Genomic DNA, 57,671 nt, shown 5'->3' on the forward strand with positions numbered 1-57,671 from the left:
ATCGAGAACTAATTCGAATACTTCTCGATATAAATTATTTACATTTCATTTCAATAATTTTACTCGAAGTGACAATAGATAACATAACATAGAATTTTGTTAGTCCTGATATTTTCACTCAATACTAACTACTCAATTCTTAATACTAAATAAAAACTAAAATTATGAAACTTTGGGACAAAGGATTATCCATAGATAAAAAAATAGAGCATTTCACTGTTGGTAATGATAGAGAAATAGACCTGCACATTGCTCCGTACGATTTGCAAGCATCGTTAGCACACGCCAAAATGTTGGCATCCATAGGCATTATTACTACTGAAGAACTGGCATTGGTAACCGAAGGCATTCAAACTTTACAGCAACAAGTAACCGACGGTACGTTTGTAATTGAGGCGCAGTTTGAAGACGTACACTCTAAAATTGAGTTTGAATTAACCCAGCAATATGGCGAGGTAGGAAAGAAAATACATACCGCACGTTCCAGAAACGATCAGGTGTTAGTGGCTTTGCAGTTGTATTACAAAGAGAGCTTACAAGATATTTTGGAAAAGACACATACGCTTTTTAATACCTTATTGCAGTTAGCAGAACAGCATAAAACCAACTTGTTACCGGGATACACCCACTTACAGGTTGCCATGCCTTCCTCTTTCGGGTTGTGGTTTTCTGCCTATGCCGAGTTGTTAATTGACGATGTACATTTGTTACAGGCTGCTTTAAAAACAGTAGACCAAAATCCGTTAGGGTCCGCCGCAGGCTATGGCAGCTCCTTTCCTATTGACAGAGAACTAACCACTAAAGAACTAAACTTTGCTACGTTAAAATACAATGTGGTGGCCGCACAAATGAGCAGAGGAAAAAGTGAGCGTACCCTTACCCTAGCATTGGGAAGTGTAAGCAATACCTTAGCACGTTTTGCCATGGACATCTGCCTGTATATGAGTCAGAATTTTGATTTTATCTCTTTCCCGGATGAATTAACTACAGGTAGTAGCATTATGCCGCATAAAAAGAATCCTGATGTGTTTGAGTTGATTCGAGGGAAGTGCAATAAAATTCAGGCTGCTTATACTGAAACTTTGTTGCTCTCCAACAATTTACCTAGCGGTTACCATAGAGATTATCAGTTATTAAAAGAAAACGTAATTCATGCCGTGGAAAGCTTAAAAGAGGTATTGGATATTTTTAACTATGCCATTCAGCAAATCATTGTTAAGGATATCGACCTACACGATGAAAAATACAAGTATCTGTTTACGGTAGATAACATCAATACGCTAGTAGAAAATGGGATAAGCTTTAGAGAGGCCTATCAGAAAATTGGGGGTGAAGTTACCAACGGCACCTATACTCCTGACACCTCTAAAAAGCATACGCACATAGGTAGTATTGATAATTTGTGTTTGGAGCAGATTCGAGAAAAGTTTAATCAGTAAGCCGTTGGCTTTTGGCTATTGGTTGTTGGCTGTTGACTGTTGGCTGTTGGCTGTTGACTGTTGGCTGTTGGCTGTTGGCTGTTGGTACGAAAATAGAAAAAAGAATTAAGAGCAGAGATTTATACAAAAGTCTTTATATGACTTCCGTCATAAGCAAACAAGTCAAAAATAACACCGCAAGAATCGTAAGAAATTAAAATCTGTTTGAGCGATAGCGAGTTATTTTAATTTAGATTCGAGAATGATTATTTTTGAGTGCAGGGTGGTTAAGACTAGATTTTTTGTTTAGCTCATCAATTCTTATTGATTTTAAAAGGAATTCGTGAACTTCCTAAGTCGGTTTCTTTTTCATCAATGGAAAAAGAAACCGACTTATACAAAAAGGAATTTTACGGTAAAGCCTTGCATAGTTAGCTATTGGCACGAAAATAGCAAAGAGAAAAGAAAATAGACTTTTAAAGCATCTTTACTCTAGCAGCGAAGCGGTCTTTCTTCTTTATTCTTAATTGAGTTCGCAACAAATGAACTAACAAAATTCTATGTTATGTTATCTATTGTCACTTCGAGTAAAATTATTGAAATGAAATGTAAATAATTTTGTACTTCGGCTACGCTTAGTAGAGCTATCGAGAAGTATTCGAATAGTTCTCGATACAATTTTTATTTCGTTATCACTCAATAAAAATCACTCGAACTGACAGTAACCGTTTGAGATAACCACGTTGCTATTGTTCCTCATTACGACGGTTTTATCTATTGTTTAGTACTAAGAGCCAATAGCTAGCTACTAAAAGCCTACAGCTAATCTTTATGAGATAACCACGTTGCTATGGCTCCTCATTACGACGGTTTTATCTATTGTTTAGTACTAAGAGCCAATAGCTAACTACTAAAAGCCTACAGCTAATCTTTATGAGATAATCACGTTGCTATTGCTCCTCATTACGACGGTTTTATCTATTGTTTAGTACTAAGAGCCAATAGCTAGCTACTAAAAACCAACCTTCAAAAAAAGTATCTCCTGCTTACAAAAAAATGGCTACTTTTACCACTAATTCAACACTAAAACCAACTCGCTATTATGCCTGAAAACTACCATGAAGAAATTGAATCGTACTACGACGAGTCGTTAAGGGATTATGAAATAGTTTGGCAACTAAAGCACTCTATGGCCTTACATTATGGCTTTTGGAACAACGATACACATACCCATCGTCAAGCACTTTGGAACATGAACTTTCAAGTAGCAAAAAACGCACAGATTACCAAAGATGATTTGGTTTTAGATGCCGGTTGTGGTGTGGGCGGAACGTCTTTTTTCTTAGCTAATAACATTGGTTGCCGAGTACATGGTATTTCACTTTCTAAGGCACATGTACACCGTGCTTTGGAATATCAGAAAGATAATGATCCTAAAAACTTAGTAGCGTTTTCTTGTCAGAATTTCTGTGAAACATCTTTTCCTGATAATACCTTTGATGTTGTTTTCGGTATTGAAAGTATTGTACATGCTGATGATAAAGCGGCTTTTTTAAAAGAAGCCTTCAGAGTTTTAAAACCGGGAGGACGCTTATTGATTTCTGACTACTTTTTAAGACATCCGAAAAACCAAAAAGAAAAAGAGGTACTCAAAAAGTGGGCGAATTCTTGGGCTATTGACGACTTTATTTATGAGGATGATTTTTTAGCAGCAGTAAAAAACGTTGGGTTTCATCCTTATTTTTTAGAAGATATTTCTCAAAATGTATACCCGTCTGTAAAGTTAATGCATCGCTCGTACTATCCGGGAGTGGTGATTAGCAAAGTGTCTAACTTCTTCGGACGCAGAACAAACAAGCAATTAGAAAACAGTAAATCGGGTAAATACCAATATACTTCTCATCAGCAAGGGGTATGGAAATACAAACACTTTTTAGCCTTTAAATCTCCTGAAAAAGTATATGCCTCTTTAGACGAATTCATTACCAATAACAAGCCTTGTGAAGTGTACGTTGATACGGAAAAGTTTCAAGAGCGTTTTCCTATTCTTTCTAAAAGAGGATTCAAGCCGAGAAATATTCTTAAAAGGGTGATGCATTTTTACCTAGAAAACGGTATTAAAAACTCCAATAAAACTTTTTAGCACAAACGGTAGTATACAATAGTTAAAGACTCCTGCATTTTAAATAAAAAGAAAGCTAAGTATAGAATATGGTACATCCATTACGCGCTCATATTGAAGAAATTATTAGTCTTACCGATGAAGAGTTTGCCTATATTCTTAGCTTTTTTGAGTCGGTTACCAAACGTAAACACCAGTATTTATTACAAGAGGGAGATGTAGCCACTAAAGAATACTGGGTGGTTGACGGTTGTGTAAAAAGTTATTTTTTAGATAGTAACGGAAAAGAGCATATACTTCAATTTGCTATGGAAAACTGGTGGATTACTGATTATGAATCGTTTGTAAAACAACTACCTTCAAAAACTGCTATTGATTGTATAGAAAATTGTAAGCTGTTGTACATTACTTATGAAAACCGTGAAAAGTTAACCGCTTCTATGCATAAAATGGAACGTTTTTGGGCAAAGAAAAGTAAAATAGGAAGAATTGCACTTCAAAAAAGAATTGTATCCCTCCTACAAAATTCTGCAAAAGAACGATACGACCAATTGTTAGAACAATATCCTACCCTTTTTCAACGTGTTCCTAAAAAAATGATTGCTGCTTATTTAGGGGTTTCTAGAGAAACATTAAGCAGACTTAATTCGTAGTTTTTGTATCTTTTAACTACCTCTATCATTGCACTTTTTTTCTAACTCCTTTGATTTTACATAGAATACTCCTCTTTCTAAGCTATTTAATCAAAGTAATTTTGCCATTCAAAAATAATTCTACTACTATCATTATATCTATTTGACATTTATTTGTCTGGTGTCTCAATGTGACCTACCTCACTTTAAAGGTGTGACATAGCTCCTGTGTAAAGTTGTGCTTCTACCGCAACTTTGTAGCATAATTTTAAAACATATTATTATGCCTTTTGTAAACATTAAAGTTACCGACGAACAGGTAACCCAAGAACAAAAACGTCAACTTATTGAAGGAACAACACAGCTTTTAGTTGATGTGCTTCAAAAAAATCCTGCAACTACCCATATTGTAATTGAAGAAATTCCTTTAGGTAATTGGGGGCACGATGGTAAACAATATTTAGGAACTAAAAAATAAGACTCATGAAAAACAAAACTGCAATTATTACAGGAGCTTCAACAGGTATTGGTAAAGAAATTGCGAAACTTTTTATAGAAAAAGGATGCAATGTAGTAATGAATGCTTCTACTGAAGAAAACTTACAAAAAGCTTACAAAGATTTAGGTAGTCCGGTAAACGCTGTACTTCTTGTTGGAGACATTAGTAAACAGGAAACGAGTAAGCGATTAGCAACCCTAGCTTTAGAAAAATTTAACGGTATAGATGTATTGATAAACAATGCCGGTATTTTTGCTCCTAAACCATTTTTAGAAGTAGAAGAAAGTGATTTAGAGTTGTACTGGAACGTAAACTTAAAAGGAACTTATTTTGCTTCTCAAGCTGTTATTCCGAGTATGGTGGAACAAAAAAATGGAGCTATTATAAATATAGGAACCGTGTTAGTAGATCATGCCATAGCTGGTTTCCCTGCTACTGCTCCTTTAATGAGCAAAGGTGCGATTCACGCCTTAACCAGGCAACTCGCTGCTGAGTTTGGTAATGATAATATTAAAGTAAACACCATTGCTCCGGGTATTATTAGAAGTCCGCTACAAAGCAAAATAGGTATTGAAGATGCTGATAGTTTAGCAGGATTACACTTACTAAATCGTATTGGTGAAGTTACAGATATTGCAGAAGCTGCTTACTATTTAGCTTTTTCAAATTTTGTTACCGGTGAAACGATGAATGTGGCTGGTGGACATACTGTTGGTCATGCCATTTAAAAACTAAAAAAGATGTATAAAGAGAATATAACAGCAATAGAGCTTTTAGTAACTAACTACTTTGAGGGTATTTTTTATGGAGATATTCAAAAACTTCAATCGTGCTTTTATAACAATGCTCCTATCTATGGAGACATTAAGGGGGCTGATTATTTTAAAAGTTCTGAAGATTATATTAAAGGGGTTGCCAACAGGCAAAGTCCAAATGATTTAAAAGAAACTTTTAACATGAAAATTATTGGGGTTGATATTATGGGGAAAATTGCCATGGTAAAGTTACATGTACCTATGTTGGGGTATAATTATTACGATTACTTATCTCTAACCAAAATAGAAAATGATTGGAAAATTGTAGCTAAGATTTTTACGCATGTAGAATAATGCTATAAACAAAAGCAGTTTGGGGGTTTATCTAAGCTGCTTTGTTTTTATTACTATTATCAGACCAAATATGAGATTTTGCTACGCTGAATATTTGTGTTTGGAATTCTCAATAGACAGATTACTTCGTCCTTCCCTCCTCGTAATTACAGTAAAATGGATATAAAATACAGCTCATCTGTTTTTTGATTGTTAGTATTTAGTTACTAATTAATCGAAATCCTTTTCCATGAATGTTCTGTATTTCTATAGTACTTTGTGTATCCTTTTTTAAATGTTTACGTAGCTTTGTAATATAAACATCCATACTCTTTGTTGTAAAATAATTATCATCTCCCCAAATTTCAGAAAGTGCCTGTGTGCGTAACAAAACATTGTCTTTATGCTGTATAAGCATTCTTAACAATTCACTTTCTTTATTGGTTAAGTTTATTTCTTCTGTATTAAGAATTAATACTTGCTTTAAAGTATCTAATGTAAAATTACCTACTTCAAATTTTGTTATTGTTTCAACAGGTGTTTCTACCTTTTCTTGATTTAGAAGGGCTTGTATTTTTAGATATAAAATATCTGGATCAAATGGTTTTACTAGGTAATCTAAAGCCCCTAATTCAAATCCTTTTACCTTATCTTCTTTCATGGCTCGAGCTGTAAGAAAGATAAAAGGTGCTATTATTTGCTGTTCTTTAAGTTCTTTAGCAATAGTAAAGCCGTCTTTGTTAGGAAGCATTACATCTAGTATAAAAAGATCAAATGGTTTACCTTTGGCTGTTCTTATTGCATCATTTCCATCGTTACAGAGTGTAACATTGAACTTTTTAATTTCTAAGAAGCTTTTTAATACCATTCCAAAGTTAGGATCATCTTCTACTAAAAGTAAACTTTTTTGCATTTGTGTATCCATACTACTTATTTATTTAAAGGTAAAAATAAAGAAAAGGTACTACCTAATTTATTACTATTAAGTGTTACATAACCATTGTGAGCTTCTGCTATTTGCTTTACGTAATTTAATCCCAAACCAAAACCTTTTACATTGTGTACGTCTTTTGTAGAAACTCTGTAAAACTTTTCAAAAATTCTTTGTTCATCTTCTTTTTTTATACCTACTCCTTTATCTGTTACATTTATAACCAAATATTCATCTTTATTTTCAGAAGTTACTTTTATGTCAATGTTATTGTATGAATATTTAATAGCATTGTCTACCAAATTATTTATAGCTTGATAAATATGTATTTCATCGGCACTAATTATAAAGTCTTTAGCTGCGGCTACATATTTTATAATTCCGTTTTTCTTTTCAACTCTAACATTGTTTTGCGCTACAATACTTTTAATAATTTCATTAACATCGATGTCTTTTTTATCTAACTTTGAAATCAACTTATCATCTTGTGCTATTTTTAAAATCATTTCAACCTGCCTATTCATTCGTTCATTTTCTTCTTTTATCACTTTAGTTAGTTGTTTTATTACCAACTCGTTTTTAATAACTTCAGGTTCTTCTATAGTTGCTGTAGCCATACTTATTGATGCTAAAGGTGTTTTAAACTCATGTGTCATGTTGTTTATAAAGTCTGTCTTTATTTGAGATAAGTGTTTTTGCTTCAAAATAATTCGTAATGCATACCAAAAGCTAAATAGTATGATTAACACTAAAAGAGTAGATACTATAATATTTAAGAGTAATGATTTATATAAAAATGATCTTTTATTATAAAAAATAAGATGGATATCTTCGTTATCAATCGTATCTAATATATAATTACTTTTTTCAAGTAAAATTGTGTCTTTTAATATCTCACCTCCAACATAATTCCACTTCTTACTTTTTTTATCCCTAAAGCCAAATGTGTGCTTCAGTTCTATATTATTAGCTAGTAAACTGTTATTTATTACACTATCTACTTTAATTTGTTCATAGTCATTTGAGCTAATTGTATCTTTCTGAAAATATAATATCATTACTGATTCATTAAACGACTTACTTGTATTCTTTCTTTTAACAAACTCTTTTTGCAATGCTTCCATTGTATTATAAAATTGGTTGTCATAATTTGGAATAAAGTCAAATTTAGAAACAGAATAGAAGTTAAAGTTATATAATGAGTCTTTAGTACTATAACTATAGGCTGTATTTACATCACCATCAAGAGTTATATTGTTTTTTGCTCTATATGTTTCAATAACATTCTTTGTACTTTTTAAAGATTGGAGTACTGATTCTTTAAAGTTTTTATCTGTAATATTATAACTCTCCCTCAACCAATTCATCTGAAACAAGATGATTCCGAGTGATGACAACCCTATTAATAGAATAATATATTTAAAGTTAAAACTTTTCATAAATTACTTTGTTGAGTATTCAAAGTAAAACATTTTTGTAATAACCTATTTCGTTTTAAGCTTATTTAAGGCTTTTTTAAGGTTTTTTAAGTTTTAAAAGAACTTTTTATAAATTCTGCTGCTTTTTAATTTTTGTTTAAGCTTTTTTAATTTCTACTTACCTATAAAACAACCATATACACAATACTTTTACAACAATAAATAATAAAAAAGTAAAATATGAATTTAATTAAAGTAATGCTTGCTGCCCTTTTAATAGGTTATACAGTAAATAGTAAAGCACAAACTATAGTAAAAACAACAAGTAAACGTACTATAATACTAAATAATGAAAAGAATAAAACTATTGAAGTTACGATTACTAAAAACGGTAAAAAAATAACAGAACAGTTTACTTCTTACAAAGAGCTAAAAAATACCAATAAGTTTGATAAGTACGGAATTGATATTTCTAATTATTTTGATATAAGGAATAATCAAATTTTCCTCAACACTAACGATATTAAAACAACTTCCAAATCAAAAAGAAAAGAGACTCCTAAAAAGCTTACTTCCATAATTAATATCGAAGATAATAGAATTAAAATTGACCTAGAAATTAAAGAGTAAGCGAACTTAATAAACAAAAAAATGAAATATCTATTTATACCACTGCTTGTATTGTTAACTATACTTCCTAGTTTAGCACAAACAAAAGAAAAGGATAGTGTTCCTGGTAACCCAAAACTTCCTTCCTCCTCTACAGAATTACAACAATTAGTTGATTTAGATAAAGGGAGTTATATTTATACCGTTGAAGATTATTATAAAAAACCTAACAAAAGTAGCTTTGAACTTTCACCTGATGGAAAGTACCTTTCGTTTAAAAAAAAAGATGAAAAAGGTAAATCTCATGTATATATAAAAAAAATACAAACTAATAAAATTACACTCGCAATTGAAGAAAAAGAAGAATTAATATTAACCTACTTATGGGGTAATAACAGTACGTTATTATATGCCATGGATAAAGGAGGTAATGAAAATTTTCATTTATATTCCTATAATATAGATACTAAAAAAGACATTGATTTAACTCCTTTTGATGGGGTGACACTTAATACTGTTCATGGTTTAAGAGATTTACCTAAGTATGTAATAGTACCTTTGAACAAAAGGAATAAGCAAATATTTGAGCCTTACAAAATTAATATTGAAACAGGAGAAATTGAATTAATTTATGAAAATACTGATGTTAACAATCCTGCGGTTTCTTTTGAATTTGATAGCAAAGGTAATTTACGTGCATTAAAAAAACGTAAAAACGGAGTAGATTATGTGTTAGAGTATAAAGCTGTTGGTGAGAATACTTTTAAGGAAGTTATTACAACTAACTGGAAAGATTCTTTCTCAATTTTAACTTTTGTCTCTAAAGATAGTGATGTAGCATACGTAGCTACTAATTTAGAAAGTGATAAAATTGAGATTGTTTTATACAACTTAAAGGAAAAGAAGATAATAAAACGTTTATTTAGTAATGATAACTATGATCTTAATGGTATTTCTAGATCTAGAAAACGTAATTATGAGTTAGACTACTACTCTTATAATGGTAAAATGAGCACAGTTGTACCTATTAGCGATTACTTTAAAAAGTTATACAAGAAATTAGAAAATAAATTTGCTCCTCATCGTTTTACTTTGGCTAGTGTTACAGAAAATGAAGATAAGTATTTAGTCTATGTCTCAAGTGATATTTTATATGGGCAATATTATCAATATGATGTAGTAAATGATAGTTTTACATTGTTAGAAGATTTGATGCCAAATTTAGCTCCTAAAACTATGGCTAAAATGACACCTATTTCTTTTAAAACAAGAGATGGCTTAACTGTTCATGGTTACCTCACTTTACCAAAAAATGCAAAGAAAGGAAAAACTCCAATGATTGTTAATCCACATGGAGGTCCTTATGGAGAAAGAGATTCATGGGGGTTTAATCCAGAAGCACAATTATTTGCCAGTAGAGGTTATGCTACACTACAAATTAATTTCAGAGGTTCAGGAGGATATGGAAAATCATTTTATTTGGCAGGAAACAAACAAATAGGACGCAACATGTTAAATGATTTAGAAGATGGTGTTCAATATGCAATAAATCAAGGAATGATTGACAAAAATAAAGTTGCTATATATGGAGCAAGTTATGGTGGACTGGCCACTTTAGGTAGTTTAATTAAAACTCCTGAACTATATGTTTGTGGAGTAGATTATGTAGGTGTAAGTAACTTTTTCACATTTGTAGACTCCTTTCCTGAATACTGGAAGCCTTTGATGAAGCAATTTTACGAACAATGGTATGATCCAGAGGTTCCTGAAGAAAAAGAGATTATGAAAGCTGTTTCTCCTGCATTAAATATCGACAAACTAAACAAACCTGTATTTGTTGTACAAGGTGCCAATGACCCTAGAGTAAATATTAATGAAAGTGATCAAATAGTAGCTAGTTTACGCAAAAAAGGGGTTGATGTACCATATATGGTAAAATATAATGAAGGTCATGGTTTTAAAAGAGAAGAAAACAAAATTGAACTATATAAAACGATGCTTGGTTTCTTTGCTAAACACCTAAAATAGAAGATATGGTAATATTGACAACAACCTTAATTATTAGAGTTTTTATTTAATAAAAAACCTAACAAAAAATCATTCTAAAATATAGAAGAGATTGTGTTAAGTAGTGCAATAGATTTATTTTACATTAATAATTGAAAAGTAAAACATGTAACAATTATTGACTCCCTTCGCTAAGTCTTGCAACTTTTTTAACCTCTCTCTTCTTCCCTTATTTTATAACCCTAACCACTTCGTAAACTCTGCTGTTTTATTTTGACTGGTTTTTAAAACTGTTTTGCTGTTTTTTAGATTGATGGCTACAACATTTTTATTATACCTACTTATCTTTTCTATATAGTTTCTATTGAGTAGTTCGCCTCTATTAATTTTAAAAAACACGCTAGGGTTTATTATTTCTTCTAATGCTTTTAAGGAGGATTGATTTAATACATGTTTTTTATTATTTATATCATATGCTGTTACAATTCCGTAATCTGCTTGAAAATACATTACCTCTTCCATCTTTAAGAAGTAGGTGTACTGAGAAGATTTAACAGCAATAAAATCTTGATAGCTTTTAGGTGTTTGAGCTGTTTGATTTGCTAGATAAGCATCTAATTTTTGCAAAACATTATGGTTACTTTCATCCTTCATTGAACTTTTTAAGCTTGAATATTTATTTACTGCTTTTTCAAAACGTTCAAACGAATAAGGTTTTAATAAATACTCTATACCACTGGTTTCAAAAGCATGCATCCAAAACTGATTGTATGCTGTTATAAAAATAATTGGTACTTGAATTTGTAGCTTATTATAAGCATCAAAAACATTACCGTCTCGTAATTCTATATCAGAAAAAATCAAGTCAATATCAGACGTTGATTCAAAAAACTGAAGCACCTCTTCTACTGTTTCAAACTCATCTACCACAGTGATCGGTTCATGATAACTTTCTATATATTTTTTTAGCTTTTTTCTAGCTGGTAATTCGTCTTCAACAATAAGTGCTTTTATCATTTTTATACAGATTTATGAGATGGTATTAATGGTAAAACGACTTCAAATTCCTTTTCAGTTTCACGTATTTTAATAGTATTTTCAGCAAGTAACTCAAATTGTTTTGATAAGTTAATCAACGCCATTCCATTACCTTTTCTTCTTGTAGCATACAGTACTTTATTATTTGTTACCTTAATTCCTTCATCCTCTGTTATAGTAATATCTACAGGTGATTCGGAGGTTCCTTTATTGTGAGTGATTGCGTTTTCTATAAGAACTTGTAAACAAAATGGTGGTACTACAATGTTTTTTGTATACAATGCTGGTGCTATGTGTAGTTGATAATACCCCTGATATTTTTCTTCCATTAGCTTAAAATATCCTTCAGCAAAAAACAACTCTTCTTTTAATGAAACCAATTGCTTATCTGCACTATGTAAACTATACCTATATAACTCTGAAAATCGATTTAAAAACAGAGATGCTCTTTCCGTGTCTTCATCAATAAGCTGATCTAAAACATTTAAATTATTGAATAGAAAGTGAGGATTTAATTGGTTTTTTAATTGTGTTATCTCGTTTTTAGCTTTACTTATTTCATAGGCAGCTACCTGTTTTTGATAAGCAACATTTTCTTTATAATACAAGTAGGCTAATGAAAATCCTCCAAAAATAATAAAGTCAATTACAGAATTTATATTAACATATATTACATGATAAACAGAACCAAAGTTTCTGGAATAGGTATCAAAAATGAACGCAACAATTAATCCGAAACTATTTCCTATCACTAAATATGTTAACAAGCCTATTCCAAAAAATTGCACATATCTTCTACTTAATGAAGTTTGTTTTTTTGAGCTTTTATTAATACTCTTTTTAATAAAACTAACCCACCAAAAAATAAAAACTGCTTTAAAGAAATACCAAAAGGGAGCATCAGGATAAAAGATAAAATCTTTCCAAGAATCTGAATTCCCAAATTGATTTTTTAAAATAAACATTAAGCAAAAGGTAAAGAGAAAGATTAAAAATGTAGCATTTTCTCTAAAAAAGGATGTGTTTGTTTTCATATCAGTACTCACAAATATATCAAATTTGCGATGAAACTTTTGATTGAATCTCACCGCAAACTCTAGTATTTCTATTTATCTTCTGGCCAAGTACTTACTGTATTTCCTTTTTCATCATAGGCTTCTAATTTTATTTTATTATCCTCATCTATAATAAACTTAGCTCTTGTTTTTCCGTTAGAATCGTATAAAAACAATCCGTTTTGTTTTCCTGGTGTTTGCCCTAAAGCTACTCTTGGTACCCCACCTATCATTCCTTTTTGTTGATACTCTTTAAACTTAGCTCTTCTTTCAGCAGAATCATTAATAGCTCTTAATTCTTCACTTATTTTTTGAGTCATTTCTTGGGTTTCGTTATCTCCTCTATCATTAAACACCAACCTACCTGCTTTGTATCTTTTTCCATCTCTCTTTGCATCAGTAGTTATGAGCTGCATTACTTGGTCTCCATCATACTGATCAAACGTTAATGATAATCCCGAACTATGTCCTTTTTCAGTTTTTTTACCATCATAAATAAATCCGCCACACTCTATACCTTCTTCATTATAAAAAAGCATTCCTGCTCTCTTTTTTCTTTCGTGATAAACTCTTCCATTAATCTTATCACCTTTACTAGGAAAGTTTGCTGCATTTGTAATTAGCATTTTTACTGTTCCATCATTTTCAATAATATTAATTCTTTTTACATCAATAGTATCAAATTGTGTATTCCCTTTATTTTTAAAGGCTACAGTAGTTAAAACTCCTATTAATGCTGTTATACTTACTGCAAATGTTCTTAAAAAAATAAGTTCTCTTTTTGTGTTCATCATGGTATGTTTTTATTATTAGATACCTCAAATGTATTTTGAGCTCACGTTTTTAAAGACATTTTTTTTATAAGCTCAGGAAAATAAATGATGAACTAAGGAATATACGTAATAAAAAACCACCGACTTTAATCGGTGGTTTACAATATGTAGTAAGGTTAGTTAATTCTTAGTACATGTTTTGCAGTGCTGTAATATCATTACCATTAAACTCTCCATCTTCGTTAGAGCTAAAGCACGCTAACATAATTGAAGTTGGATCGTATCCAGTTGGTGTACCAGACACATGGTTAGCTCCTACCCCAGCAGTACCTTCGTTAGTATTTTGCCCACAACTTTGACGGCTAAACCAATCAGTATGTCTAAATCCTACTGAATGTCCTATTTCATGTGTAATTACATGCTCGTTTACATTCGTTGTGTATCCTGATAATCCATAGATTTGCACCCACTTGTATGGTAAACCTCCACTTGGGAAACCTGCACTACCACCTGATCCAGATTGATTTGGATTACGGTATACTACCATATCTTTGTTAGAGTAGTTAGTTCCAAAAGTTAGGGTAAAACTAATAGATACACCACTTAAATTATTGTAATTATCTACCGCCCATTGTAATGCAGTTTGTTCTTTACTAGAAAGACCATATCCTCCACCACCAGTATATCCTATGATAGAAATATTTCTACCTTGCGACACTAAACTGTTGGTTGAGTATTGACGACCAGATTGATTTTCATCTTTAGCATCTGCCAAAGTAAATAACTCTTGCTCTGTCATTACTACGTCTTCTTCTAAAAATAAACGTACTTCTGAAGTTCCATCAGGAAAGTAAAAATTATCATAACGAATATGATCTACATTTAGCTCTAATTTAGCTACAGCATCAACTACCTCTTGAGGTACTGGTTTAAGTCCTGGGTTATCGCTAGATTGCTCTATAACATCCGACTCTTTAACTTGTTCGTTTTCACTTGAACATGAGGTGAAGAACACACCTACAGACAAGCCCATAATTAGGGCTAACTTTGTTTTTTTCATGATATGAAGGGTTTTATAATTCACTGTAAATCTACACTTTAGATTTATACATTTAAAATAAAATCAAAAAAAACGTTAAAAAAAAGAATATTTAAACAGAAAAATCATAAAATATTAAATATCAAACAACGAGGTGAATTTTTAAACAATTAACCAACACACTACCAAACACTTACAAACAAAACTTCCTTTAACCGCGGTAGTTAAAGGAAGTTTATAATTAATGTACGGTGTTAACTTATATAATAGTGCTTTGTCCCATGTGTATGTTTTGGAAATTCATATCGCTATCTTCTTGATTATAGATATAGTCTGCAATAAAATCTCCTACCTTACTAGTCGAAAATGGGTTTTCTGAATTGATGTCTTCTGTAGTAATTCCTAATTCCAATGATTTTTGAACGGCTACTTCTACTACTTTCGCTTCTTGCATCAAGCCTAAATGCTCTAATAACATTGCTGTAGATAAAATAGACGCCAACGGATTGGCAATATCTTTTCCTTTAGCCTGAGGAAAAGATCCATGAATAGGCTCAAATAATGCATTTTCTTTTCCTACTGAAGCGGAAGCTAACAAACCTATAGAACCTCCTATAACACTTGCTTCGTCAGAAAGAATGTCTCCAAAAAGGTTTTCGGTTAAAATAACATCAAAATCTTTTGGGTTTAAAATTAACTTCATCGCTGCATTATCAACAAATAAATAGTCTACTTCAACGTCAGGATATTGAGTTGCTAAATCTCCAACAGTTTTACGCCACAGCCTTGACGTTTCTAATACATTGGCTTTATCTACCAATGTTAATTTTTTACGTCTTTTTTGAGCTGCCTGAAAAGCTAAATGCGCCATTCTTTCAATTTCTTCTACAGTGTATGAACAACCATCAAAAGCATGTTGTCCATCATCACTTAATTCTTTAATTCCAAAATAGATTCCTCCAGTCAGTTCTCTATAAATAGTAATATCGGTTCCTTCGATTCTATCTTTCTTTAACGGTGAATTTTGAAGTAACGTATCATATGCTTTTACTGGACGTACATTACAAAACAACTCCAGCTCTTTTCGTAAACGTAACAATCCTTGTTCTGGACGTACTTTTGCTGTAGGGTCATTATCGTATTTTGGATCTCCAATAGCACCAAATAAAATAGCATCACTCTTTTTACACAGCTCAATGGTTTCATCTGCCAACGGGTTTCCTGTTTTATCAATAGCACAGGCTCCCATTAATGTTTCTGTAAATAAGAATGTGTGATCAAACACATTACCAACAGCTCTAAGCACTTTTTTTGCCTGTTCTGTTACTTCTGGTCCTATTCCATCTCCTGGTATTACCGTTATGTTGTACTTCATCTTTTTACTTTTTATTTCATTGTTGCTTCAAAAGCTGTTATTGTTTCTTTTTTACTAATTAAAAAATCTATATCGTCGTAGCCATTTATCATACATAGCTTTTTATACGGATTGATTTCAAAATCTACATTACCTATAGGTGTTTTTAGTGTTTGATTTTCTAAATCGACTATAATGGTTGTATCTGGTAATTCAGTTACTTTTTTTAGCAGTTTTGCTAAATATTCTTTGGGTACTTGTACTGGTAATATTCCATTGTTAAGTGCATTTCCTTTAAAAATATCTGCAAAAAAACTACTGATAACTACTTTAAATCCGTAGCCCGCTAATGCCCATGCAGCATGTTCCCTGCTTGAACCACATCCGAAATTATCTCCTGCTATTAAAATGCTTCCTGTATAATTTGTATTGTTTAAAACAAAGTCTTCATTTAAACTACCATTTTTATTGTAGCGCCAATCTCTAAACACATTATCTCCGAACCCTTCTTTATTGGTTGATTTTAAAAATCGTGCGGGTATAATTTGATCGGTATCTATATTCTCGGTTGGTAGGGGTACAGCGGTATCTATTAGTTTAACAAATTTCTCCATTAGTTTAATTGTTTTGTAAAGTCAGTAATTTTTCCTTCTACTGCTGTTGCTGCAGCCATTAACGGACTTGCTAAAATGGTTCTTGCTCCTTGTCCTTGACGTCCTTCAAAGTTTCTGTTTGAAGTTGATACACAGTATTCTCCTTCTGGTATTTTATCGTCATTCATTGCTAAACATGCTGAACAACCTGGTTGACGTAATTGAAATCCTGCTGCTTCAAAAACTTCTTGCAAACCTTCTCGTTTTATTTGTTTTGCTACTTGTTGTGATCCTGGTACTAACCACGCATTTACATTCGCTGCTTTTTGCTTTCCTTTTATATAATTTGCTGCGACTCTAAAATCTTCTATTCTTGAGTTGGTACAACTTCCTATAAATACATAGTTAACGGGTGTATTAATTAATGATGCTCCTTTTTTAAAGTTCATATATTGTAATGACTTTTCAAAGGAAACATCATTAAACTGGGGAATATTTTCTGAAATTTTTATTCCCATTCCTGGGTTGGTTCCGTAGGTAAGCATTGGTTCTATGTCTTCTGCCTTAAAAGTGTATTCTTTATCAAATTTTGCACTTTTATCAGTCTTTAATGTTTTCCAATAGGCTACTTTGTTATCAAACTCGTCTCCTTTTGGTGCAAACTCCCGTCCTTTTACATATTCAAAAGTGGTTTCATCAGGAGCAATCATACCGCCTCTGGCTCCCATTTCGATACTCATATTACACACGGTCATACGACCTTCCATAGACATTTCTTCAAATACATTTCCTGCATATTCGCAGAAATATCCTGTACCTGAATTTGTTCCTAATTGTGCTATGATATACAAGATTATATCTTTAGGTAGTACTCCGTTTTTAAGCTTACCATTTACAGTTACACGTAGACTTTTAGGTTTTTCTAACAATAAGCATTGACTTGCAAACACCTGTGCTACTTGACTTGTTCCAATACCAAAGGCAATGGTACCAAAAGCACCGTGTGTTGAGGTATGGCTATCTCCACAAACCATGGTCATTCCCGGTTGTGTTATCCCTAATTCGGGAGCCATTACATGTACAATTCCGTTGTACCTATGTCCAAGCCCATACAAGGTTATATCGTTTTCTTTACAGTTTTGTGTTAACTGCTCTAGTTGATGCCTTGATAATTCGTCTTTTATTGGTAAATGTTGATTTACGGTTGGCGTATTATGATCGGCTGTTGCTACTGTTTTATCTGGTCGTGCAATTGGAATCTTACGTTCTTTTAACTCGTTAAATGCTTGCGGACTCGTTACTTCATGAATTAAGTGTTTGTCTATATATAAAATCTGTGGCCCATCTTTAACAGTATCCACCACATGCGCATCCCATACTTTATCAAATAATGTCTTTCCCATTAAGCTATGGCTATTTTTGAAATTTTATTTACTTGTTTCATAATCTGATGAATGTCTTCATCGATTACTTCTTTTTGCCTGTCAGCAAACTGTAAAAACGTTTTATAAGCTGTATCTAACTGAATTTTGGTTAGCTCATATCCTATCTTTTTTGCTCGGTATGCTAAGGCTGCTCTTCCGCTTCTTGCGGTTAATACAATAGCACTTTCTGTGACTCCTACATCTGCTGGATTGATAATTTCATAGGTTTCACGGTTCTTGATTACTCCATCTTGATGAATTCCTGAGCTATGTGCAAAGGCATTTGCTCCTACAATGGCTTTATTAGGTTGTACAGGCATTCCCATACGTTCACGAACCATCATGCTTGTATCGTACAGTAATTTGGTATTGATATCTGTTTGAAGATTTAAATACGGATGCTGTTTTAAAATCATTACTACTTCTTCTAATGCTGTATTTCCTGCTCGCTCTCCTATTCCGTTGACCGTACATTCTATTTGACGCGCACCATTGATAGCTCCTGCAATAGAATTTGCTGTAGCCAATCCTAAATCGTTATGGCAGTGACAAGAAATAATTACATTTTCAATACCTTTAACATTGTCTTTTAGGTATTTAATTTTTGCTCCGTATTCTTCAGGTAAACAATACCCTGTAGTATCAGGAATATTCAACACTGTTGCTCCTGATTTTATAACTTCTTCACAAACTTTGGCTAAAAAAGCATTATCGGTTCTACCTGCATCTTCTGCATAAAACTCTACATCCTCTACAAAGTTTTTTGCGTACGAAACAGCTTCTTTTGCTCGCCTAATTACTTCTTCTTTCGAAGCATTGAATTTATACTGAATATGTGAATCACTGGTACCAATCCCCGTATGAATCCTAGGCTTGTAAGCAAATTTTAAAGCGTCTGCTGCTACCTCAATATCTTTTTTTACGGCTCTTGTTAATCCACAAACAGCAGCGTTTTTTACCAATTTGGCTATTTCTTGTACTGATGTAAAATCTCCTGGGCTTGATACAGGGAATCCTGCTTCAATTACATCAACTCCTAAAAAATCGAGCCTTTCTGCAATAATTAGTTTTTGTTGGGTATCTAATTTACATCCTGGGACTTGCTCTCCGTCTCGTAATGTGGTATCGAAAATTTGAATTTTATCGCTTTGCATAAATCTAACTATGATTATCAAAATAAAAACCAAATGTATATATTGGCTTTTCTAGCAAGCTCTTTTTTAATGGGTTAGTTACGATATCAAAACAACAAAAAACAAAAACAAAATACTGAAAAACAAAAAGTTATGCGTAAACCAATTACATTCTCCAACCAACAAAATGATGCTTTGTTTGTTTTGATTAAGTCTTTATCAAAGTCAGAAAAGCGTCAGTTTAATTTATATGTTGGTCGTTTAGGAGGTAATGTAGATGCTAAATTTTTTGCGCTTTTTAAATTGCTTGAAAAACAAAAGAGTTATAACGAAAAGGCTATTATTGATAGCGGTGTAGTAAGCAAACAACAGTTATCTAACCTAAAAGCTCATTTATACAAGCAAATACTAACTAGTCTTCGTATGAATCCTGCTCATAAAAATATTCGAATTCAAATACGTGAGCAGTTAGATTTTGCTACAGTTTTATATCAGAAAGGGCTATACAAACAGAGTTTAAAGCTGCTTGACAAAGCAAAAAATATGGCGGTTGAAAATGAAGAAAAGAATGTTGCTTATGAAATTGTTGAGCTTGAAAAAGTTATTGAAAGTCAGTATATAACCCGAAGTATTGATACGCGTTCTGACGAACTAACTGTTCAGGCAAAAGAGCTTAGCATGCAAAATGTTATCGCCAGTAAACTGTCAAACTTATCGCTACAATTGTATGGAACATTGCTTAAAAACGGTTACGTAAAAAACGATGAGGAATTACAGCGAGTGAATACTTACTTTTACTCTAAACTTCCTGAATATACCTATGAAGAATTGGGTTTTAGAGAAAAGTTATGGTTATACAAAGCACATTTGTGGCATAGCTTTTTAACGCAGGATTTTTTACAGAGTTATAAGTATGCTAATAAATGGGTAGATTTATTTAAGCATGATACAAAAAATATTTCTTTGCATCCTGTTTTTTATTTAAAAGGAAAAAACTACTTATTAGAGAGCTTATTTTTTATAAAGCATTATGATAAGTTTAAAGAAGAGCTCTCTGCTTTTGAAGAGGAAATTGAGGAGAAAAGTATTCCGCAAAATAGCAATACTGAAATCTTAACTTTTCTATACTATTATGCTAATAAATTGCACTTACACTTCTTAGAGGGTAGTTTTGCTGAGGGTGAATATTTAGTGGCTATTATTAATGATAAGATTAATAGTTATAAGGATCGTCTTGATAATCATCATATCGTGGTATTTTACTATAAAATTGCTTGTTTATACTTTGGTATGGGTAAAAACAAAGAGTGTATTTTGTATTTAAATAAGATCATTAAACCTAAAAATATTCAAGTAGCTAACGACTTACAGTGTTTTGCTAGAGTACTTTCTTTAATTGCTCATTACGAATGTGGCTTGGATTATGATTTGGAACGTCAGTTTAAAGATACCTATCGTTTTTTACTAAAAATGGAGAATTTACAAGAGGTCCAAAAAGAGTTTATTTCTTCTATAAAAGCGTTGGGAGATGTGTTTCCGCATCAAATAAAAAAGGAGTTAAAAAAAGTACACAGTCGCCTTAAGGTTTATGAGAATCATCCTTATGAAAAAAGAGCTTTTTTATATTTAGACATCCTTTCGTGGCTTGAAAGTAAGATTGAAAATAAACCTGTGGCACAAATTATTAAAGAGAAATTTGTTCGTTCTCAAAAGTGTTGAAAATAGTATTAGATTTATCCTTGTAAAGTACTGATTAAAAAAATCTAATTACTAATTCTCGTCTCCTTTAGGAAAGCTAAACAAGTTGACTAAATATAAACATGCTAATTAAAAAAAGTAAAAAGTATCTAAAAAATAACTTGAAGAACATCTCTGAACCTTTTGGATAGGATAACTTATTTTTACTATCACCTATAAATATCTTAAAAGACTCCTTATTGCTTTCAATTAAGTTAACTAATTTAAATAGCTGGTAAATACCTATAATTAAAAACAGAATACTGATTAATTGTTTAATCATTACTATTTTGTTTTACCTTAATTTTTACTCGTTAGTACGATAAGAGCATGTTTATAACTCATTTTTTTATAAGATTCCTCCTCCTACCTCGTCGGAATGACGTTTCTATTTTTTTGGCAATCGCCCTGCGATTAAAACAACTGTTCTTTTTTCACTTGCTGATATTCTTCTACAATTGCTTCTAACACTTCTTTGGCTGGTTTAATTTCATGGATAAGCCCTGCAACCTGACCTATTTCAAGTTCTCCATCGTCCAAGTTTCCTTCAAACATACCTCTCTTTGCACGTGCACGCCCTAACAATTCTTTTAATTGTTCTATCGTTGGGTTTTGTTGATATAGTTCTTGAACTTCTTGAAAGAACTTGTTTTTTACCAAACGTACAGGAGCTAGTTCCTTTAACGTTAGCTGTGTACCACCATCTTTTACTTCAACAATTGTTTTTTTGAAGTTATCATGTGCTGAAGATTCTACCGTAGCTGCAAAACGACTTCCTATTTGCACTCCGTCTGCTCCCAACACCATTGCTGCTAACATTCCTCTACCTGAACCTATTCCTCCTGCGGCAATTACTGGAATCTTCACTTGTTCTTTTACCATAGGTATTAACGTAAACGTAGTCGTTTCTTCACGTCCGTTATGACCTCCTGCTTCAAATCCTTCACATACCACAGCATCTACTCCAGCTGCTTCTGCTTTTAAGGCAAATTTTACTGAGCTTACCACATGTACTACTGTAATTCCTTTTTCCTTTAAAAAAGAGGTCCATGTTTTTGGATTCCCTGCGGAGGTAAACACAATTTTCACTCCTTCTTCAACAATAATATCCATGATTTTTTCAATATCAGGATACAACATTGGCACATTTACCCCAAAAGGCTTATCCGTTGCTTTTTTACATTTTTGAATGTGTTCACGAAGTACTTCTGGATACATCGATCCTGCTCCAATTAATCCTAATCCACCTGCATTTGACACTGCTGAAGCTAGCTTCCATCCTGAAACCCAAATCATTCCACCTTGAACGATTGGATACTGTATATTAAATAGTTTGGTAATTCTGTTTTGCATAGCGTAAATGTACAATCATTAGCTAGGAAGCACAAAAAAACCTCGAAAAAATCGAGGTTGTATTTTTTTCGTTTTGTTATTCAAAACAATATATTAATCTATTACTCTAGTTTTAAAATTTAGCATAATGCTATATTTATATGGTATTTTTCTATTCATTTCCACTGCTGGTTTCCATCCTTTTATAGATTCAAAAAAGTCAGCTATTTCATTCCTTAATTTATTTGGAATTGTATTAGCTACCCATACATCTCTAATACTACCATCAACATCAATAATAAAACTCACATCAATTGCAGTATTAATAGCATAGCTTACATTATCTATTAAATAGTTCATTTTCGAACTAAATTCTTCTTCTCCATTTTTAAAAGTAGGCTTTATAAACTTTGTATAAATATCATCCTTAAACTCTTCTCCTTTTTCATTGAATAGTACATACCTTTCTATATCTCCATTTATATCGTAATAAAATTTTGCTGCTAGGTTACCGTTGTAATGATAGTATTTCCATAACCCTGATGGAACTCCGTTTTTATGGAAACCTGTATAATTTCTGTTTCCATTATCAAATAAAGTAAGTACTTTTCCTTCTAATTCTCCCTCAGCATCATAAAAAGCCCTTTTAGATATTTTTCCGTTTCGGTGGAACTCAAGGTATTTTCCTACATAACTGCTTCCTCTATTATTTTTTGAAAACCCCTTCTTGAAGATTTTTCCGTCTCTATAATAAAGTACCTTTTCCCAAAGAGTTTCTTTTTTTACACTAGTTTCAATATATTTAGCATCGTTTTTATTTGACGTTATTTTAAACTTTCTATCTAAATAATTAGAAATAGAGTCTTTTTGTGAGTATCCATTAGCACAAATGAATACTACAAACAATAGCAATATTTTTTTCATAATTTATTATTTTTCTTTTTCTACGAAATTACACCAGAACCTAATAGCTCTTCGCTTTTATACCAAGCAACAAACTGCCCTTCTTGAATAGCTGATTGTGGATTTTCAAACGCTACATAAATTCCTTTGTCAACTTTATACAACGTAGCTTTCTCTAATGGTTGTCGGTAACGAATACGTGCCTCTACTTCCATAGAATCACCAGTTTGTAAAGCTACATCTTCACGCACCCAGTGTAGTTCTTCATTTGATACAAATAGTACACTTCGATACAATCCTTGGTGATTTTTTCCTTCTCCTGTATAAATAATGTTGGTATCTACATCGGTTTCAATTACAAACAATGGTTCTTTGGTACCTCCAACTGCTAAACCTTTACGTTGACCTTTTGTAAAATAATGCGCTCCTTGATGTTTTCCTACTACTTTTCCATCCTCTTTATTATAAGAGAACTTCGTTGAAAAAAATTCCAATTCTGCCTCTTTATTCTCAAATTCTGGAACTGAACGATTGTACTGTTCAAACTCGTCTGGAATTCGTACAATATCTCCTTCTTTCGGTTGTAGTTTTTGTTGTAAGAAGTCTGGAAGTCTTACTTTTCCTATAAAACACAAGCCTTGGCTGTCTTTTTTATCAGCTGTAATTAAATCTGCTTCTTTGGCTATTTCACGAACTTCTGGTTTTGTCAACTCTCCAATAGGAAATAACGCTTTCGATAATTGTTCTTGCGATAATTGACATAAAAAGTATGATTGGTCTTTATTCGTGTCCTTTCCTGCTAATAATTTATACACAGGCTTTCCATCAATAATTTCTTCTGATTTTCTACAATAATGTCCTGTAGCTACATAATCAGCTCCTAAACTTAATGCGATATCCATAAACACATCAAACTTAATTTCTCGATTACATAATACATCAGGATTAGGTGTACGACCTTTTTCGTATTCGTTAAACATATAGTCAACGATACGTTCTTTGTATTGTTCGCTTAAATCAACTGTTTGAAAAGGAATTCCTAATTTTTCTGCAACAATCATAGCGTCGTTACTATCTTCTAACCACGGACATTCATTAGAAATGGTTACTGAATCGTCGTGCCAGTTCTTCATGAACAATCCAATAACTTCGTATCCCTGTTCTTTTAGTAAATACGCAGTTACACTACTATCTACACCTCCTGAAAGTCCTACTACTACTCTTTTCATTTTTTACTTTTGAAGCTGCAAATTTACGAAATAATAAACGTTTTTTATTATGGAAATAATTGATGACTTCATTGTAAAAATTGATGGACAGTGACATGTCTTAGTTTCTCACCTTTTCTTAGAGTTTTCTTAAATTGACCAGTCAGAAAATAAAACTCTTATTCTCCACTGTGGTACTTTATAAAAGAGGATAAACTTATCTTTATCCTTTCTATCTCTATAGATTAATTTTTTGGTATTGAATGTACTGTTCTTTTTCTCTTATCGGTAACGACTTCTCCGTCCATATAAAATTGCCATTTACCGTCTCTTTTACCATTTTTATACATTCCTTTTTCTTTTAAACCTCCTTTTAAATCGTAGTACTTTCCTTCTCCTTCTAACTTTCCATCAACATAATACACTTCTTCAATCATTATTCCTGCTTCAGTAAAAATTTTAGATAGCCCATTTTTTTTACCTTCTTTATAGACACTTTCCTCTGTTAATTTACCGTTTCTGTAGTAGTTTTTTAAAACTCCATCTAATTTACCATCAGCATATTCTTCTTCTGAAAAAAGTTTTCCGTCTGAAAAATAATACGTCCATTTTCCTACTCGTTTTTTTCCTATCATCCATCCTTTTGTTTTTACTTTTCCATTTGGTGTAAAAAATTGTACAAAAGCACTATCTGATTTTGCAGAAAATTCTTTAGTCATAGAAGGAATTCCATAAGAGTTAGGTTCATAAAAATTAAATGTTCCTACTTCTTTTCCATTTTTAAATTCGCCTGAGTACCTTATTTTATTTTTAGTATCGTCATAATATTTTTTCCAAACTCCATGTCTGTTTCCATTAGCATCAAATTTATTTATTTTTTGAGCTTGTGCAACTGTAATAAAAAATACAGAAAACAAAAGTGCTATTGAAAATATCCTTTTTATATTTATCATGCTATAATTTCTTTTACCTTTCAAATTTACATAAACCATACCAATATGAGTCTTGATTTTTTAATTTCTGTGTTAGAAAATGTTGATAACCCTGCTAGAGTAAACAGAAATAATGCTGCAAATATTGTATTGACACAACCTGAATTGATAAAATATTTAGTTGATATTACTTTTGATGTTGCTAATAAACTATCTATTAAAGCTGTTTGGGTGCTGGAATGGATTTGTACACATAATGGAATTGAATATATTGTTCCTTATTTGACTGTTTTTACAAACAATATATCTAGAGTACATTTTGACAGTGCTGTAAGACCATGTGCTAAAATTTGTGAGCATTTAGCAACTGCTTTTACCTCAAAAACATCCAATAAAATAAAAGAACAGTTAACAGAAACTGATATTGATTTAATTATAGAAACGGGATTCGACTGGTTAATTACCGACCAAAAAATAGCCGTAAAAGCTTATACTATGAACACTTTATATTTGTTTGGACTGCAAAAAAACTGGGTTCATCCTGAGTTAGAACACCTAATTCGCACCAAAGTGATTCATGAAAGTAAAGGCTGTAAAGCCAGAGGCAAGAAAATATTGGAGTTAATTGAAAAAAGGTCTAATTTTTGATAAGATTAAAAAAACTGCATTATGAGAAAGTTAATCTATTTTTTATTTCTTTTAGGTCTTACTTCATGTAAAAAAGAATTCAACCCTGATAATTTTAAAGGGGTTTGGATGAATATTGATAAAGATAGTTCTTCCTATTACTTACCTTCATTAACTTTTAAAAATGATTCTGTTTACTTAGAAGATATATACACATATGTTTCAAAAGGAAAATTTAAAATATTTAAAAACAAAATAACTTATTACTTAAAAAAAGACACTTTAGTTTATAATTTTTCTTTTAATAATAAAGATTCAACAATCCTTATAAACAATAATAAATATGGCTTCTGGGATGATTATTCTTATAACGATGAATTAATTAATTATGATTTAATAGAAATTCAAAACTTAGACCTAATTACAACTGATTCATTGGTTAGGTTTAATAGTGGGTTTCATATGTTTAAAAGTAGTTCTGGAATCACAACATTAAAATTAAATGATAAAATCACTTCCGATTTTAATGAAATACGACGTTTTGTTTTTGATTCACTTTTTGATATTCCTGTTCCTGTTATCTATATTGGTGATAGAATTGAAACCTCTGATCTTATTAACTCTTATTTCCAACTAGGAAATTTAAGGGCAGCTTTATTAATAACAAATTATGACCCAAAGACAAATTTGTACAATGGTTATTTAGACAAATTTCAATTTTGGAATTCACAAATAGAAAAGCATTATAATTCTGAAACACATTATAAACTACCGAAATCATTAAGTAGAGGTGAATATTTTAGAAATTACACCCCTGACTTAATAGAATTTAAAACTATAAACGATATTGATAAATTAGATAGTTTAAAACCTAACAAAAACTATCTAATCTCTATAAATCCTAAAATTGATTTAGAAAGTTATCTTCTATTAAAAAAAAGACTTTCATATCTCAATAAAGAGAGAAACATAAATTTAAGAACAGAATTTAACCTACACTTAAAATAATTAAAATTTCAATCGTTTTTATAACCTAAAGCTTTATTAACCAATAAAATTAAAAACAATTATAAAACCTCAGAAGAAAAATCTTCTGAGGTTCTTTTATTATTTTACAAGCAACTAAATACGATATCGTTTATTTTATTACCAAGCCCAGCCTGATGTAGAAGAAACTTGGTCGTTCCAAGATTTTTTCCACCACCACCATCCAGACATGGTGTACCACTTAAGGTTCGCTATATTTCTTCCTATATATCCCGTTGGGACATAAAAACCAATTACTTTTCCTCCATAACAAGAGTGCTGATATAAATACACTACTTGTCTTCTGTTGGTAGGTTTTCTTATCAGTAAAGAAGATAGTTGATCATTATTTCCTGACCCTACCCAATGATCTCTGTAATAGTATCTATTCAACCTTCTCATTCCAGTCATTTCTGTACTGTAATACGCATGCTTATAAAAGTAAAAATCTCCTGTTCCATATACATCATAACTACTACATTTTGATGATTTTCCTTCTGTAGCTACTTCATCGCCAGGAAACCCTTCGGCAACCTTTGAAGTATATTTTTTTAAGTCTTCTCCATTATCAAAAACTTTAACTTCTATATCAGTACTTCCTTCTTTTGGATTATCAAAAAATAATGACTTTGGAGCTCGTTCTTCATCTCCAAAAATTTCTTGAGCAAGATCTACATCTCCTCCAGTTTTCAGCACTTCTCCACTTTCTTCGTTGTACACGTAAGTTACCTTAAACTGCTTTCCGTAATAATCGTAGGTGTGATTAATTGTTACGGTGCTTTCTTTAGCTAATTGTACTTCTTCTTTGTTTGATTCATTTTCAATTATATCTTCGCTTTGACAGCTAAAAAGCAATGTAAAACACATCACTGCCATCCATAAAAAATTTTGTTTTTTCATTTTTTCTTATTTTTTGAGATTCTTAGTCTTTGCTAAGAATTCATTCGTTTGATTAGTTAGTTTTTTAATTTTTTACAGGTATTAAAACCTCTCCGTTTTTAAAACGAGAATAATCTACAACGTATTTACCTGCTTGTAAAGTAATATTAGTTTTACCTAATTCCTTTACAATATCATCTCTTAGTGATACGTCTTCTGAAATAATGAAATCTTCTTCTTCTAAACTTCTTGAGAATACTAATCGCAATGATTCACCTTCATTTCTGAATGCTATCACACCATTATCTTCATCGTTATTTCCTTCCATAAGTTTCGAAAAAGTTTCTTTTACTTCTTCTGATGAACCTGAACTTGCATTTCCATATACAAGTATGTCACCATAGTCGTTTTTAAAACATACTCCAGGACCTGTAGTACAAGTGCCTCTACTAAAACGCCAATCCATCACATATACCCATGGTGCGTAATAGGCTCGAGCTTGTTTTACCTCTAAGTTTTTGCTGTTTAACAGTTCACTTGTAGTGTCATCTTTTTGACATGCTTGTAACATCATAAAAGCGACGCCTACAAGTACAAAATTTTGTAGTTGTTTCATAAAATAATAGTTTTCGGGGTTAATTATGAAATCAAATATATACGAACACCACAGCTTAACTATCAGGGGAATTGTTGTTTATACCACAGGAAAAACACCTTTAAAATAAATCTTATGTACTGAACATTTGCTAAGGTTTGCGTGTATTTCAATTTATACCCTCTATAAATCAAGTGTTTATTCCTTTTAAAAATACAGTCGTTAACCTAAAGTTCTTCGCTACTTCGGTTATAGTTTTGCTAACGTTATAAATCAAATTAAAAAATTATGTTGAAAAAAATTTTAAAGTTAAGTGGTGTTCAAAAACTAAACAGTTTAACTCAAAAAGAAATTTCAGGAGGAGGCTCTTTTGGTGGGTATTTAGACGGAGTGGACACGACAACGGATCCTGACAGGTTTCCTTCTGATCCAGTAACTCCAAGTTGGAGATGGAGGTGTCATAATCAAACTAGTAATGGTAATACACCTACCTTTTTTTATTCTTACACCGATTTAAGCTATCGGGGTTACATTTGTTATCCTTTATAATAAGGTAAGAAGTAGAAAAGCAAGCTTAACAGCTTGCTTTTTTTATTTAATTTCCTTTAAATTCGTGGGTTTTCGATATCCTTGAAACGGCTGTTTTAACAACTCTAACAAATCAGAATTCTTTTTCTCATCAGGAAATGTATCTACTCCGTAGACTATTTTTTCTCTATCTAATTCCATATACGTTCCTAATAATCGATCCCAAATAGAAAAGATGTTTCCGTAGTTGGAATCAGTATAAGGTAATAAGTTATGATGGTGCACTTTATGCATATCAGGTGAAACAATCACATAACTTAATATTTTATCTAATCTTTTAGGCATTTTTATATTGGCATGAGTTAGTTGTGTAAACACTAACGACATAGATTGATACAACATGATTATACCTATTGGCGTTCCTACTAAAAAAACACCTAGTAATGTAAATGTAAAACGAATAACACTTTCTATAGGGTGATGTCGGTTTGCTGTGGTGGTATCTACCTTATGATCTGAATGATGTACTAAATGTACCATCCATAAAGGTTTCACTTTATGCTCTACTAAATGTGCTAAATAAGCTCCGAAGAAGTCTAAAAACAACACACCTAACAATACATACAACCCTAATGGCATTTCAGGTAGCCAATTAATGAGTCCAAAATCATTTGCTTGTACCCAGTCCGCTGTTTTAAGTAATACAAAAGCCAAAGCAAAATTGATAATTACCGTAGTAGCAGTAAAAAATAAATTAGGCCATGCATGTTTCCATTTATTATATTTAAAACTAAATAAAGGCACAGCGCCTTCTAACAACCAGAAAAAAGTTATTCCTCCAACTAAAATAATACTTCTATGACTAGAAGGAATCGTTTCAAAATAATGTATAAGGGTTTCCACTATGATATATTTTTCCTAAAAATAGAAAAAATATCTATAACAACTTATTTTTTAGAACTTCCTGATTGAGGTAACCGTTTTTTCAATTCCTCAACTATTCTATAAGTGGCAGGACAAACCTCGGTATTTTTAATTGTTAAATCTGCTATTTGTATAAACTTTTTACGATTGGTATGTGGATATTCAGAACATGCTTTAGGACGCACATCATAAATAAAACATGTATTATCTGATTCATCTAAAAAAGTACACGGAGCAGATTGTAAGACCATGAAATTATCTTCATCTCGCTGTAAATATTGATTGGTAAAATCAATCACCTTCATTTTTAAGTGCTTTGCAATGCGCTCTATATCTTTTTCCGTAAAGATTGGTGAAGTCGTTTTACAACAATTTGCACATGCTAAACAGTCGGTACGTTCAAATTCTTCCTCATGCAATTCTTGCATCAATAAATCTAAACGTTTAGGTGTACGCCTTTTTAATCGTTGAAAGTACTTCTTATTTTCTTGTAAAGCGTCTTTGGCTAATTTTGGTAAGTTTTCAAGGTCTTTATCCATAACGCAAAGGTACGAAAGCACCTTTGAAGTCATACATTATTCTACCTTAAAAAATCATAGGGCAAATCGTGGGAAGAAAAAATTAAAAACACTAATTTTGTGCGACAATTAAAAAGAACCAATGAATATTCAATCGTTAATTGAAGCGAAAGTAAAAGAAGGATTTTTAGCCTTGTATGATGTAGAAATTCCTAGTGTAGAATTTCAAGCAACCCGTAAAGATTTTGAAGGTGACATTACTGTTGTCGTTTTCCCTTTGTTGCGGTACAAAAAAGGAAATCCTGTTCAAATTGGTGAAGACTTAGGAAAATATATAGTTGAAAACATCAACGAAATTACCAGTTACAATGTTGTAAAAGGTTTTTTAAACTTGGTAGTTGACGATTCTTTCTACGTGAACTTTTTTAATCAAATAGCGGCAAATGCTTCGTATGGTTTTGTAACAGAAGACGAAACAGATGCTCGAATGGTAGAGTACTCCTCTCCAAATACCAACAAACCTTTACACTTAGGGCATGTTCGTAATGTATTATTAGGGTATTCGGTTGCTGAAATTTTAAAGGCTGCGGGACATAAAGTGTATAAAACACAAATTATCAACGATCGTGGTATCCATATTTGTAAGTCGATGTTGGCTTGGAAAAAATTTGGAGAAGGTCAAACACCTGAATCAACCGGATTAAAAGGAGATAAACTTGTTGGAAATTACTATGTGAAATTCGATCAAGAGTATAAGAAAGAAATTTCTGAATTAGTTGCCAAAGGAATTTCTGAAGACGATGCTAAAAAGCAAGCTCCTCTTTTTGTTGAAGCACAAGAAATGTTGCGTAAATGGGAAGCTGGAGACAAAGAAGTAGTTTCTCTTTGGGAAATGATGAATGGATGGGTATACAAAGGTTTCGACGTTACTTATGAAAACATCGGAGTTAACTTTGATAAATTATACTACGAAAGTAATACCTACTTATTAGGAAAAGATATTATTGAGGAAGGATTACAAAACGGAGTTTTCTTCCAAAAAGAAGACGGTTCTGTTTGGTGTGATTTAACCGACGAAGGGTTAGATGAAAAACTAGTGTTACGTTCTGATGGAACTGCCGTGTATATGACCCAAGATATTGGAACTGCCATTCAACGTTCTAAAGATTTTCCTGATGTAAACGGAATGGTGTATACCGTAGGTAACGAACAAGATTACCACTTTAAAGTATTGTTCTTAATCTTACAAAAATTAGGGTATTTTTGGGCGAAACAATTATTCCACTTAAGTTACGGAATGGTGGATTTACCTTCAGGAAAAATGAAATCTCGTGAGGGTACTGTTGTTGATGCTGACGATTTAATGGATGAAATGACCAATACGGCTCGTGAAATTTCACAAGAATTAGGAAAGTTAGAAGGCTATTCTACTGAAGAAAAAGAAGAATTGTATACGATTATCGGATTGGGCGCTTTAAAATACTTCATTTTAAAGGTGGATCCTAAAAAGAGAATTTTGTTTGACCCCCAAGCATCGGTAGACTTCCAAGGAAATACAGGTCCGTTTGTACAATATACCTATGCAAGAATTCAGTCTATCTTACGTAAAGCTGATTTCGACTATAGTGGTTCACTCAGCGGAGCCGAAGTGGAATTACACGAGAAAGAAAAAGAATTAATCAAGCAGTTAGAATTATATCCAGAGGTTATTCAGCAAGCAGCGAGTAACTATTCCCCTGCTGTGATTGCTAATTATACCTACGACTTGGTAAAAGAGTTTAACTCATTCTACCAAAACGTATCAATTTTAGGAGAAGAAAATCAAAATAAAAAAATATTTAGAGTTCAGTTGTCAAAAAAGGTGGCTGATACCATAAAATCAGCATTCAAATTACTAGGAATTCAGGTTCCAGAAAGAATGTAAAAAAAGTAGTATTTATGAAAAAAATACTCATTCTAAGTACCCTTAAATTAGTAATTGGCGGAATTATTATTGGTGTTTTCCATCAATATGATTTAGTACTAGCCATTGTATTAGGTCTAAAAATAATTCATTCTATTTACTCTTCAGTAAAAAACAACACCTATAGTCCAATATTTGTTGCTGGACTTGTTTTTACAGGGTTAATGGGGGTTTTAGTAGAGCATTTAGGAACTACTTATAATCATTGGGAATATCACGATGTTACTAGTCAGGTTCCCAAATGGCTATTTTTTGGTTGGGCTGGTGCATTTGTTTTAATGTACAGGATAGAAGTTCAAATATATACTCAGTTCCCAAATTTATCTAATGCTACAAGAAACTCCTTAATTCTTTTAATGGCCTTATTTTTTCCAGCTCTGGGTGAAATGATAGCCATTAATTTAGGAACGTGGACTTATTTTTGGCCATACCAATTATTTGGGGTTCCTTTATTAGCCATAGTTGGTTTAACTTTTATTCATTATTTTACGCATGTTGCCTTTAGCTTCATTAGTAAAAAACTAGGCATTAAAGACGTAGTTTTTAATCCTATACAACCATTAACTGTAATTAATATTGAAAATAAACACTAAACGATAAAACATCTTAAAACATGAAATACGACGTACTAATAATTGGAAGTGGTCCTGGAGGTTATGTTACTGCAATTAGAGCCTCTCAATTAGGATTTAAAACCGCTGTAGTAGAAAAAGAAAACTTAGGTGGAATTTGCTTAAACTGGGGATGTATTCCTACCAAAGCATTATTAAAATCTGCTCAAGTGTATGATTATTTAAAGCATGTTGATGAATACGGTTTAAAAGCTGAAGCTATCGATAAAGACTTCGAAGCTGTGATTAAGCGTAGTCGTGGTGTTGCTGAAGGAATGAGTAAAGGTGTTCAATTCTTAATGAAGAAAAACAAAATCGATATCATCGACGGATTTGGTAAAGTAAAAACAGGTAAAAAAGTAGCTGTTACCGATAAAGATGGTAAGGTAACTGAGTATTCAGCAGACCACATTATCATTGCTACCGGGGCTCGTTCTCGTGAATTACCAAGTTTACCACAGGATGGTAAGAAAGTAATTGGTTACCGTGAAGCCATGAGTTTACCAACACAACCAAAATCAATGATTGTAGTAGGTTCGGGAGCTATTGGAGTGGAGTTTGCACACTTTTATAACGCTATGGGAACAGATGTAACTGTAGTTGAGTTTATGCCTACAATTGTTCCTGTGGAAGATAAAGATGTTTCTAAACAAATGGAGCGTTCTTTCAAGAAAGCTGGAATTAAAGTAATGACTAGTTCTTCTGTTGAAGCTGTTGATACTTCTGGAGATGGAGTAAAAGCAACTGTGAAAACTAAAAAAGGAGAAGAAATTATAGAAGCAGATATCGTTTTGTCTGCTGTTGGAATTAAAACAAATATTGAAAACATCGGTTTGGAAGATGTTGGGATTATTACTGATAGAGACAAAATTTTAGTAAACGATTGGTACCAAACAAACATTCCTGGATACTATGCAATTGGAGATATCACTCCTGGTCCTGCCTTAGCACACGTGGCTTCAGCGGAAGGAATTACTTGTGTTGAAAAAATTGCGGGATTGCATACTGAAGCAATTGACTATGGAAACATTCCTGGTTGTACCTATGCTACTCCTGAAATTGCTTCTGTAGGTTTAACAGAAGAGCAAGCTAAAGAAGCGGGATATGAATTAAAGATTGGTAAATTTCCATTCTCTGCATCTGGTAAAGCAAAAGCAGCGGGGACTCCTGATGGGTTTGTAAAAGTTATTTTTGATGCTAAGTATGGTGAATGGTTAGGATGCCACATGATTGGAGCTGGTGTTACTGATATGATTGCTGAAGCCGTACTAGGTCGTAAATTAGAAACTACAGGTCATGAGGTATTAAAAGCAATCCACCCTCACCCAACGATGAGTGAAGCGGTTATGGAAGCTGTAGCGGATGCTTATGATGAAGTAATCCACTTATAAAATTCTCAAACTTTATATAACTATAACCTCGTCATTTTTGACGAGGTTTTTTTATATTTGAATATGAAAAAAATATGTTCAATATTAGTACTATTATCTTGTCTTTTTTCTTGTAAAACAGAAGAAAAGAAAGCACCTGTAAACCCATTAACAGTTCCTTTTAACGAACGTCCAGTACCTAAGCTTCCTAATACAAATAACACCTCTGTTAATGTTGTTGGAGGTGCACATTACATTTGTCCTAATAAATGTGAAGGGGGAAGCTCTAATACCAAAGGAGCCACTTGCTCTGTTTGTAAAACGCCTCTTGCCCATAACCAAGCGTTTCACAATACCCAAAACAACACTTCTAACACCCCAATAGCAACTCCTGAAACATTACCCACTTCTGGTCCTAATGCTGCTGGACAATATCATTATACTTGTACCAACGGTTGTATTGGTGGGGCTGACGCAGCTGGAAAATGTAATAGTTGTAACGGAGACTTGGCGCATAACGCTGCTTTTCACAATTAAAAATATTTATTGATACAATACCCTTTCAATACAACAACAATAAAGAGTTCTTTTTACCTCAGAAAGAGTAAATAGTTATGCTTAAATTCTAAGAACTAATGTATTTGCTTTCCAATAATCGTACTCATTAAAACAATGAGTAAACATATGAATATGAAAATACAATTACTCCAAAAAAACATGAAAGAGTAAATATAAATGGTCTTGAAATTTATTATGAAGTTTTGGGTAGTTCCTAATACAGGTCACTATGCACATGATGGTGATCATAAGACAGCGTTTTTAAGACTTTCAAAAGCTTTTCTTAAATAATTCAACTGGGCTTCATTTCTTCTAAAAACACATAATTACCTTACATTTATTAAGGTTTTTATAAAGTTTACTTTTGACTTAATACATAAATTTATAAATATGTTAAAAAATATTTCAAACATCGGGCTTGTCTTAAAAGCATCTGAACAAAAATATTTTGTTAACATATTACTTGATAAACCCTCTTCAAAACACTAAAAACTAAACATTTAACAATTAAACCAATCTTTAATTACAATTTTTTAATTAAAAACATGTTTTGTTTGTTTTTTCGGCATAATAATTGCGATTAAAATATCATTAACATAATCTATTATACTATGGAAAACTATCTACTAAACAGTTTTGCATTGGGGGGGGACAATTGTTATAGAAAAAGAAAAAACTCGAAGCTGCTAACTTCGAGTTTTATTGTTATTACGATATTTCTTTCCTATTTTTATCTAATTAGTTTCTTGTACTTGATACGTTTAGGCATTAAATCTCCTCCTAAACGCTTCTTCTTGTTTTCTTCATAATCAGAGAAAGAACCTTCAAAGAAATACACTTGACTATCACCTTCAAAAGCCAAGATATGCGTACAAATACGATCTAAAAACCATCTATCGTGTGATATTACAACAGCACAACCTGCGAAATTCTCTAAACCTTCTTCCAGAGCTCGTAAAGTATTTACATCTAAATCATTGGTAGGCTCATCTAATAACAACACATTTCCTTCTTCTTTTAACGTCATAGCTAAATGCAAACGGTTGCGTTCTCCTCCTGATAAGGTTGCTACTTTTTTATTTTGCTCGCTACCAGAAAAATTAAAACGACTTAAATAAGCTCTCGAATTTACTTGTTTACCTCCCATCATCACTAAATCCTGACCTTCAGAGAAGTTCTCCCAAATAGATTTTTCAGGGTCAATATTTGAATGTGATTGGTCTACATACGCAATTTTAGCTGTTTTTCCAACTTTAAAACTTCCTGCATCTGGTGTTTCCTCTCCCATAATCATTCTAAAAATGGTGGTTTTACCTGCTCCATTCGGACCAATAATCCCCACAATTCCCGCCTGTGGAAGGTTAAATTCTAAGTTTTCATACAATAACTTATCTCCATAAGCCTTAGAAACCCCAGTAGCTTCGATTACATTCGTTCCTAAACGTGGACCATTAGGAATGTAAATTTCTAACTTTTCTTCCGTTTGCTTTTGGTCTTGGCTCATTAACTTTTCATAGTTCTTCAAACGTGCTTTTTGCTTTGTTTGACGACCTTTTGCTCCTTGACGCACCCATTCTAACTCTCGTTCTAATGTTTTTTGACGTTTAGATGCTGTTTTACTTTCTTGCGCTAAACGTTGTGATTTTTGATCTAACCAAGATGAATAGTTTCCTTTCCATGGAATACCTTCTCCCCTATCTAACTCTAAAATCCAACCAGCAACATTATCTAAGAAATAACGGTCGTGTGTTACTGCGATTACCGTTCCTTTGTATTGTGCTAAATGATGCTCTAACCAATGCACCGATTCTGCATCTAAGTGGTTAGTAGGCTCATCTAATAGTAAAATTTCTGGTTCTTGTAATAATAAACGACATAAGGCTACACGACGACGTTCACCTCCAGATAGTACTCCTATTTTCTTATCTCCTTCCGGCGTACGTAACGCATCCATCGCTATTTCTAACTTGGTATCTAATTCCCATGCGTTAGAAGCATCAATTTTATCTTGTAGTTCAGCTTGACGATCCATTAATTTTTGCATCTTATCTGCATCAGAATATACTTCCTCTAAACCAAACATGTCATTTATCTTGTTGTATTCATCTAAAATAGCAACAGTTTCTGCTGCTCCTTCTTTAACAACTTCTAAAACAGTTTTGTTTTCGTCTAACTGTGGTTCTTGTTCTAAATACCCAACTTTATAACCTGGTGAAAACGTAACCTCTCCTTGGTAGTTTTTTTCTACTCCAGCTATAATTTTTAATAAGGTAGATTTACCTGAACCGTTTAAACCTAAAATACCAATTTTAGCTCCATAAAAGAAACTTAAATAAATATCTTTTAAAACTTGTTTCCCTGTACTTTGGTAGGTCTTAGAGACCTTATTCATTGAAAAAATGACTTTTTTATCGTCGCTCATTTGTTTTATTGTTTATAGTTTGTTGTTTGGAGTTTATAGTTTTTTTGGATACGATTTTCTGTTAAATTTTTGTCCTTTGATATCTGAATTCCTAAGTTAATACGTAAAAGCTCTATTAGGATTGTGATTTTAGTCCTCTTTCCGAACCTTTTGCATAACTTAAAAATTATGAAACTCACGATTTCCATCTCTATCAAAACCTTCTGCAATACTATCCATTATTGACCTAAAACTCCTTTCTATTTGATCTTTTAAGCTATAATTTCTTTGATACGTTAGATTTTTGAAAAAGTTCTTCAACATATTGACAAATCAACCTTCCTCTTTGCCAAACCTCTAAATCTTCAAACTTTTCAATCTTTCCCATAATTTGGTTTTATAATTTCATGATTTGAAGTTTGATTAGAACTTACCAACAAATAAACTACAAACCATAAACTTATTTTAAACTCTTCCTTTTAAGGCATTAAACACCCATGCATTTGCAAAAAAACCTAAACCAACAGCACCAAAGCCATACCCTGCTATTTCATCATATTTAAATACTGCTAATCCAATAAGTAAAATCCCCATTAATACCATTATAAGCGTTGCCCAACCTAGGACAGTGTTTTTGTTCATTGCCATAATTTACTTTTTTCAATAAAATGTGAGCTACAAATATCGGTAATTATTTAGACTTATTCACTGTAGTTTTGTGCATAAAAAAAGTCTTACCAATGCAAGACTTTTTTAGTGATTTTAAATTTATATACATACTAGAGTTCAGCAGCTAACCTGCTTCCTTGGTTTATGGCTCTCTTAGCATCTAGCTCAGCCGCTACATCTGCACCTCCAATTACATGAACCTTCATTCCTTTAGCTTCTAACGGCTCTAATAATTCTTTAAATGGAACTTGACCCGCACATATAATCACATTATCAACAGGTAATACTTTTGGTTCTTCATTTTGAACATAGTGCAATCCTTCATCATCTATTTTTGTATACTGAACTTCATTTATGAATTGTACTTTTTTTCTTTTTAACACTGAACGATGAATCCATCCCGTAGTTTTACCTAAATTTCCTCCAAACTTTCCGGAACTACGTTTAAACATAAATATATCTCTAGATGAAGGATGAATTTTAGGAGCAACTCCTTCTATTCCAGCACGTGCCTCTAATGTTTTATCAATACCCCATTCTTCTAACCAAGCATCTATATTTAAAGAAGTACTTTCTCCTTCATGAGCTAAGTATTCTGAAACGTCGAAACCAATTCCTCCTGCTCCAATAACTGCAACGCGTTTACCTACGGGTTTCTTTAATTTTACAACATCTATATAACTCAGTACTTTTTCATGTTCAACTCCTTCTATTCTTGGGGTTCTCGGTGTAATCCCCGTTGCTAAAACAACCTCATCAAAATTACCATTGTATAAATCTTCAGCAGTAACCCTCGTATTTAACTTTACATTTACCTTGTGCAATTCTAATTGCTTATTAAAGTAACGAATGGTTTCATAGAACTCTTCTTTTCCTGGAATTTGTTTTGCTATATTAAACTGACCTCCAGTTTCTTTATCGGCATCAAATAAGGTTACATCATGTCCTCTTTGAGCTGCTACCGTTGATGCTGCTAAACCAGCTGGTCCTGCCCCTACAACTGCTATTTTCTTCTTTTTTGATACAGGATTATAGTTTAACTCTGTTTCATGACATGCTCTTGGGTTTACCAAGCAGCTTGCTACTTTTTTCTGAAAAGCATGGTCTAAACAAGCTTGATTACAAGCTATACAAGTGTTTATTTCATCTGCTCTTTCTTCTTTTGCTTTGTTTACCCATTCTGGATCCGCTAAAAACGGACGTGCCATTGAAATCATATCTGCATGTCCTTCTGCCAAAACTTTTTCAGCAGTATCCGGCATATTTATTCGATTAGAAGTAACCAATGGAATAGATAATTCTTCTTTCATTTTTTTAGTTACCCAAGTAAATGCAGCTCTAGGTACTGAAGTTGCAATAGTAGGAATTCGTGCTTCATGCCAACCAATACCTGTGTTGATAATAGTAGCTCCTGCTTTTTCTATTTCTTTTCCTAATTGTACTACTTCTTCCCAAGAACTTCCTTGTTCTACCAAATCTAACATTGATAAACGATAGATAATGATAAAATGCTCACCAACTGCTTCTCTAATTTTTCGAACTAACTCTACTGCTAAACGGGTTCTGTTTTCATATTTCCCTCCATAATCATCGGTTCTTTTATTAGTTCTTGTTACTATAAACTGATTGATTAAATAGCCTTCAGACCCCATGATTTCAACTCCATCATATCCTGCCTCTTGCGATAATTTCGCACAGTTAACAAAATCTTTTACTGTTCTTCGTATTCCTGATTGCTTTAATGCAAAAGGCGTAAAAGGAGTTATTGGTGATTTTATTTTTGAAGGTGCTACGTTAAATGGATGGTATCCATAACGTCCTGAATGCAATATTTGCATACATATTTTACCTCCTTCTTTATGCACTGCTTCTGTAATTACTTTGTGTTCACGGGCATGCTTTTTTGTACTCATACGAGCAGAAAAAGGCGCTGTCCACCCTTGAATATTAGGAGCTATTCCTCCTGTAACTATCAAACCTACTCCTCCTCGTGCACGTTCTGCATAATATGCAGCGATTCGTTCTATTCCATTTTTCTCTTCTTCTAAACCAGTATGCATAGAACCCATTAACACTCGGTTTTTTAAAGTAGTAAAACCTAAATCTAATGGCTCAAAAATATGTTTGTATTTCATTGTTGTATTTTTATAAAGTATTATGCACGCATAACAAATGGCAAGATACATATTTTTATCATATGTTTTTCATATAAAAAAGACCTCATACTTCTGTATAAGGTCTTTTAGAAATACCTGTTTATTCTATTACCACCAAATGATTATAATCAAACCATTTGAACATATTATTATGATAATAATTCTTACTTTAGTTCCATCATTTAGTTCAGCTTCAAACCTATAAACTGGTTGCCTTTCATACGCATGTGGTACTTGTATTACATTACCATCCTTCATTCTGTGTTCTGCTAAACCAATACCTGAAAATTCATCTTTTACAATGCGGTAACTTTTTAAATCTTCTTTTTTAAGGTTTCCTTTTTCTAAAAATAGATCTAAGGTAGGTTCTTTTACTCCTCCTGGATTCATTGGGTATTCATCCGCTTTAACTATTCCGTAGTCTTCATGGTAATCTAATCTTAAATCATCTGTGGATTTTGCAGCTTTAGCCTCTACGGTTTCTGTTTGAGCTTCGTCTGATAATACAGTTTCTTCGTTTTGACATGATGTAAATACCATGAAAAAGATACTTGCAAACATTAGGGTTTTTAAAGTTTTCATAAAATATTAGTTTGGGTTAATTAATTAGCCCAAATATATCTTACCACTATTTAGAAAGTTGTAGGCAAAAGGTTATTTATTACATAAGGAAAACCCTTTTATTTTATAAGGTGATTAGCTCTTTTTAAACAATTTTTGGTTACATAAAAAAGAGAAATTCAAAAAAATTTGTCTTTTTATTTTTATGTTAATGAACTATTTTTAGTTTTTGAATCATTTTTGGAGAAAGAGAATTAGCATACACTCCATAAGCATCTACTAACACCCCTTTACCGCCTGTTTGGGTTTGAATTGCATATACAACAGAGTTGTCACCTGCACTGCTCATTCCTTCAAATCGATATACTTCTACTATCTCAAAGAAATCTGGCGGAAAAATTTCTTTAGTATTTTTACTCTCTATTTCCTTTTCTTTCAGGTTAAAATCAAGAGTAAACCCTCTTTTTTGCAAATCTTTTAATGCTTCTGAAAGTGTATCGTATGTATGCATGACTTATATCTTTTCACTTTCTAAAAAGATACAATATTTAAACTAGATTTCCTATTTATTTAATAATAAGCACAAATTTAATTATCTTATTTTATCCAGTAACTTACTAAGTTGTGTGGCTTCTTCTTCTGTTAAATTATCAATAAAATCTAAATGCAATTTATCATCTATTGTTTTTAAAAGCTTTTTTCCCTGTTGGGTAATACTTATATAAACCACTCTTCTATCATCTTCACATCTTTCACGCTCAATTAAATTTTTCTCACATAATTTATCCATTAATCTTGTGGCGTTCGGAGCTCGTTCAATCATTCTATCTTTAATTGTTTGAACTTTTATTGCTTTTCTTGCTCCTCTTAAAATACGAAGAATATTAAATTGTTGTGGCGAAATGCTATACTGCTTAAAAAACTCATTCTCTTTACTGTTTATCCAGTTAGCAGTATATTTAATATTGATAAATGCTTTGATTTTATTATTTGGAAATTTTGAATTGATGTCTTTTGAAATATCTCCCATTGCTTCGGTAATTAGCTGTTAGCTATTAGCCCTTTTTTATTAAAATTAAGATTATCCTTTTAACTTTAAGTCTTGCATTAATTTGTTAAAAGTATCCGATGATGGTGTTAAGTACACTTCTTCATCAACAAATAATGTTGGATATTTTACTTGACCATCATACAATTCTTTAGTATGCTCCTTTGCTTCATTATCAACAGAAACGTCTTTGTATTCAAATGGTACTTCTGCCGATTTTAGAAAGTTTTTATATGCAACTGTATGTGCATGTCCTTTTCTACCGTATAAAACTATCTTCATTTTAACCTCCTTATTTTAAATACAAAAATACAAAACACACATTTATGTACCAAGGAATATAAATTCTTTACAAATACTGAAAAGGAATTTTGTTTATGCTAAAACATCTGAATATTCAGGTTTTTTATCAAAAACTGATTTAGCAAATGGGCATAATGGAAGTATTTTGATGTTTTTATTTCTAGCAAACTCTACCGAGGCTGCTACCAACTTATATCCTGCTCCTTTTCCTCTTAAAGCATCTCCAACTTCAGTATGATCTATAATTAGTTTATCATTACCTGCCCAAGTATACGTCATTAAAGCAACACTATTTCCTTCAACTTCAATATAAAACTCTCCTTTTTTATCGTTGTCTTTTTGCTGTACTTTCATAGTTATCCTTTAAACTCAACTTTTACATGTGTGCCATCACAATAGGGTTTGTTATGAGACGCTCCACACCTGCAAAAAGCCGTTGTTTTATTTTTCTTTTCTGTCGTACCGTCTGGATTGGTTACCTGCAAAGTTCCGTAAATTAATAAAGGACCATCTTCTAATGCTTCTACCTTAGTTTCTGTATGAGCTGCTGCTTGATTCCCTTCTCTTTTTGAAATATATGATAGCGCTCCTGATGGGCATTCTTCTACTTGCTTTTTAATTCTTTCTGTAGTTGCTCCATCCATATTAACCCAAGGTCTATTTTGCGGATTGAAAACCTGTATCAAACCTTTCCAACACTTTTTTGAGTGGATACACATGTTTGGTTTCCAAATTACGGTAATATCTTCATTACTGTATTTTTTTACGATTTCCTTTGCTTCTGACATACTATTAAATTTTATGTTTATACTGCTTTTTGGAAAGTTGTAACTGCCTCTTTTATTTTTTTATTAAACTCCTCATTTACAACCCTTCCGTCATTAAAGTTATCATAAAATTTTGGTAAAGAAAAATCTGTTATGACATTTGCTCCCATATGGGGAAATCCGTTTTTGGCTATGGCCATAGAAGATGCTCCTCCTCTCCCTCCGGGCGAGGTAGATAATAATAACACAGGTTTGTTATGCCATACTTTTTGTTCTATACGCGACATCCAATCTATTATATTTTTAAATGCGACCGTAAAGTTTCCATTATGTTCTGCCAACGATACAATTATTCCGTCTGCTACAATGATTTTTTCTAGAAATTTTGCTGCATTTTCAGGAATCCCGTCTTCCATTTCTTTATCTATCCCATAAATAGGCAATGGATAATCACTTAAATCTAATACCGAAACTTCTATTCCTTCTAATAAACTAGAAGCATATGTTACTAATTGTTTGTTTATTGATTTGTTACTATTGCTTCCTGCGAAAGCGATTATTTTCTTCATCTATGTGGTTATTTTTGAATCTATTTCGGTTTCCCCTTTTACCATTTTAGCTACTGGACATTTACCAGCTATCTCTAATAGTTTAGTTCGCTGCTCATCTGTAACTTCTTTTTCGAATGAAATTTCTTCTACTAATGTTTTTTTAATTCCTTCAGAAGTTAATTGTTCTTTTTGACTAACATTTACCGTAACTTTTCCTAAGTCCCACCCTTTTCTCTCTGCATACATTCTCAAAGTAATGGATACACATCCGCCAATTGCCGTGAGTAAGTATTCTACTGGAGTCGGTCCGTTGTCATCTCCTCCTTTATCTATAGGTTCATCAATAACAGCAAAATGATTTCTCATTTTACTTTCTGCCAAATAATTTCGATTCGTTAAGGTTACTGTTGCTGTTGGGTTATTACTCATTATATTTTTTTACTATAAATATACGAAACTATTAATAGTATCATCGCTACAAATGCTCCTGTTTGTTCTCCATCACCCACCATAAAATGAGCAAAAAAAGCTAGAATAAACGCGAAGAAAAAACCAGCATATGCCCATTCGTTTAAAAAGTTCCCTCTAAAAAACCACAACGCTACTAAACCCAATAATTTGGCTACTGCATACGGATAAATAATATACGTTGGATACCCAAATGTTGTAAACATTTTTGCTACTTCTGCATGATTAAAAAAATACATACCAGCTGAAAAAAACATTAACAATGTTAATAATCCTGTAGCTACATAAAAAATAATTTTAGCTTTTTTCATTTTTTCTTGTTGTTAAAATTCACTTACAAATATATAAAAATATTTTATTATTTTCCATGGTATATATTATCTAGGTATTTATTAAGTTAAAACTATTTTAATTCAAAAAAAATATATACATTTGTATTTATATAAGCACTTATATAATAATACATGGATGCACTTAAAGGATTAGGAGAAATTGGGTTAGGCTCTAGGTTAAAAAGAACTAGCGAATACATGATGCGTGAAACACAATTGGTGTACAATGAGTTTAATATTGATTTTGACCCTTACCTATTCCCTACTTTTAAAATTATAAAAAACAAAAATGGTGTTACCAATACTGAAATTACCAACAGTTTAAATACATCGCAGCCTGCTACAACGCAAGCTATTAATAAACTTTACAAAAAGGGACTCATTAGCTTCAAAGAAAACAAATTAGACAAGCGAAAAAAAGTTGTTTTTGTTTCTAACAAAGGAAAGGAACTCATAGAGAATGTGACTCCTATTTGGAACAGTATTGAACACATCATTAAAAAGTACACAAACATTAAGTCTGAATCACTAACCGAACTTATAAATGAACTAGAGACTAAGTTCAATGAAAAATCTTTCAGTGAAGCTATTATAGAACACATAAAAATGAATACGACACAAAACGCAGTAACAATTACCACATTTAAAGAAGAGTATAGTACTTCTTTTTATGAATTGAATATAGAATGGTTACAAACATTTTTCTATGTAGAACCTTATGATGAGGAAGTTTTAAGCAATCCTCACAAGTATATTATTGACAAAGGAGGACACATTTTCTTTGCTAAATTAAATAATGAAGTTGTGGGTACTGTTGCTTTAATGCCGATGAGCGAACCTAATGTTTATGAATTAACAAAAATGGCTGTTTCACCAAAACACAGAGGTTACAAAATAGGACAACAGCTCATGCAGCATTGTATTGATTTTGCAAAAGACAAGCAGTTTGATAAATTGGTTTTATACTCAAATACAAAACTTGAAAACGCTATTTACATTTATAGAAAATTTGGTTTTTTAGAAATTCCTGTGGAAGAAGGTTGTCCTTACGAACGTTGTAACATTAAAATGGAACTGAAAACAAAGTCTTGATAATTTACGATATGGATACAACTCTAACAATTAACATCCTACAGGAAGCTGAAAAGTTAAAAGAATATTTTTCTCCTAAAATAATTTCTGAGGTTAACAATGAATATGTTAAACTCGCCAAAATTAAAGGAGAAGACATCCCATGGCATAATCACAAAAATGAAGACGAGCTTTTTTATATTATTAGCGGAAACCTTTTAATGGAACTAGAGAACCAACCAAGTTTTAGGATGAAAAAAGGCGATTTATTTGTGGTTCCCAAAGGTGTAAATCACAGAGTTAGCTCTTCGGAAGATTGTTTAATTATGCTTATTGAAACTAAATCTACCAAACATACTGGTGATCTAATAACTCCTATTACGAAATCTATTGATACTCAAAAATATTAAAGCTATTATTAAAAATGAAAAAGCTCTCTTAAAAAAGAGAGCTACTACTTCAAAATAAAATTTACAACTGCTAATTATAAATTTATACTGTTAAATTGGCAAGTAAAATTCCCGCTATGTAAACAAACAATTGAAACAAACCAAACATAACGGGAAGTTTACAAACAACTAAGATTTTTTTATACAGCTACTGCACTTTCTTCTTCTAGTCTTTTGTCTTTTGCTCCTGCTTCAAACTGATTAGACGTATTCTTTTCTCCACTGGCTTTTAACGCTTTATCTCCTGCGAAAAATGTTTTGTGATCGTCTCCTAAATCAGAACCTGCCATACGCTGATGTTTTACACACGATACTCCTTTTCTAATTTCTTGTCGTTGTACTCCTCTTACATACGCTAACATTCCATCTTCACCAAAATAACCTTCTGTTAAATCGTTCATATGTAGTGCTGTTGTATGATATGTTGGTAAGGTGATTAAATGATGAAAAATACCTGCTTCCCTTGCTCCATCTATTTGGAATGTACAAATTTTCTCATCAGCTAATTGACAAAGCTGTGAACCATCGTAAGCCACATCCATTAAATTATTTCTGTCATACATTGAAACATCATATCCTTGTATTGCCATTTCATCATATGCTTGATTACGGAAGTTTAACGTCCAGTTAAACGATGGTGAATTGTTGTATACCAATTTCGCATTTGGTACTACAGCTCTTACTCTATTTACCATATTTGCTATTTGCCCTACATGAGGCGTAGGCGTTTCAATCCATAACAAATCGGCTCCATTTTGTAAGCTTGTAATACAATCTAGTACTACCCTATCAATATTTGTTCCTTCTCTAAACTTATACAAACCGTTTGCTAAACGTACAGGACGTACTAATTTTCCATCACGTTTTAGTAGTACATCATCTTCTCTTGCTTCATCAATCGTAATTTCTTCCGCTTCTACAAATGCTAAGTATTGAGAGGCTAAATCTCCCGGTTCTTGACTTACGGGTAATTTTTGAGTTAATCCCGCTCCTTCCGAATCGGTTCTTGCTACAATAACCCCATCCTCTACTCCTAACTCTAAAAAGGCATATCGAATTGCATTAAGCTTTGCTATAAAATCTTCATGTGGCACGGTTACTTTACCATCTTGATGTCCGCATTGTTTAGCATCTGAAACTTGATTTTCTATCTGGATAGCACAAGCACCAGCTTGAATCATTTTTTTAGCTAACAAATACGTAGCTTCTTCATTTCCAAAACCTGCATCAATATCAGCAATAATTGGAACTATATGTGTTTCGAAATTATCAATCTCACTCTGTACATCTTCTCCGTTTTCTAACCTTCTAAATAAATCGTTTAATTCAATGGCATCTGCTTGACGTAGAAAATCATAAATCTCCTCAATTAACGTAGGAACTGCTGTTTTTTCATGCATCGATTGATCTGGTAATGGACCAAACTCTGAACGCAATGCAGCTACCATCCATCCTGAAAGATATAAATAACGTTTACTTGTTGTTTTGTGATGTTTTTTTACTGCAATCATTTTTTGTTGTGCCACGAATCCGTGCCAGCACCCTAGAGACTGTGTATAATTAGATGAATCTGCATCGTAAGCTGCCATATCTTCTCGCATGATTGTAGCGGTATATCTGGCGATATCTAAACCAGTTTTAAAACGGTTTTGCGCTACCATTCTAGCAGCATTTTCTGGAGAAACTGAGTTCCAAGTTGTCCCGTACTTTTTCTTTAATTCTTTTACAGTTTGTAAAGCAGAACTATAATTAGCGTGTGCTAAATTTTTCATAATTTTGTAATTGATAAGGTTATTAATTTTTATTGATAGCTAGCCCTCTTAAATGTTGCCGCATTTTTGGGGGCTTTTTCTCGATAATCGAGATTTAAATATTTTAAGTTTAGTCTTTAATTTAAAATGCTTTGCTTTTCTCTACAAATACCTTCTAAGCTTACACCTAAATAGCTTACTCTATAAATATTTATATGCTGGTAAGGTTAAAAACTCAACAAATTCTTTGTTTAAAATTAACTCGTCAAATAATTGAACGGCTAATTCAAATTTTCCGTTGTTATACCTGTCTTCACCTACATAACTTTTTATTTTTTTGAGTTCTTCTTTTTTAAATTGCTCGTACATGCCTTCCGTAAATGTTCTACCATCTTCAAGCATTACGCTTTTATGCAACCATTGCCATACCTGTGTTCGAGAAATTTCAGCAGTTGCTGCATCTTCCATCAAGTTATACAAGGCAGCGGCTCCTTGTCCCATTAACCAAGATTCTATATACAGAATTCCAACGTTGATATTTTCTCGTATTCCTTGTTCGGTAATAGTCCCTTCTGGTAATTCAACTAAATCTTTTTCGGTAATTGTTAAACCTTTCAACTTTTTATCTGTCTGATTCGCATTAGGCATTGTTGCATTAAAAACGTCCATTGCAATTGCTACCAAACCAGGATGTGCCACCCAAGTTCCATCATGACCATTCCTAACTTCTTGCTCCTTATCATTCTTCACCTTTGCAAAAGCTTCGTTATTTAACGCTTCGTTATTCTTTACTGGAATTTGCGCAGCCATTCCTCCCATAGCATGTACCCCTCGTTTGTGACACGATTGAATAACTCGTAACGAATACGCTTTCATAAATGGGCTACTCATGGTTACTTGTGAACGGTTTGGCACAATAAAACCAGTATGATTTCTGAATTTTTTAATGTATGAGAAAATATAATCCCAACGACCACAGTTTAAGCCAGCCATATGACCCTTTAACTCATAAATAATTTCATCTAACTGAAAACTTGCCGTGATGGTTTCAATTAACACCGTTGCTTTGATTGTTTTTTGTGGTACTCCCATATACTCTTGTGCAAATACAAAAACATCATTCCACCAACGAGCTTCTTTGTAATGTTCTAGTTTAGGTAAATAAAAATAAGTTGCACTTCCCTGCCCTTGCAAGGTTTTGATATTATGGAAGAAATACAAACCAAAATCAACCAAAGAACCCGACATTTTTACGCCATCTATCAACAAATGTTTTTCATTTAAGTGCAACCCTCTTGGTCTTACCAACAGGGTAGCCACTTTGTCTTTCAACTCATAACTTTTATCTTTTGCTGCATTGTAAAATGAAATTGTTTTATTTACTGCATCTCGTAGGTTTACTTGCCCATCTAAAATATTTTGAATGGTGGGTGAATTACTGTCTTCAAAATCTGCCATAAATGTTTTTGCTCCTGAATTCAATGCATTGATAATCATTTTGCGTTCTACTGGTCCAGTAATTTCTACTCTCCTATCCAACAAATCTTTAGGCAGTGGATCACATACCCAATCGCTCTCTCTTATCTCTTTGGTTTCTAAAGGGAATGAAGGATAATTTCCTGCATCAAAATAAACTTGTTCGATTTCTCTTTCTGCTAATAATCGTAGTCTTTGGCTGTTAAACTTTTCTTGAAGCTGTATTAAAAATGCTTTGGCTTCATTGGTCAAAACACTTTTATACTCGGCTTCATCAAAACCTACACATTGAATTTCTTTTGCTAAAACATCTTGATTCATACTATTTTATTTTTTATGTATTGATTGACAGTTCAATATTAAAAAAAAGAACTTAAACAAAAAAGCGAACGTTCGCTAAAAATATAAAATTTACAAATTTTTATTAATTCGCTAATTTTTATACCTTTGAATTACGAATCTTTTAATAAAAACATCTTGGAAGAAGAATATATCAGATTAGTTTTCGGATTAAAGCTTAAGCAAATACGCACAGATAAAAACCTATCTCTCTTTGGGTTAGCTAAATTAACAGGATTATCAAAATCGTATTTAAATGAAATTGAGAAAGGAAAAAAGTACCCAAAAACTGATAAAATTGTTATTCTTTCTGAGAAGCTAGAAGTGCCTTACGACCATTTAGTTTCTTTGAAGTTAGATAAAAACCTAGCACCTATTGGTGAAATTTTACAATCGAAAATTTTAAAAGAAATTCCTTTAGATCTATTTGGTATTCAAGAAAATAACCTGATTGATATTATTGCGAACGCCCCAGCCAAAGTAAATGCGTTTATAAGTACCATTATTAAGATTTCGCAAAACTACAATTTAACAAGAGAAAGCTTTTTTCTTGCTGCCTTACGTTCGTACCAAGAAGCACACAACAACTATTTTGAAGATATTGAAACGAAGGTTACCGATTTTATTAAGGCCTATCAAATAAATCCAAACAAACCTATTACTTCAAATGACTTAGAAGAAATTTTAATCGAAGAATACGGTTATACGATTGATAGCGAAGAGCTATCTAGGCATCAAAAGCTATCTGAACTCAGAAACATCTATATTCCAAAGAATAAAACACTTCTTATATATAATGACATAAACGAAGCGCAGAAAACATTTATTTTCGCTAAAGAACTAGCTTATAATTATTTACAAGTTGAAGATAGGTTATACACGTTTCCATGGATAAAATTTGAGAGCTTTGATGAAGTATTAAATAATTTTATTGCCTCATACTTTGCTGGTGCCTTAATTATTCCGAAAGATGATTTAATTCAAAAACTAACACAACTTTTTTCTTTAGAAACCTGGCAACCTATACAATTGCACAAAATTATTAGAAGTTATAATTGTTCTGACGAAACGTTTTATCAACGTTTAACGAACATTTTACCAAGACATTTTAATATTAAGAACCTGTTCTTTTTACGCTTTACACATAAAGAAGGTTCTCCTGTACATCGGCTTTCAAAAGAGTTACATATCACGCAGCAACAATCTCCACATGCCAATCGTAACAATGAACATTATTGCAGAAGATGGATTGCCATTAAAACAATTCAGGATTTAGAAGTTTCAAAAGATAAAAAATCGGCTTACGGAATTCAAATTTCGTCGTACGAAAATTCTCAAAAAGAATATTTAGTACTTTCTGCGGCTACTGCCGATCCTTTTAAAGAAAAAATTAATCGTAGTGTTAGCATAGGTATGTTACTTTCTCCACATTTAAAAAGAAAACTTCATTTTTTTGATGAAGATACTTTCACTAAAAAAACAGTAGGTGTTACTTGCGAAACATGCGCAGTACAAAATTGTAACGAACGCGTAGCAGAACCTTATATTTTACTAAAACAATCTAGAAATAAAGAAATAGAAAACACTGTTGAAAACATCATTCAATCGTATACCTAAACACCTTGTTTTGTACGTTGTTTTTCTTATTTTAGCACACGCAAACAAATAACTTACCATGGATCTTAACTTCAACAAAAACGAAGACCACAATAAACTTTTAGCATCTGATTTACGTCAACGCTTAGCCAAAGTAAAATTAGGCGGCGGACAAAAACGTATTGATAAGCATCATGAGAAAGGAAAATTAACTGCTCGTGAACGTATTGATTATTTATTAGACGACAAATCTAAGTCCATCGAAATTGCTGCCTTTGCTGGTGAAGGCATGTATCAAGAACACGGTGGATGTCCTTCTGGAGGTGTGGTTGTGAAAATGGGCTATGTTAGCGGTAAACAGTGCATTGTTGTTGCTAACGATGCTACCGTAAAAGCAGGAGCTTGGTTCCCTATAACAGGAAAGAAAAATTTAAGAGCACAAGAAATAGCTATTGAAAACAAACTTCCTATTATCTATTTGGTAGATTCTGCTGGAGTGTACTTACCAATGCAAGATGAAATTTTTCCTGATAAAGAACACTTCGGAAGAATTTTTAGAAACAATGCGGTAATGAGTAGCATGGGAATCACACAAATTGCTGCGGTTATGGGAAGTTGTGTTGCTGGTGGTGCCTACTTGCCTATTATGAGTGATGAAGCACTTATTGTAGACAAAACAGGAAGTATTTTCTTAGCTGGTAGTTATTTAGTTAAAGCTGCTATTGGAGAAAGTATCGATAACGAAACGTTGGGTGGAGCTACCACACATTGTGAAGTATCTGGGGTTACCGATTACAAAGCAAAAGATGATAAAGACGCTTTAGACACCATAAAAAACTTGCTAGATAAGATTGGAGATTACGACAAAGCTGGTTTTAACCGTAAAGAAGCGTTCCCTCCAAAAGAAAATGAAGATGATATTTTCGGAATTTTACCAAAAGCTCGTAATGAACAATACGATATGATGGAAATCATCAAGCGTTTGGTAGATCATTCTGAATTTGAAGAATATAAGGCAGGTTACGGTCAAACCATTATTACTGGATACGCTCGTATTGATGGGTGGGCTGTTGGTATTGTTGCCAATCAACGTAAAATTGTAAAATCGAAAGGAGTCAAAACAAAACCTAGCGAAATGCAGTTTGGTGGGGTAATTTATAACGATTCTGCTGATAAAGCTACTCGATTTATTGCCAACTGTAACCAAAAGAAAATTCCGTTAGTGTTCTTACAAGATGTTACTGGATTTATGGTAGGAAGTAAATCTGAACATAGTGGAATCATTAAAGACGGAGCCAAAATGGTAAATGCTGTTAGTAACTCTGTAGTTCCTAAATTTACTGTGGTTATAGGTAACTCTTATGGAGCAGGAAATTACGCTATGTGTGGGAAAGCCTACGACCCTCGTTTAATTGTCGCTTGGCCTAGTGCTGAATTAGCTGTGATGAGTGGAGCCTCTGCTGCCAAAGTATTATTACAAATTGAAACAGCTGCCTTAAAGAAAAAAGGAGAAGAAATTACTACTGAAAAAGAAGCTGAATTATTTGACAAAATAAAATCGAGATACGATAATCAAATATCTCCTTATTATGCTGCTGCAAGAATTTGGACTGATGCTGTGATTAACCCACTAGATACCAGAACTTGGATTTCTATGGGAATAGAAGCAGCTGACCACGCTCCTATTGAAAAGCCTTTCAACCTAGGAGTGTTACAAGTTTAAAACATAGAAAGCAGCATGAAGAGAAAAGTATTTTGGGGTATTATTGCCCTTGTAATTGGTTTTGTAATCTATCAGGTTTATATTTTCACCTTATCTGAAAATGACAATATCAAATCTATTTACTTAGTTCCTGATAATGCTGTTTTTATAGTTGATACAGAAAGGCCTATTGATACTTGGGATGAAATAAGCTCAAGTGAAATTTGGACGCATCTTCAATCCAATCAACAAATCAATAAACTATCTGAAGGTCTCCATAGTTTAGATGAAACCTTTAAAGCAAAAAAGGAAATTTTCGACTTTATCGGAGAACGTAATCTAGTGATCTCTGTACATGTATTTAGCCCAAAGAAATACGGATTATTATATATTGCTGATTTACAAAAATTTTCTAAACTCATCTTTTTAAAAAGGGCTATTAGTAATTTAGCAGGTGAAGACTATAAAGTAACCAAACGCGTATACAAAAAGCATGAAATTATAGAACTGTATAATAAGCAGACAAGAGAAACCTTACATCTTTCCTTTATTAAAAATCAGGTCGTTGCTTCTTATACTCACCTTTTGGTTGAACAATCAATAGACCAATACTTAAACCCTATTATTGGTCGTGATCTCAACTTTTTAGAAATAAAAAGAAAAACAGATACTGATGGCTTTTTTAATATGTACTTACAACATAAATACCTAAAAGACTATCTCAACTGTTTTACCAGTTCAAGTAATTTAGATTTCTTAAATAAAGAAGCATTCTTCTACTCTGGTTTAGATATATCAATTATAGAAGGAGTTATCGTTCAAGCTACAGGTTTTACAAATGTTGATAGCAACTCGCAAACCTACTTAAAAGTATTGCAAAAATCTGGAGTTGGCAAGCGTAGTGTTGCTAAAGTAGCACCCAAAAATACTTCTTTATACCTTAGTTTTGCTTTTGATGACTTTAAAACCTTCAATAGCAATCTAGAAAAACTCCAACAAGAAAATCCAGCTGAATTTAAAATGTATACTGATCAGCTCGCTATGATTGAGGATAAATTAGATATAAGTGTATCTGAAAATATTTATAGTTGGATTGGTAGTGAAATAGCTTTAATTCACTTTAATACTGAACTTTCGAAAAACAAAAAAGATATCGCTGCTATTATTAAGGTTGATGACATTGATAATACAAAAGAAAACCTCCAGCTTATTCTTTCTAAGATTAAAGAAAACACCCCTTTAAAATACAAACAAATCGATTATAGAGGGTATCCTATTAACTTTTTTGATTTAAAAGGATTCTTTAAAATGTTAGCAGGAAACATGTTTTCTAAAATGGAGAAGCCTTACTTTACCATTATTGATGATTTTGTAGTTTTTAGTACTAGTCCAAATACCATTAAAGAAATTATTAACAACCACTTAATAGGATACACCCTAGAAAGCTCTGAAAAATTCGATGATTTTAATTATCATTTTGAGAAAAAATCTAGTGTATTTGCTTATGTAAACACTCCAAATTCCTACAAAGACCTTTTAAGTTTAGTTGACAATAAAACTCGACGTGAACTTCAAAAAAACAAACCATATATAACTTGCTTTTCACAAATTGGAATGCAGCTAATTGCTTCTGACGACTTATTTGAAAGCAATATTTCTCTTGTTTTTGAAGATCCTAAAAATATTGATGTAAATTCTCAAAAAGACAAAGAATTAAGAGAAAAGTTACTGCTAGAGTTAGCTCCTTATAAAGACTCAACAAATACTCAAAATTCTACATCATTTTTCAAAACACCTCCAATACACCCTTCAGATTTAAGCGCTAAATCGTACAAGGAGTATTATAAAAACGGAAAACTAAAGTTTGAGGTAGACTTAGATGATGGTTTAAAAGATGGCTCTTATAAATCTTACTATGAAAACGGAAATATAAAAGTCAAAGGACATTATAAAAATGATAAGCAAAGTGGAACTTGGAAAGCTTATGATGAACAAACAGGTGATGTAATTTTCAAAAAACATTTTTAATTGCAATATTTTATAGCATTAGTTACATTTGCCAAGCAAAATTAAAACAGAATACACATGGGAAGAGCATTCGAATTTAGGAAAGCAAGAAAGATGAAACGTTGGTCAGCTATGGCTAAAACCTTTACTCGTATTGGTAAAGATATCGTTATGGCAGTTAAAGAAGGTGGTCCCAACCCTGAGACCAACTCTCGTTTGCGTGTAGTAATTCAAAATGCGAAGGCTGCCAACATGCCAAAAGACAATGTTGAGCGCGCCATTAAAAAGGCATCTGATAAAAATACAGAAAACTATAAAGAAGTATTATTTGAAGGATATGCACCTCATGGAATTGCTGTTTTAGTAGAAACCGCTACTAACAACAACAACCGTACAGTAGCCAATGTACGTGCTGCTTTTAACAAGTGTAATGGAAATTTAGGAACCTCTGGTTCAGTTGCTTTTATGTTTGACCATGTGGTTAACTTTAAAGTAAAAGAAGATTCATTAGGTATGGATTTAGAAGAGTTTGAAATGGAAATGATTGACTTTGAAGTAGAAGAAGTTTTTGCCGACGAAGAAGATAGTTCGGTAATGCTGTATGCTCCGTTTGAACAATTTGGTGCTATTCAAAAATATTTAGAAGAAAATAATATTGAAATTCTTTCTTCTGAATTTGAACGTATACCTACGACCACTACTGCCATTTCTGATGAGCAAAAGGAAGAAGTAAACAAACTTTTAGAAAGGTTGGAAGAGGATGATGACGTAAACAACGTTTATCATTCAATGGAAGAATAACAAACATCTTCTTATTCAAAACATATAAATCCAACGAAAATAATCGTTGGATTTTTTTTATATATTTACTCTAACCAAACCTCTCATAATCATGATTTTCTACGGAACCAAAGGTGCGCATTTACACAGCGAAAAAGTTAGCGGTGTAAAATGTAATCACTGCGAACAGCAAAACGCTCACACCATTAGTATTTTTGGTAAATACTTTTACATTTATTGGATCCCTATTTTTCCTATAGGTAAAAAAGGAGTCTCTGAATGTAATCATTGTAAAGCTACGTACGAACGTAAAAATATGAGCGAACAGTTAAAACTAGCTCACGACAACGTAAAACGAAATGCTAAAACACCTTTTACACATTGGATAGGTTCTTTATTAATGGGAGCTATAATTCTCTTTGGAATCTACTCAGCACAACAGCATGACAAAAATGTTGTTACCTATATTAATTCCCCTCAAGTTAACGATATTGTTGAATACAAGTCATCCGACAAAGCCTACTCTACCGTAAAAGTAACAAACGTTACCGCCGATTCTATTTTCTTTGTAGCCAACTCTATGGAAATAAGCAGAAAAAGTAAACTTTATAAGATAGACAAAGAGAAAAACTATAACGCCGAACGATTTGGAATGAGTTTAACTGATTATAAAAAAGCTTTTGACACTAACGATTTTTTAGATGTTGACAGGTAAAAAACAGGGCATTTAACCCTGTTTTTTAATTCTTAATTATACATTTTCACTAATCTAACGAACTCTGCTTTATAACCATCTTTATCCTCTCCTATTTCTCCCTCTGTCAAACTAAGTACATCTTCAATTTTTGAATTATTTTTAAATTTTGATTTACTTAATTGCATTCCAAATAAAGCTACTGCTGAAATAAAATTCATATCATTCGTTGGTGCCAATACTTCATTTTTAACCGTTTTTACCAACTCTATACTCTTGTTGCCTTTTGGTAATTTGTACCTAAACTTCACGGTTAATAATTCATCATTAAAACTATCTAATTGTTTATTTTGAGTATACTTTAATTTAGGTAGTTTTTTTAGAAATTTACTTTTTACTCCTACAGGAATTACCTCATACAATGCGGTTACTGTATGACCACTACCTAACTCTCCTGCATCTTTTGTATCGTCTACAAAGTCTTCATCATTTAATAATCTATTTTCATACCCTATTAAACGGTACGCTTGTACTTTCTTTGGATTGAATTCTACTTGAATTTTCACATCCTTTGCAATGGTATATAAAGTTCCTCCAAATTCTTTACCAAATATTTTTTGTGCTTCTTGCATCGTGTCGATATACGCATGGTTTCCATTCCCTTTAGCTGCTAAAACTTCTAATTTATCATCTTGGTAATTTCCATAACCAAAACCTAAAACCGATAAAAATACACCTGATTTACGTTTTTCCTCTATCAACGCTTCCATTGCTACATTACTTGAAGCTCCTACATTAAAATCACCGTCTGTAGCTAAAATAACACGGTTATTTCCATCTTGTATATAATTTTCTTTTGCTAGTTTATACGCTAACTCAATTCCTTCCCCTCCTGCTGTTGAACCTCCTGCTTCTAATTGATTCAAGGCTTCAAGTATCGTTTCTTTTTCACTTCCTGATGTAGGCTTTAAAACTACCCCTGCTGCTCCTGCGTACACAACAATTGCTACTTTATCTTTTTCTCTCAGCTGATTTACTAATAACTTAAAAGCTGACTTTAACAATGGTAGCTTGTTTTGATCTGACATAGACCCCGAAACATCTATTAAAAAAGTCAAATTAGAAGTCGGTAAATTCTCTTGTTCATATTCTTTTCCCTTTAACCCAATTCTTACCAACTGAGTATCTTTATTCCATGGAGTCGTAACAATCTCTGTAGTAATTGAAAAAGGATGTTTTCCTGTAGGTTGTGGGTAGTTATAATCAAAGTAATTAATCATTTCTTCAATCTTAACTGCTTCTTTTGGTACTTTTTGACCGCTATTAATCATTCTTCTTACATTACTGTAAGAAGCTTTATCAACATCAATAGAAAATGTAGACAAGGGAGAGTTAACAGGGCTTTTAAAAATATTTTCATTTCTTGCTGCATACGAATCTCTATTTTCAATTTGATTATGTCCTCTAATTCTAACAGCTTTTGAGACCGATAATTTTCTCCTTTTTGAAATACCGTAGGCTGCTACTACAACTTCTTCTAAAACATCATCAGCCTTCATAACTACATTAATCACAGAAATTTCTCCTACATTCTTTTGTACTGTTTTCATCCCTACAAAAGAAAATACCAAAACATCACCTTGTGTGGCTGGTATAGAGTATTTACCATCAAAATCAGTTTCAGTTCCATTGGTTGTTCCTTTTAC

57 protein-coding genes (1 of these 57 cut by a window edge) are annotated in these 57,671 nt (G+C 32.4%); 23 read left to right on the forward strand and 34 right to left on the reverse strand.

Annotated elements, in window-relative coordinates; genetic code table 11:
* Positions 1–164 precede the first annotated feature (164 nt).
* From argH to V1T75_RS02720, 6 genes are all read left to right on the forward strand, one after another.
* Positions 165–1,439 (forward strand): argininosuccinate lyase, encoded by a 1,275-nt coding sequence (gene argH / locus V1T75_RS02695; RefSeq protein WP_330487032.1) that lies wholly within the window; start codon positions 165–167, stop codon positions 1,437–1,439.
* A gap of 1,081 nt (positions 1,440–2,520) precedes the next feature.
* Positions 2,521–3,561 carry a methyltransferase domain-containing protein gene (locus V1T75_RS02700; protein ID WP_330487033.1) on the forward strand — a complete coding sequence of 347 codons (1,041 nt, stop codon included), beginning with the start codon at positions 2,521–2,523 and terminating at the stop codon, positions 3,559–3,561.
* A 68-nt stretch (positions 3,562–3,629) separates the two neighbouring features.
* On the forward strand, positions 3,630–4,193 hold the full coding sequence (locus V1T75_RS02705) for a Crp/Fnr family transcriptional regulator (protein ID WP_330487034.1): 564 nt from the start codon (positions 3,630–3,632) through the stop codon (positions 4,191–4,193).
* Positions 4,194–4,455: 262 nt separating this feature from the next.
* A complete protein-coding gene (locus V1T75_RS02710) occupies positions 4,456–4,650 on the forward strand; it encodes a tautomerase family protein (RefSeq protein ID WP_047789068.1) in 195 nt (64 codons plus the stop codon).
* Positions 4,651–4,655: 5 nt separating this feature from the next.
* Positions 4,656–5,399, forward strand: a complete 744-nt coding sequence (locus tag V1T75_RS02715; protein WP_330487035.1) for an SDR family NAD(P)-dependent oxidoreductase — start codon at positions 4,656–4,658, stop codon at positions 5,397–5,399.
* A gap of 12 nt (positions 5,400–5,411) precedes the next feature.
* Positions 5,412–5,780 (forward strand): nuclear transport factor 2 family protein, encoded by a 369-nt coding sequence (locus V1T75_RS02720; RefSeq protein WP_330487036.1) that lies wholly within the window; start codon positions 5,412–5,414, stop codon positions 5,778–5,780.
* A 199-nt stretch (positions 5,781–5,979) separates the two neighbouring features.
* On the opposite strand, the gene V1T75_RS02725 is transcribed toward V1T75_RS02720, so the two are convergent.
* Complete coding sequence (locus V1T75_RS02725; protein ID WP_330487037.1) at positions 5,980–6,684, reverse strand: response regulator transcription factor; 705 nt, start codon at positions 6,682–6,684, stop codon at positions 5,980–5,982.
* Positions 6,685–6,689: 5 nt separating this feature from the next.
* Positions 6,690–8,129 (reverse strand): sensor histidine kinase, encoded by a 1,440-nt coding sequence (locus tag V1T75_RS02730; protein ID WP_330487038.1) that lies wholly within the window; start codon positions 8,127–8,129, stop codon positions 6,690–6,692.
* Between the two features lie 219 nt (positions 8,130–8,348).
* Here V1T75_RS02730 and V1T75_RS02735 point away from each other — a divergent pair, with 219 nt between their 5' ends.
* Together V1T75_RS02735 and V1T75_RS02740 are read left to right on the forward strand one after the other, a co-directional pair.
* Complete coding sequence (locus tag V1T75_RS02735) at positions 8,349–8,738, forward strand: hypothetical protein (RefSeq protein WP_330487039.1); 390 nt, start codon at positions 8,349–8,351, stop codon at positions 8,736–8,738.
* A gap of 21 nt (positions 8,739–8,759) precedes the next feature.
* Positions 8,760–10,745 carry an alpha/beta hydrolase family protein gene (locus V1T75_RS02740; protein WP_330487040.1) on the forward strand — a complete coding sequence of 662 codons (1,986 nt, stop codon included), beginning with the start codon at positions 8,760–8,762 and terminating at the stop codon, positions 10,743–10,745.
* A 213-nt stretch (positions 10,746–10,958) separates the two neighbouring features.
* On the opposite strand, the gene V1T75_RS02745 is transcribed toward V1T75_RS02740, so the two are convergent.
* The 8 genes from V1T75_RS02745 to V1T75_RS02780 form a co-directional block, all read right to left on the reverse strand.
* A complete protein-coding gene (locus tag V1T75_RS02745; protein WP_330487041.1) occupies positions 10,959–11,741 on the reverse strand; it encodes a LytR/AlgR family response regulator transcription factor in 783 nt (260 codons plus the stop codon).
* Between the two features lie 2 nt (positions 11,742–11,743).
* Complete coding sequence (locus V1T75_RS02750) at positions 11,744–12,727, reverse strand: sensor histidine kinase (RefSeq protein WP_330487042.1); 984 nt, start codon at positions 12,725–12,727, stop codon at positions 11,744–11,746.
* A 140-nt stretch (positions 12,728–12,867) separates the two neighbouring features.
* Positions 12,868–13,611: a hypothetical protein gene (locus tag V1T75_RS02755; RefSeq protein WP_330487043.1), complete on the reverse strand. Its 744-nt coding sequence runs from the start codon at positions 13,609–13,611 to the stop codon at positions 12,868–12,870.
* 166 nt (positions 13,612–13,777) lie between these two features.
* Positions 13,778–14,650, reverse strand: coding sequence for a M57 family metalloprotease (locus V1T75_RS02760; protein ID WP_330487044.1), 873 nt, complete (start codon positions 14,648–14,650; stop codon positions 13,778–13,780).
* A 238-nt stretch (positions 14,651–14,888) separates the two neighbouring features.
* Entirely contained in the window at positions 14,889–16,004 is a 1,116-nt protein-coding gene (leuB, locus tag V1T75_RS02765; RefSeq protein WP_330487045.1) for a 3-isopropylmalate dehydrogenase, read from the reverse strand.
* Positions 16,005–16,015: 11 nt separating this feature from the next.
* Positions 16,016–16,597: a 3-isopropylmalate dehydratase small subunit gene (leuD, locus tag V1T75_RS02770; protein WP_159614834.1), complete on the reverse strand. Its 582-nt coding sequence runs from the start codon at positions 16,595–16,597 to the stop codon at positions 16,016–16,018.
* Positions 16,597–17,979, reverse strand: a complete 1,383-nt coding sequence (gene leuC / locus V1T75_RS02775) for a 3-isopropylmalate dehydratase large subunit (protein WP_330487046.1) — start codon at positions 17,977–17,979, stop codon at positions 16,597–16,599. The genes leuD and leuC overlap by 1 nt, the downstream gene beginning before the upstream one ends.
* Complete coding sequence (locus tag V1T75_RS02780) at positions 17,979–19,154, reverse strand: 2-isopropylmalate synthase (RefSeq protein ID WP_330487047.1); 1,176 nt, start codon at positions 19,152–19,154, stop codon at positions 17,979–17,981. Before V1T75_RS02780 ends, leuC begins: the two co-directional genes overlap by 1 nt.
* 132 nt (positions 19,155–19,286) lie before the next feature.
* On the opposite strand from V1T75_RS02780, the gene V1T75_RS02785 reads away from it, so the two are divergent.
* Positions 19,287–20,852 (forward strand): hypothetical protein, encoded by a 1,566-nt coding sequence (locus tag V1T75_RS02785; RefSeq protein WP_330487048.1) that lies wholly within the window; start codon positions 19,287–19,289, stop codon positions 20,850–20,852.
* Positions 20,853–21,284: 432 nt separating this feature from the next.
* Here V1T75_RS02785 and V1T75_RS02790 read toward each other — a convergent pair whose 3' ends face one another.
* From V1T75_RS02790 to V1T75_RS02805, 4 genes are all read right to left on the reverse strand, one after another.
* Positions 21,285–22,223 (reverse strand): NAD(P)H-dependent flavin oxidoreductase, encoded by a 939-nt coding sequence (locus V1T75_RS02790; RefSeq protein ID WP_099216203.1) that lies wholly within the window; start codon positions 22,221–22,223, stop codon positions 21,285–21,287.
* A 93-nt stretch (positions 22,224–22,316) separates the two neighbouring features.
* Positions 22,317–23,126 (reverse strand): toxin-antitoxin system YwqK family antitoxin, encoded by an 810-nt coding sequence (locus V1T75_RS02795; RefSeq protein ID WP_330487049.1) that lies wholly within the window; start codon positions 23,124–23,126, stop codon positions 22,317–22,319.
* 20 nt (positions 23,127–23,146) lie between these two features.
* Entirely contained in the window at positions 23,147–24,334 is a 1,188-nt protein-coding gene (gene mnmA, locus V1T75_RS02800; RefSeq protein ID WP_330487050.1) for a tRNA 2-thiouridine(34) synthase MnmA, read from the reverse strand.
* Between the two features lie 224 nt (positions 24,335–24,558).
* Positions 24,559–25,266, reverse strand: a complete 708-nt coding sequence (locus tag V1T75_RS02805; protein WP_330487051.1) for a toxin-antitoxin system YwqK family antitoxin — start codon at positions 25,264–25,266, stop codon at positions 24,559–24,561.
* Positions 25,267–25,311: 45 nt separating this feature from the next.
* Between V1T75_RS02805 and V1T75_RS02810 the strand changes: the two genes are divergently transcribed.
* Positions 25,312–25,893, forward strand: coding sequence for an adenylosuccinate lyase (locus V1T75_RS02810; RefSeq protein ID WP_330487052.1), 582 nt, complete (start codon positions 25,312–25,314; stop codon positions 25,891–25,893).
* A 21-nt stretch (positions 25,894–25,914) separates the two neighbouring features.
* Positions 25,915–26,880 (forward strand): hypothetical protein, encoded by a 966-nt coding sequence (locus V1T75_RS02815; protein WP_330487053.1) that lies wholly within the window; start codon positions 25,915–25,917, stop codon positions 26,878–26,880.
* 138 nt (positions 26,881–27,018) lie between these two features.
* Here the strand turns inward: V1T75_RS02815 and V1T75_RS02820 are convergent, their stop codons facing one another.
* Positions 27,019–27,798, reverse strand: coding sequence for a hypothetical protein (locus V1T75_RS02820; protein WP_330487054.1), 780 nt, complete (start codon positions 27,796–27,798; stop codon positions 27,019–27,021).
* 64 nt (positions 27,799–27,862) lie between these two features.
* On the reverse strand, positions 27,863–28,393 hold the full coding sequence (locus tag V1T75_RS02825; protein ID WP_330487055.1) for a hypothetical protein: 531 nt from the start codon (positions 28,391–28,393) through the stop codon (positions 27,863–27,865).
* 267 nt (positions 28,394–28,660) lie between these two features.
* Here V1T75_RS02825 and V1T75_RS02830 point away from each other — a divergent pair, with 267 nt between their 5' ends.
* Complete coding sequence (locus V1T75_RS02830) at positions 28,661–28,921, forward strand: hypothetical protein (RefSeq protein WP_330487056.1); 261 nt, start codon at positions 28,661–28,663, stop codon at positions 28,919–28,921.
* Positions 28,922–28,963: 42 nt separating this feature from the next.
* Here the strand turns inward: V1T75_RS02830 and V1T75_RS02835 are convergent, their stop codons facing one another.
* Positions 28,964–29,803, reverse strand: a complete 840-nt coding sequence (locus tag V1T75_RS02835) for a sterol desaturase family protein (RefSeq protein ID WP_330487057.1) — start codon at positions 29,801–29,803, stop codon at positions 28,964–28,966.
* A 44-nt stretch (positions 29,804–29,847) separates the two neighbouring features.
* Positions 29,848–30,363, reverse strand: coding sequence for a YkgJ family cysteine cluster protein (locus V1T75_RS02840; RefSeq protein ID WP_330487058.1), 516 nt, complete (start codon positions 30,361–30,363; stop codon positions 29,848–29,850).
* 121 nt (positions 30,364–30,484) lie between these two features.
* Here V1T75_RS02840 and argS point away from each other — a divergent pair, with 121 nt between their 5' ends.
* The 4 genes from argS (at position 30,485) to V1T75_RS02860 (ending at position 34,823) form a co-directional block, all read left to right on the forward strand.
* On the forward strand, positions 30,485–32,266 hold the full coding sequence (argS, locus tag V1T75_RS02845; protein ID WP_330487059.1) for an arginine--tRNA ligase: 1,782 nt from the start codon (positions 30,485–30,487) through the stop codon (positions 32,264–32,266).
* Between the two features lie 14 nt (positions 32,267–32,280).
* Positions 32,281–32,898, forward strand: a complete 618-nt coding sequence (locus V1T75_RS02850; protein ID WP_330487060.1) for a hypothetical protein — start codon at positions 32,281–32,283, stop codon at positions 32,896–32,898.
* 20 nt (positions 32,899–32,918) lie between these two features.
* The gene (gene lpdA / locus V1T75_RS02855) at positions 32,919–34,307 is read left to right on the forward strand and encodes a dihydrolipoyl dehydrogenase (RefSeq protein WP_330487061.1); all 1,389 of its coding nucleotides are present in this window, start codon (positions 32,919–32,921) and stop codon (positions 34,305–34,307) included.
* Positions 34,308–34,370: 63 nt separating this feature from the next.
* Positions 34,371–34,823 carry a hypothetical protein gene (locus V1T75_RS02860; protein ID WP_330487062.1) on the forward strand — a complete coding sequence of 151 codons (453 nt, stop codon included), beginning with the start codon at positions 34,371–34,373 and terminating at the stop codon, positions 34,821–34,823.
* A gap of 751 nt (positions 34,824–35,574) precedes the next feature.
* Here the strand turns inward: V1T75_RS02860 and ettA are convergent.
* The 13 genes from ettA to V1T75_RS02925 all read right to left on the reverse strand — a co-directional run bounded on the left by ettA (position 35,575) and on the right by V1T75_RS02925 (position 44,079).
* A complete protein-coding gene (ettA, locus tag V1T75_RS02865) occupies positions 35,575–37,266 on the reverse strand; it encodes an energy-dependent translational throttle protein EttA (RefSeq protein WP_330487063.1) in 1,692 nt (563 codons plus the stop codon).
* A 159-nt stretch (positions 37,267–37,425) separates the two neighbouring features.
* Entirely contained in the window at positions 37,426–37,569 is a 144-nt protein-coding gene (locus tag V1T75_RS02870) for a four helix bundle protein (protein WP_330487064.1), read from the reverse strand.
* Positions 37,570–37,710: 141 nt separating this feature from the next.
* Positions 37,711–37,887: a CAL67264 family membrane protein gene (locus tag V1T75_RS02875; protein WP_231128403.1), complete on the reverse strand. Its 177-nt coding sequence runs from the start codon at positions 37,885–37,887 to the stop codon at positions 37,711–37,713.
* A gap of 137 nt (positions 37,888–38,024) precedes the next feature.
* Positions 38,025–40,049, reverse strand: coding sequence for an NADPH-dependent 2,4-dienoyl-CoA reductase (locus V1T75_RS02880; RefSeq protein ID WP_330487065.1), 2,025 nt, complete (start codon positions 40,047–40,049; stop codon positions 38,025–38,027).
* Positions 40,050–40,178: 129 nt separating this feature from the next.
* Complete coding sequence (locus V1T75_RS02885; protein ID WP_330487066.1) at positions 40,179–40,652, reverse strand: hypothetical protein; 474 nt, start codon at positions 40,650–40,652, stop codon at positions 40,179–40,181.
* Positions 40,653–40,839: 187 nt separating this feature from the next.
* The gene (locus V1T75_RS02890; protein WP_330487067.1) at positions 40,840–41,142 is read right to left on the reverse strand and encodes a phosphoribosylpyrophosphate synthetase; all 303 of its coding nucleotides are present in this window, start codon (positions 41,140–41,142) and stop codon (positions 40,840–40,842) included.
* Positions 41,143–41,223: 81 nt separating this feature from the next.
* Positions 41,224–41,661 (reverse strand): MarR family winged helix-turn-helix transcriptional regulator, encoded by a 438-nt coding sequence (locus V1T75_RS02895; RefSeq protein WP_330487068.1) that lies wholly within the window; start codon positions 41,659–41,661, stop codon positions 41,224–41,226.
* Between the two features lie 51 nt (positions 41,662–41,712).
* Complete coding sequence (locus tag V1T75_RS02900; RefSeq protein WP_099216226.1) at positions 41,713–41,961, reverse strand: glutaredoxin family protein; 249 nt, start codon at positions 41,959–41,961, stop codon at positions 41,713–41,715.
* Positions 41,962–42,054: 93 nt separating this feature from the next.
* Entirely contained in the window at positions 42,055–42,336 is a 282-nt protein-coding gene (locus V1T75_RS02905) for a GNAT family N-acetyltransferase (RefSeq protein ID WP_330487069.1), read from the reverse strand.
* Between the two features lie 2 nt (positions 42,337–42,338).
* On the reverse strand, positions 42,339–42,770 hold the full coding sequence (locus V1T75_RS02910; RefSeq protein ID WP_330487070.1) for a (4Fe-4S)-binding protein: 432 nt from the start codon (positions 42,768–42,770) through the stop codon (positions 42,339–42,341).
* 17 nt (positions 42,771–42,787) lie between these two features.
* Complete coding sequence (locus tag V1T75_RS02915; protein ID WP_330487071.1) at positions 42,788–43,318, reverse strand: NADPH-dependent FMN reductase; 531 nt, start codon at positions 43,316–43,318, stop codon at positions 42,788–42,790.
* Positions 43,319–43,729, reverse strand: coding sequence for an OsmC family protein (locus V1T75_RS02920; protein WP_330487072.1), 411 nt, complete (start codon positions 43,727–43,729; stop codon positions 43,319–43,321).
* Entirely contained in the window at positions 43,729–44,079 is a 351-nt protein-coding gene (locus V1T75_RS02925) for a DoxX family protein (RefSeq protein WP_330487073.1), read from the reverse strand. Before V1T75_RS02925 ends, V1T75_RS02920 begins: the two co-directional genes overlap by 1 nt.
* A gap of 153 nt (positions 44,080–44,232) precedes the next feature.
* Between V1T75_RS02925 and V1T75_RS02930 the strand changes: the two genes are divergently transcribed.
* Together V1T75_RS02930 and V1T75_RS02935 are read left to right on the forward strand one after the other, a co-directional pair.
* Complete coding sequence (locus V1T75_RS02930; protein WP_330487074.1) at positions 44,233–45,192, forward strand: bifunctional helix-turn-helix transcriptional regulator/GNAT family N-acetyltransferase; 960 nt, start codon at positions 44,233–44,235, stop codon at positions 45,190–45,192.
* An 11-nt stretch (positions 45,193–45,203) separates the two neighbouring features.
* The gene (locus V1T75_RS02935; RefSeq protein WP_330487075.1) at positions 45,204–45,581 is read left to right on the forward strand and encodes a cupin domain-containing protein; all 378 of its coding nucleotides are present in this window, start codon (positions 45,204–45,206) and stop codon (positions 45,579–45,581) included.
* A gap of 179 nt (positions 45,582–45,760) precedes the next feature.
* Here V1T75_RS02935 and V1T75_RS02940 read toward each other — a convergent pair whose 3' ends face one another.
* Both V1T75_RS02940 and aceB read right to left on the reverse strand, forming a co-directional pair.
* A complete protein-coding gene (locus tag V1T75_RS02940; RefSeq protein WP_330487076.1) occupies positions 45,761–47,392 on the reverse strand; it encodes an isocitrate lyase in 1,632 nt (543 codons plus the stop codon).
* 180 nt (positions 47,393–47,572) lie between these two features.
* Positions 47,573–49,168 (reverse strand): malate synthase A, encoded by a 1,596-nt coding sequence (gene aceB / locus V1T75_RS02945; RefSeq protein ID WP_330487077.1) that lies wholly within the window; start codon positions 49,166–49,168, stop codon positions 47,573–47,575.
* Positions 49,169–49,324: 156 nt separating this feature from the next.
* Between aceB and V1T75_RS02950 the strand changes: the two genes are divergently transcribed.
* From V1T75_RS02950 to V1T75_RS02970, 5 genes are all read left to right on the forward strand, one after another.
* A complete protein-coding gene (locus V1T75_RS02950; RefSeq protein WP_330487335.1) occupies positions 49,325–50,803 on the forward strand; it encodes a helix-turn-helix domain-containing protein in 1,479 nt (492 codons plus the stop codon).
* A 58-nt stretch (positions 50,804–50,861) separates the two neighbouring features.
* Positions 50,862–52,505 (forward strand): acyl-CoA carboxylase subunit beta, encoded by a 1,644-nt coding sequence (locus tag V1T75_RS02955; protein WP_330487078.1) that lies wholly within the window; start codon positions 50,862–50,864, stop codon positions 52,503–52,505.
* Between the two features lie 15 nt (positions 52,506–52,520).
* The gene (locus V1T75_RS02960) at positions 52,521–54,512 is read left to right on the forward strand and encodes a DUF3352 domain-containing protein (protein WP_330487079.1); all 1,992 of its coding nucleotides are present in this window, start codon (positions 52,521–52,523) and stop codon (positions 54,510–54,512) included.
* Between the two features lie 57 nt (positions 54,513–54,569).
* Entirely contained in the window at positions 54,570–55,292 is a 723-nt protein-coding gene (locus V1T75_RS02965) for a YebC/PmpR family DNA-binding transcriptional regulator (protein WP_330487080.1), read from the forward strand.
* A 91-nt stretch (positions 55,293–55,383) separates the two neighbouring features.
* Positions 55,384–55,986: a hypothetical protein gene (locus V1T75_RS02970; protein ID WP_330487081.1), complete on the forward strand. Its 603-nt coding sequence runs from the start codon at positions 55,384–55,386 to the stop codon at positions 55,984–55,986.
* 32 nt (positions 55,987–56,018) lie between these two features.
* Here the strand turns inward: V1T75_RS02970 and V1T75_RS02975 are convergent, their stop codons facing one another.
* Positions 56,019–57,671, reverse strand: the 3' portion of a protein-coding gene (locus tag V1T75_RS02975; protein ID WP_330487082.1) for a vWA domain-containing protein. It continues 123 nt past the right edge of the window; the window shows 1,653 of its 1,776 coding nt (coding positions 124–1,776); its start codon lies off the right edge, out of view; it ends in the stop codon at positions 56,019–56,021.

The sequence above is a fragment of the Tenacibaculum sp. FZY0031 genome (assembly GCF_036350695.1).
Taxonomy (GTDB): Bacteria; Bacteroidota; Bacteroidia; order Flavobacteriales; family Flavobacteriaceae; genus Polaribacter.

Bases quoted from the DNA above. Each gene is read 5' to 3' on its own strand.
- V1T75_RS02880 (WP_330487065.1), bottom strand. From the start codon at position 40,049: ATGAAATACAAACATATTTTTGAGCCATTAGATTTAGGTTTTACTACT.
- mnmA (WP_330487050.1), bottom strand. From the start codon at position 24,334: ATGAAAAGAGTAGTAGTAGGACTTTCAGGAGGTGTAGATAGTAGTGTA.
- V1T75_RS02895 (WP_330487068.1), bottom strand. From the start codon at position 41,661: ATGGGAGATATTTCAAAAGACATCAATTCAAAATTTCCAAATAATAAA.
- V1T75_RS02915 (WP_330487071.1), bottom strand. From the start codon at position 43,318: ATGAAGAAAATAATCGCTTTCGCAGGAAGCAATAGTAACAAATCAATA.
- V1T75_RS02955 (WP_330487078.1), top strand. From the start codon at position 50,862: ATGGATCTTAACTTCAACAAAAACGAAGACCACAATAAACTTTTAGCA.
- ettA (WP_330487063.1), bottom strand. From the start codon at position 37,266: ATGAGCGACGATAAAAAAGTCATTTTTTCAATGAATAAGGTCTCTAAG.
- leuB (WP_330487045.1), bottom strand. From the start codon at position 16,004: ATGAAGTACAACATAACGGTAATACCAGGAGATGGAATAGGACCAGAA.
- leuD (WP_159614834.1), bottom strand. From the start codon at position 16,597: ATGGAGAAATTTGTTAAACTAATAGATACCGCTGTACCCCTACCAACC.
- V1T75_RS02700 (WP_330487033.1), top strand. From the start codon at position 2,521: ATGCCTGAAAACTACCATGAAGAAATTGAATCGTACTACGACGAGTCG.
- V1T75_RS02840 (WP_330487058.1), bottom strand. From the start codon at position 30,363: ATGGATAAAGACCTTGAAAACTTACCAAAATTAGCCAAAGACGCTTTA.
- V1T75_RS02960 (WP_330487079.1), top strand. From the start codon at position 52,521: ATGAAGAGAAAAGTATTTTGGGGTATTATTGCCCTTGTAATTGGTTTT.
- V1T75_RS02740 (WP_330487040.1), top strand. From the start codon at position 8,760: ATGAAATATCTATTTATACCACTGCTTGTATTGTTAACTATACTTCCT.
- V1T75_RS02850 (WP_330487060.1), top strand. From the start codon at position 32,281: ATGAAAAAAATACTCATTCTAAGTACCCTTAAATTAGTAATTGGCGGA.
- V1T75_RS02825 (WP_330487055.1), bottom strand. From the start codon at position 28,393: ATGAAACAACTACAAAATTTTGTACTTGTAGGCGTCGCTTTTATGATG.
- V1T75_RS02720 (WP_330487036.1), top strand. From the start codon at position 5,412: ATGTATAAAGAGAATATAACAGCAATAGAGCTTTTAGTAACTAACTAC.
- V1T75_RS02940 (WP_330487076.1), bottom strand. From the start codon at position 47,392: ATGAAAAATTTAGCACACGCTAATTATAGTTCTGCTTTACAAACTGTA.
- V1T75_RS02805 (WP_330487051.1), bottom strand. From the start codon at position 25,266: ATGATAAATATAAAAAGGATATTTTCAATAGCACTTTTGTTTTCTGTA.
- V1T75_RS02780 (WP_330487047.1), bottom strand. From the start codon at position 19,154: ATGCAAAGCGATAAAATTCAAATTTTCGATACCACATTACGAGACGGA.
- V1T75_RS02830 (WP_330487056.1), top strand. From the start codon at position 28,661: ATGTTGAAAAAAATTTTAAAGTTAAGTGGTGTTCAAAAACTAAACAGT.
- V1T75_RS02750 (WP_330487042.1), bottom strand. From the start codon at position 12,727: ATGTTTATTTTAAAAAATCAATTTGGGAATTCAGATTCTTGGAAAGAT.
- V1T75_RS02885 (WP_330487066.1), bottom strand. From the start codon at position 40,652: ATGAAAACTTTAAAAACCCTAATGTTTGCAAGTATCTTTTTCATGGTA.
- V1T75_RS02910 (WP_330487070.1), bottom strand. From the start codon at position 42,770: ATGTCAGAAGCAAAGGAAATCGTAAAAAAATACAGTAATGAAGATATT.
- V1T75_RS02965 (WP_330487080.1), top strand. From the start codon at position 54,570: ATGGGAAGAGCATTCGAATTTAGGAAAGCAAGAAAGATGAAACGTTGG.
- V1T75_RS02875 (WP_231128403.1), bottom strand. From the start codon at position 37,887: ATGAACAAAAACACTGTCCTAGGTTGGGCAACGCTTATAATGGTATTA.
- lpdA (WP_330487061.1), top strand. From the start codon at position 32,919: ATGAAATACGACGTACTAATAATTGGAAGTGGTCCTGGAGGTTATGTT.
- V1T75_RS02715 (WP_330487035.1), top strand. From the start codon at position 4,656: ATGAAAAACAAAACTGCAATTATTACAGGAGCTTCAACAGGTATTGGT.
- V1T75_RS02900 (WP_099216226.1), bottom strand. From the start codon at position 41,961: ATGAAGATAGTTTTATACGGTAGAAAAGGACATGCACATACAGTTGCA.
- leuC (WP_330487046.1), bottom strand. From the start codon at position 17,979: ATGGGAAAGACATTATTTGATAAAGTATGGGATGCGCATGTGGTGGAT.
- V1T75_RS02745 (WP_330487041.1), bottom strand. From the start codon at position 11,741: ATGATAAAAGCACTTATTGTTGAAGACGAATTACCAGCTAGAAAAAAG.
- V1T75_RS02925 (WP_330487073.1), bottom strand. From the start codon at position 44,079: ATGAAAAAAGCTAAAATTATTTTTTATGTAGCTACAGGATTATTAACA.
- V1T75_RS02710 (WP_047789068.1), top strand. From the start codon at position 4,456: ATGCCTTTTGTAAACATTAAAGTTACCGACGAACAGGTAACCCAAGAA.
- V1T75_RS02930 (WP_330487074.1), top strand. From the start codon at position 44,233: ATGGATGCACTTAAAGGATTAGGAGAAATTGGGTTAGGCTCTAGGTTA.
- V1T75_RS02820 (WP_330487054.1), bottom strand. From the start codon at position 27,798: ATGAAAAAACAAAATTTTTTATGGATGGCAGTGATGTGTTTTACATTG.
- V1T75_RS02815 (WP_330487053.1), top strand. From the start codon at position 25,915: ATGAGAAAGTTAATCTATTTTTTATTTCTTTTAGGTCTTACTTCATGT.
- V1T75_RS02970 (WP_330487081.1), top strand. From the start codon at position 55,384: ATGATTTTCTACGGAACCAAAGGTGCGCATTTACACAGCGAAAAAGTT.
- V1T75_RS02730 (WP_330487038.1), bottom strand. From the start codon at position 8,129: ATGAAAAGTTTTAACTTTAAATATATTATTCTATTAATAGGGTTGTCA.
- V1T75_RS02890 (WP_330487067.1), bottom strand. From the start codon at position 41,142: ATGCATACATACGATACACTTTCAGAAGCATTAAAAGATTTGCAAAAA.
- V1T75_RS02920 (WP_330487072.1), bottom strand. From the start codon at position 43,729: ATGAGTAATAACCCAACAGCAACAGTAACCTTAACGAATCGAAATTAT.
- argS (WP_330487059.1), top strand. From the start codon at position 30,485: ATGAATATTCAATCGTTAATTGAAGCGAAAGTAAAAGAAGGATTTTTA.
- V1T75_RS02725 (WP_330487037.1), bottom strand. From the start codon at position 6,684: ATGGATACACAAATGCAAAAAAGTTTACTTTTAGTAGAAGATGATCCT.
- argH (WP_330487032.1), top strand. From the start codon at position 165: ATGAAACTTTGGGACAAAGGATTATCCATAGATAAAAAAATAGAGCAT.
- V1T75_RS02935 (WP_330487075.1), top strand. From the start codon at position 45,204: ATGGATACAACTCTAACAATTAACATCCTACAGGAAGCTGAAAAGTTA.
- V1T75_RS02735 (WP_330487039.1), top strand. From the start codon at position 8,349: ATGAATTTAATTAAAGTAATGCTTGCTGCCCTTTTAATAGGTTATACA.
- V1T75_RS02905 (WP_330487069.1), bottom strand. From the start codon at position 42,336: ATGAAAGTACAGCAAAAAGACAACGATAAAAAAGGAGAGTTTTATATT.
- V1T75_RS02860 (WP_330487062.1), top strand. From the start codon at position 34,371: ATGAAAAAAATATGTTCAATATTAGTACTATTATCTTGTCTTTTTTCT.
- V1T75_RS02795 (WP_330487049.1), bottom strand. From the start codon at position 23,126: ATGAAAAAAATATTGCTATTGTTTGTAGTATTCATTTGTGCTAATGGA.
- V1T75_RS02790 (WP_099216203.1), bottom strand. From the start codon at position 22,223: ATGCAAAACAGAATTACCAAACTATTTAATATACAGTATCCAATCGTT.
- V1T75_RS02870 (WP_330487064.1), bottom strand. From the start codon at position 37,569: ATGTTGAAGAACTTTTTCAAAAATCTAACGTATCAAAGAAATTATAGC.
- V1T75_RS02760 (WP_330487044.1), bottom strand. From the start codon at position 14,650: ATGAAAAAAACAAAGTTAGCCCTAATTATGGGCTTGTCTGTAGGTGTG.
- V1T75_RS02755 (WP_330487043.1), bottom strand. From the start codon at position 13,611: ATGATGAACACAAAAAGAGAACTTATTTTTTTAAGAACATTTGCAGTA.
- V1T75_RS02810 (WP_330487052.1), top strand. From the start codon at position 25,312: ATGAGTCTTGATTTTTTAATTTCTGTGTTAGAAAATGTTGATAACCCT.
- V1T75_RS02705 (WP_330487034.1), top strand. From the start codon at position 3,630: ATGGTACATCCATTACGCGCTCATATTGAAGAAATTATTAGTCTTACC.
- aceB (WP_330487077.1), bottom strand. From the start codon at position 49,168: ATGAATCAAGATGTTTTAGCAAAAGAAATTCAATGTGTAGGTTTTGAT.
- V1T75_RS02785 (WP_330487048.1), top strand. From the start codon at position 19,287: ATGCGTAAACCAATTACATTCTCCAACCAACAAAATGATGCTTTGTTT.